Source organism: Enterobacter sp. kpr-6 (assembly GCF_900116015.1).
In the GTDB taxonomy this organism is placed as follows: Bacteria; Pseudomonadota; Gammaproteobacteria; order Enterobacterales; family Enterobacteriaceae; genus Enterobacter_D.
In genome coordinates, this window is the sequence record NZ_FOYH01000004.1 from 172,481 (window position 1) to 230,151 (window position 57,671).

Annotated in this window: 45 protein-coding genes, 1 tRNA gene and 1 riboswitch (1 of these 47 cut by a window edge); of the genes, 15 read left to right on the forward strand and 31 right to left on the reverse strand. The window is 56.2% G+C overall.

Annotation, left to right across the window (positions count from 1 at the left end):
• Nucleotides 1–40 precede the first annotated feature (40 nt).
• Both ftsP and BM373_RS12470 read left to right on the forward strand, forming a co-directional pair.
• Complete coding sequence (ftsP, locus tag BM373_RS12465) at nucleotides 41–1,453, forward strand: cell division protein FtsP (RefSeq protein WP_090461862.1); 1,413 nt, start codon at nucleotides 41–43, stop codon at nucleotides 1,451–1,453.
• A 244-nt stretch (nucleotides 1,454–1,697) separates the two neighbouring features.
• Complete coding sequence (locus BM373_RS12470; RefSeq protein ID WP_090461864.1) at nucleotides 1,698–3,863, forward strand: YgiQ family radical SAM protein; 2,166 nt, start codon at nucleotides 1,698–1,700, stop codon at nucleotides 3,861–3,863.
• A gap of 154 nt (nucleotides 3,864–4,017) precedes the next feature.
• On the opposite strand, the gene dkgA is transcribed toward BM373_RS12470, so the two are convergent.
• Both dkgA and yqhD read right to left on the reverse strand, forming a co-directional pair.
• A complete protein-coding gene (gene dkgA / locus BM373_RS12475) occupies nucleotides 4,018–4,845 on the reverse strand; it encodes a 2,5-didehydrogluconate reductase DkgA (protein WP_090461865.1) in 828 nt (275 codons plus the stop codon).
• 105 nt (nucleotides 4,846–4,950) lie between these two features.
• A complete protein-coding gene (gene yqhD / locus BM373_RS12480; protein ID WP_090461867.1) occupies nucleotides 4,951–6,114 on the reverse strand; it encodes an alcohol dehydrogenase in 1,164 nt (387 codons plus the stop codon).
• Between the two features lie 177 nt (nucleotides 6,115–6,291).
• Between yqhD and BM373_RS12490 the strand changes: the two genes are divergently transcribed.
• Nucleotides 6,292–7,191 carry an AraC family transcriptional regulator gene (locus tag BM373_RS12490; RefSeq protein WP_090461870.1) on the forward strand — a complete coding sequence of 300 codons (900 nt, stop codon included), beginning with the start codon at nucleotides 6,292–6,294 and terminating at the stop codon, nucleotides 7,189–7,191.
• Nucleotides 7,192–7,397: 206 nt separating this feature from the next.
• Here BM373_RS12490 and yghB read toward each other — a convergent pair whose 3' ends face one another.
• Together yghB and metC are read right to left on the reverse strand one after the other, a co-directional pair.
• The gene (yghB, locus tag BM373_RS12495; protein WP_090461872.1) at nucleotides 7,398–8,057 is read right to left on the reverse strand and encodes a DedA family general envelope maintenance protein YghB; all 660 of its coding nucleotides are present in this window, start codon (nucleotides 8,055–8,057) and stop codon (nucleotides 7,398–7,400) included.
• A gap of 137 nt (nucleotides 8,058–8,194) precedes the next feature.
• Nucleotides 8,195–9,382 carry a cystathionine beta-lyase gene (gene metC / locus BM373_RS12500; RefSeq protein ID WP_090461874.1) on the reverse strand — a complete coding sequence of 396 codons (1,188 nt, stop codon included), beginning with the start codon at nucleotides 9,380–9,382 and terminating at the stop codon, nucleotides 8,195–8,197.
• Between the two features lie 249 nt (nucleotides 9,383–9,631).
• On the opposite strand from metC, the gene exbB reads away from it, so the two are divergent.
• Nucleotides 9,632–10,366, forward strand: a complete 735-nt coding sequence (gene exbB / locus BM373_RS12505; RefSeq protein WP_090461876.1) for a tol-pal system-associated acyl-CoA thioesterase — start codon at nucleotides 9,632–9,634, stop codon at nucleotides 10,364–10,366.
• Nucleotides 10,367–10,372: 6 nt separating this feature from the next.
• Nucleotides 10,373–10,798 (forward strand): TonB system transport protein ExbD, encoded by a 426-nt coding sequence (gene exbD, locus BM373_RS12510; protein ID WP_090461877.1) that lies wholly within the window; start codon nucleotides 10,373–10,375, stop codon nucleotides 10,796–10,798.
• Between the two features lie 96 nt (nucleotides 10,799–10,894).
• Here the strand turns inward: exbD and BM373_RS12515 are convergent, their stop codons facing one another.
• Nucleotides 10,895–11,353, reverse strand: coding sequence for a cytoplasmic protein (locus BM373_RS12515; RefSeq protein WP_090461879.1), 459 nt, complete (start codon nucleotides 11,351–11,353; stop codon nucleotides 10,895–10,897).
• Entirely contained in the window at nucleotides 11,346–11,750 is a 405-nt protein-coding gene (locus BM373_RS12520; RefSeq protein WP_090461880.1) for a hypothetical protein, read from the reverse strand. Before BM373_RS12520 ends, BM373_RS12515 begins: the two co-directional genes overlap by 8 nt.
• Before the next feature lie 102 nt (nucleotides 11,751–11,852).
• Between BM373_RS12520 and BM373_RS12525 the strand changes: the two genes are divergently transcribed.
• On the forward strand, nucleotides 11,853–12,371 hold the full coding sequence (locus tag BM373_RS12525; RefSeq protein ID WP_090461882.1) for an ESA_00282 family adhesion-associated protein: 519 nt from the start codon (nucleotides 11,853–11,855) through the stop codon (nucleotides 12,369–12,371).
• Between the two features lie 28 nt (nucleotides 12,372–12,399).
• On the opposite strand, the gene BM373_RS12530 is transcribed toward BM373_RS12525, so the two are convergent.
• A complete protein-coding gene (locus tag BM373_RS12530; protein ID WP_090461884.1) occupies nucleotides 12,400–13,440 on the reverse strand; it encodes an aldo/keto reductase in 1,041 nt (346 codons plus the stop codon).
• An 886-nt stretch (nucleotides 13,441–14,326) separates the two neighbouring features.
• Here BM373_RS12530 and BM373_RS12535 point away from each other — a divergent pair.
• The gene (locus tag BM373_RS12535; RefSeq protein ID WP_090461886.1) at nucleotides 14,327–15,967 is read left to right on the forward strand and encodes a methyl-accepting chemotaxis protein; all 1,641 of its coding nucleotides are present in this window, start codon (nucleotides 14,327–14,329) and stop codon (nucleotides 15,965–15,967) included.
• Here the strand turns inward: BM373_RS12535 and fucR are convergent.
• The 6 genes from fucR to BM373_RS12565 all read right to left on the reverse strand — a co-directional run bounded on the left by fucR (nucleotide 15,964) and on the right by BM373_RS12565 (nucleotide 21,113).
• Nucleotides 15,964–16,689: an L-fucose operon activator gene (gene fucR, locus BM373_RS12540; protein WP_090461888.1), complete on the reverse strand. Its 726-nt coding sequence runs from the start codon at nucleotides 16,687–16,689 to the stop codon at nucleotides 15,964–15,966. The two genes, BM373_RS12535 and fucR, sit on opposite strands and share 4 nt — an antisense overlap.
• Nucleotides 16,686–17,666, reverse strand: coding sequence for a sensor domain-containing diguanylate cyclase (locus BM373_RS12545; RefSeq protein ID WP_090461890.1), 981 nt, complete (start codon nucleotides 17,664–17,666; stop codon nucleotides 16,686–16,688). The genes fucR and BM373_RS12545 overlap by 4 nt, the downstream gene beginning before the upstream one ends.
• Nucleotides 17,667–17,774: 108 nt before the next feature.
• Nucleotides 17,775–18,641, reverse strand: a complete 867-nt coding sequence (yghU, locus tag BM373_RS12550) for a glutathione-dependent disulfide-bond oxidoreductase (RefSeq protein WP_090461892.1) — start codon at nucleotides 18,639–18,641, stop codon at nucleotides 17,775–17,777.
• A 35-nt stretch (nucleotides 18,642–18,676) separates the two neighbouring features.
• Nucleotides 18,677–19,240 (reverse strand): DsbA family protein, encoded by a 564-nt coding sequence (locus BM373_RS12555; RefSeq protein ID WP_090461894.1) that lies wholly within the window; start codon nucleotides 19,238–19,240, stop codon nucleotides 18,677–18,679.
• 157 nt (nucleotides 19,241–19,397) lie between these two features.
• Nucleotides 19,398–20,654, reverse strand: a complete 1,257-nt coding sequence (locus BM373_RS12560; RefSeq protein WP_090461896.1) for a nucleoside permease — start codon at nucleotides 20,652–20,654, stop codon at nucleotides 19,398–19,400.
• A gap of 207 nt (nucleotides 20,655–20,861) precedes the next feature.
• Nucleotides 20,862–21,113: a hypothetical protein gene (locus BM373_RS12565; protein WP_090461897.1), complete on the reverse strand. Its 252-nt coding sequence runs from the start codon at nucleotides 21,111–21,113 to the stop codon at nucleotides 20,862–20,864.
• A 210-nt stretch (nucleotides 21,114–21,323) separates the two neighbouring features.
• Here BM373_RS12565 and BM373_RS12570 point away from each other — a divergent pair, with 210 nt between their 5' ends.
• Entirely contained in the window at nucleotides 21,324–22,067 is a 744-nt protein-coding gene (locus BM373_RS12570) for a hypothetical protein (RefSeq protein ID WP_090461899.1), read from the forward strand.
• A 36-nt stretch (nucleotides 22,068–22,103) separates the two neighbouring features.
• Here BM373_RS12570 and BM373_RS12575 read toward each other — a convergent pair whose 3' ends face one another.
• The 3 genes from BM373_RS12575 to BM373_RS12585 all read right to left on the reverse strand — a co-directional run bounded on the left by BM373_RS12575 (nucleotide 22,104) and on the right by BM373_RS12585 (nucleotide 23,767).
• A complete protein-coding gene (locus BM373_RS12575) occupies nucleotides 22,104–22,721 on the reverse strand; it encodes a DUF2238 domain-containing protein (protein ID WP_090461901.1) in 618 nt (205 codons plus the stop codon).
• A 145-nt stretch (nucleotides 22,722–22,866) separates the two neighbouring features.
• Nucleotides 22,867–22,942, reverse strand: a tRNA-Phe gene (locus tag BM373_RS12580).
• Nucleotides 22,943–23,047: 105 nt separating this feature from the next.
• Nucleotides 23,048–23,767: a DUF554 domain-containing protein gene (locus tag BM373_RS12585; RefSeq protein WP_090461903.1), complete on the reverse strand. Its 720-nt coding sequence runs from the start codon at nucleotides 23,765–23,767 to the stop codon at nucleotides 23,048–23,050.
• A 397-nt stretch (nucleotides 23,768–24,164) separates the two neighbouring features.
• Here BM373_RS12585 and BM373_RS12590 point away from each other — a divergent pair, with 397 nt between their 5' ends.
• Nucleotides 24,165–26,303 carry an ornithine decarboxylase gene (locus BM373_RS12590; protein ID WP_090461905.1) on the forward strand — a complete coding sequence of 713 codons (2,139 nt, stop codon included), beginning with the start codon at nucleotides 24,165–24,167 and terminating at the stop codon, nucleotides 26,301–26,303.
• 274 nt (nucleotides 26,304–26,577) lie between these two features.
• On the opposite strand, the gene mltC is transcribed toward BM373_RS12590, so the two are convergent.
• From mltC to mutY, 3 genes are read right to left on the reverse strand one after another with little or no spacing between them, the layout of a single operon-like run.
• Nucleotides 26,578–27,660, reverse strand: coding sequence for a membrane-bound lytic murein transglycosylase MltC (gene mltC / locus BM373_RS12595; RefSeq protein WP_090461907.1), 1,083 nt, complete (start codon nucleotides 27,658–27,660; stop codon nucleotides 26,578–26,580).
• A gap of 56 nt (nucleotides 27,661–27,716) precedes the next feature.
• On the reverse strand, nucleotides 27,717–27,989 hold the full coding sequence (locus BM373_RS12600; protein ID WP_090461909.1) for an oxidative damage protection protein: 273 nt from the start codon (nucleotides 27,987–27,989) through the stop codon (nucleotides 27,717–27,719).
• 25 nt (nucleotides 27,990–28,014) lie between these two features.
• Complete coding sequence (gene mutY / locus BM373_RS12605; protein ID WP_090462198.1) at nucleotides 28,015–29,067, reverse strand: A/G-specific adenine glycosylase; 1,053 nt, start codon at nucleotides 29,065–29,067, stop codon at nucleotides 28,015–28,017.
• Between the two features lie 142 nt (nucleotides 29,068–29,209).
• Between mutY and trmB the strand changes: the two genes are divergently transcribed.
• The 4 genes from trmB (at nucleotide 29,210) to BM373_RS12625 (ending at nucleotide 32,144) form a co-directional block, all read left to right on the forward strand.
• Nucleotides 29,210–29,929 carry a tRNA (guanosine(46)-N7)-methyltransferase TrmB gene (gene trmB / locus BM373_RS12610; protein ID WP_090461911.1) on the forward strand — a complete coding sequence of 240 codons (720 nt, stop codon included), beginning with the start codon at nucleotides 29,210–29,212 and terminating at the stop codon, nucleotides 29,927–29,929.
• A complete protein-coding gene (locus BM373_RS12615; protein ID WP_090461913.1) occupies nucleotides 29,929–30,255 on the forward strand; it encodes a YggL family protein in 327 nt (108 codons plus the stop codon). The genes trmB and BM373_RS12615 overlap by 1 nt, the downstream gene beginning before the upstream one ends.
• 56 nt (nucleotides 30,256–30,311) lie before the next feature.
• Nucleotides 30,312–31,031 (forward strand): YggN family protein, encoded by a 720-nt coding sequence (locus BM373_RS12620; protein ID WP_090461915.1) that lies wholly within the window; start codon nucleotides 30,312–30,314, stop codon nucleotides 31,029–31,031.
• A 114-nt stretch (nucleotides 31,032–31,145) separates the two neighbouring features.
• Nucleotides 31,146–32,144: a DUF1202 family protein gene (locus tag BM373_RS12625; RefSeq protein WP_090461917.1), complete on the forward strand. Its 999-nt coding sequence runs from the start codon at nucleotides 31,146–31,148 to the stop codon at nucleotides 32,142–32,144.
• A 146-nt stretch (nucleotides 32,145–32,290) separates the two neighbouring features.
• On the opposite strand, the gene rluA is transcribed toward BM373_RS12625, so the two are convergent.
• The 6 genes from rluA to araB all read right to left on the reverse strand — a co-directional run bounded on the left by rluA (nucleotide 32,291) and on the right by araB (nucleotide 42,621).
• A complete protein-coding gene (rluA, locus tag BM373_RS12630; protein WP_090461919.1) occupies nucleotides 32,291–32,950 on the reverse strand; it encodes a bifunctional tRNA pseudouridine(32) synthase/23S rRNA pseudouridine(746) synthase RluA in 660 nt (219 codons plus the stop codon).
• Between the two features lie 12 nt (nucleotides 32,951–32,962).
• Nucleotides 32,963–35,869: an RNA polymerase-associated protein RapA gene (gene rapA / locus BM373_RS12635; protein ID WP_090461921.1), complete on the reverse strand. Its 2,907-nt coding sequence runs from the start codon at nucleotides 35,867–35,869 to the stop codon at nucleotides 32,963–32,965.
• A gap of 177 nt (nucleotides 35,870–36,046) precedes the next feature.
• A complete protein-coding gene (gene polB, locus BM373_RS12640) occupies nucleotides 36,047–38,404 on the reverse strand; it encodes a DNA polymerase II (RefSeq protein WP_090461922.1) in 2,358 nt (785 codons plus the stop codon).
• Nucleotides 38,405–38,586: 182 nt separating this feature from the next.
• A complete protein-coding gene (araD, locus tag BM373_RS12645; protein WP_090461924.1) occupies nucleotides 38,587–39,282 on the reverse strand; it encodes an L-ribulose-5-phosphate 4-epimerase in 696 nt (231 codons plus the stop codon).
• A gap of 130 nt (nucleotides 39,283–39,412) precedes the next feature.
• Entirely contained in the window at nucleotides 39,413–40,915 is a 1,503-nt protein-coding gene (araA, locus tag BM373_RS12650; RefSeq protein ID WP_090461926.1) for an L-arabinose isomerase, read from the reverse strand.
• 11 nt (nucleotides 40,916–40,926) lie between these two features.
• Nucleotides 40,927–42,621, reverse strand: coding sequence for a ribulokinase (gene araB, locus BM373_RS12655; RefSeq protein ID WP_090461928.1), 1,695 nt, complete (start codon nucleotides 42,619–42,621; stop codon nucleotides 40,927–40,929).
• A 339-nt stretch (nucleotides 42,622–42,960) separates the two neighbouring features.
• Between araB and araC the strand changes: the two genes are divergently transcribed.
• Both araC and BM373_RS12665 read left to right on the forward strand, forming a co-directional pair.
• Nucleotides 42,961–43,806 (forward strand): arabinose operon transcriptional regulator AraC, encoded by an 846-nt coding sequence (gene araC, locus BM373_RS12660; RefSeq protein ID WP_090461930.1) that lies wholly within the window; start codon nucleotides 42,961–42,963, stop codon nucleotides 43,804–43,806.
• Between the two features lie 82 nt (nucleotides 43,807–43,888).
• Nucleotides 43,889–44,659, forward strand: coding sequence for a DedA family protein (locus BM373_RS12665; protein ID WP_090461932.1), 771 nt, complete (start codon nucleotides 43,889–43,891; stop codon nucleotides 44,657–44,659).
• Nucleotides 44,660–44,770: 111 nt separating this feature from the next.
• Here the strand turns inward: BM373_RS12665 and thiQ are convergent, their stop codons facing one another.
• From thiQ to BM373_RS12695, 6 genes are all read right to left on the reverse strand, one after another.
• Entirely contained in the window at nucleotides 44,771–45,472 is a 702-nt protein-coding gene (thiQ, locus tag BM373_RS12670; protein ID WP_090461934.1) for a thiamine ABC transporter ATP-binding protein ThiQ, read from the reverse strand.
• Nucleotides 45,456–47,057, reverse strand: coding sequence for a thiamine/thiamine pyrophosphate ABC transporter permease ThiP (thiP, locus tag BM373_RS12675; RefSeq protein ID WP_090461936.1), 1,602 nt, complete (start codon nucleotides 47,055–47,057; stop codon nucleotides 45,456–45,458). The genes thiQ and thiP overlap by 17 nt, the downstream gene beginning before the upstream one ends.
• Nucleotides 47,033–48,016 carry a thiamine ABC transporter substrate binding subunit gene (gene thiB, locus BM373_RS12680; protein WP_090461938.1) on the reverse strand — a complete coding sequence of 328 codons (984 nt, stop codon included), beginning with the start codon at nucleotides 48,014–48,016 and terminating at the stop codon, nucleotides 47,033–47,035. The genes thiP and thiB overlap by 25 nt, the downstream gene beginning before the upstream one ends.
• A gap of 35 nt (nucleotides 48,017–48,051) precedes the next feature.
• A riboswitch (TPP riboswitch) is annotated at nucleotides 48,052–48,270 on the reverse strand.
• Between the two features lie 90 nt (nucleotides 48,271–48,360).
• Nucleotides 48,361–49,935 carry an HNH endonuclease signature motif containing protein gene (locus BM373_RS12685; RefSeq protein ID WP_143102659.1) on the reverse strand — a complete coding sequence of 525 codons (1,575 nt, stop codon included), beginning with the start codon at nucleotides 49,933–49,935 and terminating at the stop codon, nucleotides 48,361–48,363.
• Between the two features lie 83 nt (nucleotides 49,936–50,018).
• On the reverse strand, nucleotides 50,019–52,949 hold the full coding sequence (locus BM373_RS12690) for a hypothetical protein (RefSeq protein ID WP_090461942.1): 2,931 nt from the start codon (nucleotides 52,947–52,949) through the stop codon (nucleotides 50,019–50,021).
• An 82-nt stretch (nucleotides 52,950–53,031) separates the two neighbouring features.
• Nucleotides 53,032–57,671, reverse strand: partial view of an Ig-like domain-containing protein gene (locus BM373_RS12695; protein ID WP_090461943.1) — the 3' portion only. It continues 124 nt past the right edge of the window; 4,640 of the gene's 4,764 nt are visible here — the last part of the coding sequence; its start codon lies off the right edge, out of view — the gene reads right to left on this strand; its stop codon occupies nucleotides 53,032–53,034.

The following is a 57,671-nucleotide window of genomic DNA, read 5'->3' on the forward strand; positions in this document are numbered from 1 at the left end:
GCATTTCCCACGCTATTAGCCAGTTTTAAAGGGAGCATATATGTCACTCAGTCGGCGTCAGTTTATTCAGGCATCCGGGGTTGCGCTTTGTGCGGGTGCGGTGCCGCTGAGGGCAAACGCTGCCGGGCAGCAACTCCCGCTGCCGATTCCACCGCTGCTTGAATCCCGTCGTGGTCAGCCGCTGTTTATGACGCTGCAACGCACCCACTGGTCGTTTGCCGCCGGGACGCGCGCCCAGACCTGGGGCATCAATGGCCGTTATATGGGGCCGACGATCCGCGTCTGGAACGGCGACGATGTGAAGATGATTTACAGCAATCGCCTGACCGAAAAGGTGGCGATGACCATCAGCGGTTTGCAGGTGCCAGGCCCGCTGATTGGTGGCCCGGCGCGCATGATGTCCCCCAATGCCGACTGGGCACCGGTGCTGCCGATCCGCCAGAGTGCGGCGACGCTGTGGTACCACGCCAACACGCCGAACCGCACCGCGCAGCAGGTTTATAACGGCCTGGCCGGGATGTGGCTGGTGGAAGATGAAGTCAGTAAATCGCTGCCGATCCCCAATCATTACGGGGTGGATGACATTCCGGTGATTATTCAGGACAAGCGGCTGGATAACTTTGGCACTCCGGAGTACAGCGAGCCAGGTAGCGGCGGTTTTGTTGGTGACACGCTGCTGGCAAACGGCGTGCAGGGGCCGTATGTGGAAGTTTCCCGTGGCTGGGTGCGTTTGCGTTTGCTCAATGCCTCTAACGCCCGCCGCTATCTGTTGCAGATGAGCGATGGACGCCCGCTGCACGTCATCGCAGGCGATCAGGGTTTTTTACCCGCCCCGGTATCGGTGAAGCAACTGGCGCTGGCCCCAGGCGAGCGTCGGGAGATTCTGGTTGATATGACCAACGGTGACGAGGTGTCGATCACCTGTGGCGAAGCGGCGGGCATCGTTGACCGCATTCGCGGCTTCTTTGAGCCTTCGAGCATTCTGGTCTCCACGCTGGTGCTCACCCTGCGCCCGACCGGTCTGTTGCCGCTGGTAACTGACAGCCTGCCGATGCGCCTGCTGCCCACTGACCTCATGACCGGTACGCCAATCCGCAGCCGTGACATCACGCTGGGCGACGATCCGGGCATCAACGGACAGCTCTGGGATATTTCACGTATTGATATCACCGCCCAGCAGGGAACGTGGGAGCGCTGGACTGTGCGCGCCGACCAGCCGCAGGCGTTTCATATCGAAGGGGTCAGCTTCCAGATCCGCAATGTGAATGGCGCGGTGCCGTTCCCGGAAGACCGGGGCATGAAAGATACGGTGTGGGTGGATGGGCAGGTCGAACTGCTGGTCTACTTTGGCCAGCCTTCGTGGCCGCACTTCCCGTTCCAGTTCGCCAGCCAGACGCTCGAGATGTCTGATCGGGGATCGATTGGGCAGCTGCTGGTGAATCCGGCACCGTGATTTTTCACCCTCACCCTAGCCCTCTCCCTGAGGGAGAGGGGACTGATCGAGCGCGGGCTTGCCCCTCTCCCTCAGGGAGAGGGGACAGATTGTGCACGGTCTCGCCTTTCTCCCTCTCCCTTAGGGAGAGGGCCGGGGTGAGGGTAAAAACCAGGGCTACTTTTTAAACAATCCCCCTTCATTTAATCCACCTTTACAGCGTATAATCCCCGCCCTTCAATTTCGTTAACCACCCGGAAACACAATGAGTTCAATTTCTCTGATCCAGCCGGATCGCGACCTCTTCTCATGGCCGCAATACTGGGCAGCCTGTTTCGGCCCCGCGCCGTTTTTGCCCATGTCACGCGAAGAGATGGATCAACTTGGCTGGGACAGCTGCGACATCATTCTGGTTACCGGGGATGCGTATGTCGATCACCCGAGCTTCGGTATGGCGATCTGTGGCCGGATGCTGGAGGCACAGGGCTTCCGCGTTGGGATCATCGCCCAGCCGGACTGGAACAGCAAAGATGACTTCATGCGTCTGGGCAAACCGAACCTGTTTTTCGGCGTCACCGCGGGCAACATGGACTCGATGATCAACCGCTACACCGCCGATCGTAAACTGCGTCACGACGACGCCTACACGCCAGATAACGTCGCGGGCAAACGCCCGGATCGCGCTTCGCTGGCGTACACCCAGCGCTGTAAAGAAGCGTGGAAAGATGTGCCGGTGATCCTCGGCGGCATCGAAGCCAGCCTGCGTCGCACCGCGCATTATGATTACTGGTCCGACACCGTGCGCCGTTCTGTGCTGATTGATGCCAAAGCCGACATGCTGATGTTCGGCAACGGCGAGCGTCCGCTGGTGGAAGTGGCGCATCGTCTGGCGGCGGGTGAGCCGATTAGCCAGATCCGCGATGTGCGTAATACCGCGATCATCGTTAAAGAAGCGCTGCCGGGCTGGAGCGGGGTGGATTCCACCCGCCTCGACACGCCGGGAAAAATCGATCCTATTCCCCATCCGTACGGTGACGATCTGCCGTGCGCGGATAACAAACCGGTACAGCCGCAGGAGCCTAAACGCGTGACGGTTCAGCCGCCGCGTCCGAAGCCTTGGGAAAAAACCTATATCCTGCTGCCGTCGTTTGAAAAAGTGAAAGGCGACAAAGTGCTGTACGCCCATGCGTCGCGCATTTTGCATCACGAAACGAACCCTGGCTGCGCGCGTGCGCTGCTGCAAAAGCACGGCGATCGCTACGTCTGGATCAACCCGCCTGCGATCCCGCTTTCCACCGAAGAGATGGACAGCGTGTTTGCGCTGCCGTATCAGCGTGTGCCGCACCCGGCGTACGGCAATGCGCGTATCCCGGCGTATGAAATGATCCGTTTCTCGATCAACATCATGCGCGGCTGCTTTGGTGGCTGTTCATTCTGTTCGATCACCGAGCACGAAGGGCGCATCATCCAGAGCCGTTCTGAAGATTCGATCATCAACGAAATTGAAGCCATTCGCGACACGGTGCCTGGCTTTACCGGGGTAATTTCCGATCTGGGCGGGCCGACCGCTAACATGTATATGCTGCGCTGCAAATCGCCGCGCGCCGAGCAGACCTGCCGCCGCCTGTCGTGCGTCTACCCGGATATCTGCCCGCACATGGACACCAACCATGAGCCGACCATTAACCTGTATCGCCGCGCCCGTGATCTGAAAGGCATCAAGAAAATCCTGATCGCGTCCGGCGTGCGTTACGACATCGCCGTGGAAGATCCGCGTTATATCAAAGAGCTGGCAACGCACCACGTGGGTGGCTATCTGAAGATTGCTCCGGAGCACACCGAAGAAGGCCCGCTGTCGAAGATGATGAAGCCGGGCATGGGCAGCTACGATCGCTTTAAAGAGCTGTTCGACACCTATTCGAAACAGGCCGGTAAAGAGCAGTATCTGATCCCGTACTTCATCTCTGCGCATCCTGGGACGCGGGATGAGGACATGGTGAACCTGGCGCTGTGGCTGAAACAGCGCCGTTTCCGCCTCGATCAGGTGCAGAACTTCTACCCGTCGCCGCTCGCCAACTCGACGACCATGTATTACACCGGCAAAAACCCGCTCGGCAAGATTGGCTACAAGAGTGAGGACGTGGTGGTGCCGCGCGGCGACAAACAGCGCCGTCTGCATAAAGCGCTGCTGCGCTACCACGATCCGAAGAACTGGCCGCTGATCCGTCAGGCGCTGGAAGAGATGGGGAAAAAGCATCTGATCGGCGGCCGCCGCGACTGCCTGGTGCCGTCCCCGACCATTGAAGAGATGCGCGAAGCGAAGCGCCAGAACCGTCATACCCGACCGGCGCTGACCAAACATACGCCAGTGGCGCACCAGCGCCAGACGCCTGCGGACAATAAAAAACGCGGGAAGGGTGCGGGGCGGTAAGGATTTGCCTGGTACACCCTCACCCCGGCCCTCTCCCTTAGGGAGAGGGGGAAGTCAGTGCTCGCTGTCCCTGAGGGAGAGGGGCAAGTCCGTGCTCGATCTGTCCCCTCTCCCTGTGGGAGAGGGTTAGGGTGAGGGGAAAGGGGGTAAAAACTCAGCCGCCGAACTGATCCGGGTCCGGCCCCAGGCGTTTGCCCTGGTCGAGTTTCGCAATTTCACTCAGTTCGTCTTTATCGAGACGGAAATCCCAGACGTTAAAGTTCTCTGCGATACGGGAGTCGGTCACTGATTTCGGGATCACCACCAGACCCTGATCCAGGTGCCAGCGGATCACAATCTGCGCCGGGGTCTTGCTGTATTTATCTGCCAGTTCGCGGATAATTTTCTGATCGAATACCCCATCGCCGCCCTGTGCCAGCGGGCTCCAGGACTCGGTCTGGATCTTGTGAGTGGCATTCCAGGCGTGAAGCTGACGCTGCTGCAATAGCGGGTGCAGTTCGATCTGGTTGATCACCGGCGCAACACCCGTTTCATCAATCAGGCGCTGCAAATGGTGGATCTGGAAATTACAGACGCCGATGCTTTTCACCAGCCCCTGCTTTTGCAAATCGATCATACCCTTCCAGGCTTCAACATAATGATCGATCGCCGGAACCGGCCAGTGCATCAGGTAGAGATCAACATGATCGAGTTGCAGCTTATCAAGGCTCTCCTGCAACGCTTCCTGCGGGCGCTTCTGATCGTCATTCCACAGTTTAGTGGTGATAAAGAGATCGTCACGCGCCACACCTGCGCTCTTCAGCGCTTTGCCGACACCTTCTTCGTTCTTGTACGCCGCGGCGGTATCAATGGAACGATAACCCACCTCCAGCGCCTTATGAATGGCGGAAATCACTTCCTCATTGCCCGCTTTCCACACACCGAGCCCCAGTTGCGGCATCAGGTTGCCGTCCTGAAGTTTGATTACGGTTGGATTTGCCATGCATTCCTCCTTTATAGAAGTTCACCAGGTACATGACCTGGTGAAGTTAAGTGACTTAAGTCTGGACGAAAAGCGCAAAAACGAAAGCCGCAGAAGAAAAAACCTTTAGCGTGCGGCTTCGTAGATACGACGGCTGACATCCAGAGTAATATCCTGATGTTCGCCTAAAGCAGTCATACCGTGTTCTTCCAGTTTTGCAATCAGGCCCGGGATTGAACTGCCATCCAGACCGTAACCGGAGAGGCGGGTCGGCACGCCCATCTGCTCGAAGAAATCACGGGTGGCGGCGATGGCAGCGTCAATACGCGCATCGTCAGATCCTTCGGTGATGTTCCACACGCGCTCGGCGTATTGCAGCAGTTTGCCGCGTTTGGCGTCGCGTTTTTCATTCCACAGCGCGGGCAGCACCACCGCCAGCGTCTGGGCGTGATCCAGACCGTGCATCGCGGTCAGTTCATGACCGAGCATATGCGTTGCCCAGTCCTGCGGGACGCCCGCACCAATCAGACCGTTCAGCGCCTGGGTTGCGGCCCACATTACGTTAGCGCGCACGTTGTAGTTCTCCGGCTCCTGCAACGCTTTCGGACCCTCTTCCACCAGCGTCAGCAGAATGCCTTCAGCGAAGCGATCCTGAATTTTTGCATCCACCGGATAAGTCACATACTGCTCAACGGTGTGAACAAACGCGTCCACCACGCCATTCGCCACCTGACGCGGCGGCAGGGTGTAGGTGTAAACCGGATCGAGGATAGCGAAGACCGGCTGCACGTGCGGGGAGTGGAACGCCTGCTTGTCACCGGTGGTTTTGCGGGAGATCACCGCGCCTTTGTTGGATTCTGAACCGGTGGCGGGCAGGGTCAGCACGGAGCCCATCGGGATCGCGCTTTTGATTTCACTGCCGGAGTTTTGCAGGATCTGCCACGGGTCGATGCCATCAGGATAATGCGCGGCGGCAGCGATAAATTTAGTGCCGTCCAGCACGGAACCGCCACCGACGGCCAGCAGGAAGGTGATGTTTTCGCTGCGGGCGATTGCCACGGCTTTCATCAGCGTTTCGTAAGACGGGTTCGGTTCGATGCCGCCGAACTCCAGCACGTCCATGCCGTTCAACGCGCTATAGACCTGATCCAGCACCCCGGTTTTTTTCACGCTGCCACCGCCGTAAGTGATCAACACGCGTGCGTCTGCCGGGATCTGATCGCGCAGATCGGCAATGGCGTTTTGACCAAACAGAATGCGGGTGGGGGTATGCAGATTAAAGTTATTCATTGCTCGTGCCCTTAATGTGGGAAAAAACTGCCTGATGGAAAGTATTGTGGGCGTCGGGGGTGTCGCTCTCAATGCACATTCCTGCCGATGTCTTGCCCATTTCTCCGTTGGGCTGGAGAAAAAGCACAGAAATGCGCACACTGTAGCGGTCAAAAACCGTAGCCGGAGTGGTGTTAAATGAACCGCGAAGAGATTTGCCTGCAACTGACGGAACAAATTAAGCGACTGAAAAGTAATGAGAACGCCCTGGCCTCGCTGCTGCCGGATATCCGTCTGCTGCATGGCACGCAGCCCGGTACGCGTACCCCGGTGATGTACCAGCCCGGCATCGTGATCCTCTTTTCCGGGCATAAAATCGGTTATATCAATGAGCGCGTGTTTCGCTACGATGCCAATGAATATCTGCTGCTGACCGTACCGCTGCCGTTTGAGTGTGAAACCTTCGCCACGCCGGAGATCCCGCTGGCGGGGATCCGCGTCAATGTGGATATCCTCCAGCTTCAGGAGTTGCTGATGGACATCGGTGAGGACGAGCATTTTCAGCCTGCGATGGCGGCCAGCGGTATTAACTCCGCGACGCTGTCCGATGAGATCCTCTGTGCGGTGGAGCGGTTGCTGGACGTGATGGAGCGCCCGCTCGACGCCAGGATTTTAGGCAAGCAGATCGTGCGCGAAATCCTCTATCACGTGCTGACCGGCCCGCGCGGCGGTGCGCTGCTGGCGCTGGTGAGCCGCCAGACCCATTTCAGCTTGATTAGCCGGGTGCTGAAGCGCATTGAAAGTCAGTACACCGAAAACCTGAGCGTCGATCAGCTTGCCGCTGAAGCGAACATGAGCGTGTCGGCGTTTCACCATAATTTCAAATCGGTGACCAGCACGTCGCCGCTGCAATACCTGAAGACCTACCGTTTGCACCGGGCGCGAATGCTGATGATCCACGACGGCATGAAGGCCAGCGCCGCAGCGATGCGGGTGGGGTACGAAAGTGCGTCGCAGTTTAGCCGCGAGTTTAAGCGCTATTTTGGCGTGACGCCGGGGGAGGATGCGGCGCGGATCAGGATGATGCAGGGGGTGTAGTGGGGGAGTCGCCCCTCACCCCGGCCCTCTCCCCAGGGAGAGGGAGAAAGGCAAGCCAGTGCTCGATCTGTCCCCTCAGCTCAGGGAGAGGGGGAAAGGCAAGCCAGTGCTCGATCTGTCCCCTCAGCTCAGGGAGAGGGGGAAAGGCAAGTCAGTGCTCGATCTGTCCCCTCTCCCTAAGGGAGAAGGTTAGGGTGAGGGTTACATCACCCGTTGCAATACTTCTTCTTAATCACCACCACGACCGTCCCCAGAAGCCCGGCGACCAGCAGGACAATCGGCAGGATCATCAGGCATGTCATCACCTGATCTTCATGACGCTTCACAAAGGGGATCATACTCAGCGCATAACCCAGGCTTGTCACCGCGCCGACCCACAGCAGGGCGCTTAACCAGTTGAAGAACTGGAAACGACGGTTAGATAACCCGGAAATGCCCGCCATGGTTGGCAGTAAGGTGCGCACAAACGCCAGGAAACGCCCGGCGAGCAGCGCCAGCAGACCATGTCTGTCGAACATGCAGGTCGCGCGCTGGTGATACTTCTCAGGCAACTGATCGAGCCAGCTTTTCACCACGCGCGTATTCCCGAGCCAGCGGCCCTGAATATAGCTCAGCCAGCAGCCGAGGCTTGCCGCCGTCGTGAGGATCGCCAGCGCCGGGATAAAATCCATCACCCCGCGGGCAATCAGTGCGCCGGTTAACAACAGTAGACTGTCACCGGGTAAAAACGAGGCCGGTAATAGCCCATTTTCTAAAAACAGCGTCGCAAACATCACCAGATAAACAACGCCGACGACCCGGGGATCGGCCAGCGCCGCAAAATCATGTTGCCAGAGCGCCGCGATAATATCTTGAATAACAGCCATGGACTTTCCTGTGGTACAGCTCTACAGCGTATAAGGGGCCATTATACGCCTGATTTGTTAATGGCACCTTGATCGTTCACGCAAGAAATGCAGACAATTCCGCTGGTACTGAGTAATTATTTACCAAAAAGCCCGGTTTACGCGATGCGCTCGAAGCCCGCGGCTAAATCGGCGATCAAATCGTCCGCGTTTTCCAGACCGATATGCACGCGGATTAACGTACCGGTGAAGTCGATTTCCGCCCCTGGACGCAGCGCCGCAATCTGTTCCGGCTGGTTCGCCAGAATCAGTGACTCAAAGCCGCCCCACGAATAGGCCATGCTGAACAGCGTGAAGTTATCCAGATATGCCGCCAGTTCGTCATTATCGAGCCGTTTGTTCAGCACAAAGGAAAACAGGCCGCTGCTGCCGGTAAAGTCACGCTTCCAGAATTCATGCCCTTTGCTGCCTGGCAGCGCCGGGTGATTGACCGTCGCGACCTGCGGATGTTGGGAGAGCCATTGTGCGATTTGCAGACTGCTTTCGTGATGCTGACGCAGACGTACGCCCAGCGTGCGCAGACCCCGGCTGGTCATGTAGGCGGTGTCGGCATCCAGCATTTGCCCCATCAGATAGGCATTTTCACGCAGTTGATCCCAGCAGCGGGCGTTGGAGACCGCAGTGCCGACCATCGCGTCCGAGTGACCAATCAGGTATTTCGTGCCCGCCTGGATGGAGATATCCACGCCAAAATCGAGCGCTTTAAACAGAATGCCCGCCGCCCAGGTATTGTCGATCATAATGATGGCGTCAGGAGCCACGCGGCGCACGGCGGCGACAATCGCCGGGACGTCATGCACTTCCATAGTGATGGAACCGGGGGACTCTAAAAACACCACTTTGGTATTGGGCTGAATATGATTGACGATATCCGCGCCGATGAGTGGATCGAACCAGCCCGTCGTGACGCCCAGTTTGGCGAGGATTTTCGTGCAGAAATCCTGACTGGGTTCGTAAGCGGTATTGGTCATTAAGACGTGATCGCCCTGTTCGACAAACGCCAGAATGGTATTGGCAACGGCAGCCGCACCGCAGGGGAAAAGCGCACAGCCCGCGCCGCCTTCCAGCTCGCACATTGCTTCCTGCAAAGAGAAATGCGTCAGAGTACCGCGACGACCATAAAACAGTTCGCCTTTCGCCCGTCCGCGTGTGGCCTGCTTTTTGGCTTCAACGGTGTCAAAAACCAACGACGACGCGCGCTGGATAACGCTGTTCACTGCGCCCTGAGTGTACTTTTTGCTGCGCCCGGCATTCACCAGCGCGGTTTCAATGTGCTTCGCTGTCATGTTCGCATACCTGCTTTTATACGTCTGGATGTCCAGACTACCATGAATGTTTTACTCTGCATCGCAAGCGGCCCTATTCAGCATAATATTTTCTCAAAAATGAACGAGGGAACTTTTTTACTGAGTAAGCGCAAAGAAACTACGCGTTAATTAGCGCACTATGTAAATAGTAATGAGAACTACTATCAATTCGACGTCTTTTTGATATTATTATGCGCAGATTTTGTGATTTGCGTCCGGAGATACAGAGTGGGTAATAATTTGATGCAAACGGATCTGTCCGTTTGGGGCATGTATCATCATGCTGACATCGTAGTAAAAATTGTGATGATCGGCCTGCTTCTCGCGTCCGTCGTCACCTGGGCTATTTTCTTTAGCAAAAGTGCTGATCTGCTTTCACAGAAGCGCCGTCTTAAGCGCGAGCAAAAACTGCTTGCCGAGGCCCGCTCGCTCAATCAGGCGACGGAAATCGCTGCCGCTTTTGGTAATAAAAGCCTCAGCACGCATCTGATTAACGAAGCGCGCAACGAGCTGGAACTCTCTGCGGGTTCCGAAGATAACGAAGGTATCAAAGAGCGTACCGGTTTCCGCCTTGAGCGCCGTGTTGCCGCTTTTGGTCGCCAGATGGGCCGTGGTAATGGTTATCTGGCCACGATCGGGGCCATTTCTCCGTTTATCGGTCTGTTCGGCACCGTGTGGGGCATCATGAACAGCTTCATCGGTATCGCCCAAACCCAGACCACTAACCTGGCTGTGGTTGCGCCGGGGATCGCGGAAGCGCTGCTGGCAACGGCTATCGGCCTGGTCGCCGCTATTCCGGCGGTGGTTATCTACAACATTTTCGCCCGCATGATCGGTGGTCATAAAGCGATGCTTGGCGATGTGGCCGCTCAGGTACTGCTGCTGCAAAGCCGCGACCTCGATCTCGCTGCCAGTTCATCGGCGCAACCGGTGCACGCGGCACAGAAATTACGTTTAGGGTAATGTCCGATGGCGATGCATCTTAACGAAAACCTGGATGACAACGGTGAAATGCATGAAATCAACGTAACGCCGTTTATCGACGTTATGCTGGTTCTGCTGATCATCTTCATGGTTGCTGCGCCGCTGGCGACCGTGGATGTGAAGGTGAATCTGCCTGCTTCATCCAGTCAGCCGCAGCCGCGCCCGGAAAAACCGGTCTATTTGTCGGTGAAAGCAGATAACACCATGTTTATCGGCAACGATCAGGTCACAGACGAGACCATGATCAGCGCACTGACGGCGGTAACTGCCGGTAAAAAAGACACCACCGTCTTCTTCCGCGCGGATAAAACCGTGGATTACGAGACGATGATGAAGGTCATGGATACGCTGCACAAAGCGGGTTATCTGAAGATTGGCCTTGTCGGTGAAGAAGTGGCGAGCGCGAAATAATCGCGTTCACATAAGAAGAAGCTGGCCCTGTGCCGGCTTTTTTTTTGCCGTGCAAAAGCCTGACAGCGGGATGTCATGAGTCTCGTTCTGGAGCGTTCAGGTCTTATCAGGGGAGGGCGGGGGCGTGGCGTCGTCGGGCGGCGTTTTCTCTTTCAACGCGACGGTGGTGACGTTTGAGGTGCGGTAGCCGCCCTCAGCCAGTTTACGCGTGATACGCAGCGTGGCGGTCTCACGGGCCAGCAAATACTGATAGTTCGTCTCAATGCGGGCCATGATTTTTTCATAAAGCTCAGGATGCAGCCGCATGACTTCATTGATGGTCGCGCCATAAATCTCTTCTTTCACCTGAAGCGCGTAGATTTCACGGCGATTCTGCCATTTCAGGCGCACCAGCGCGGCCGGGATAGAAATCAGATCTTTTGCCAGACGGGTGATTTGATCGTTTTTACTTTGTATTAGCGCATCCAGATTTTGCTTTAAGATAAACTCATCGCTATTTCTGTCATCTAAAGTCAAATAAACGTTGTTGTTTTCAACATCTTTCACGTTATTCATCCTCCAGACTATAAAATAAAGGCGCATCTTTTTCGCGGGTAATGAGATTAAGCCAAATTTCATTCCCGGCTTCATTTATTTGTTCTGTTTTTTCAGTCAATATTTGACTTAAAGCCTGGGCGTCAATCTCACCTTCCGCCTGCAAATCGTTAAGCAGTCGGGTAAAGGTTTCTATTTTTATAGTACGGAATAATCGGTCTTTTATATGGCGATCGCGTTCTTCCAGCAACATATTACGTGATTGCCGGGTATGACTCACATTGGTTAATATATCGCTTTCGAAATCAGAGAGTGTTCTTTTTCCCTGAGTTAAATTAACATCTTTTTCTGCTTCCCCCAGTTCAGTTTCCTTCGCGGAAATGCGAAAGCGAGCCGGGACAAGGTTCTCGGGCAGCATTCTAATATCCTTTGATATCAAACAGGTGGGGGTAGTCCTGGCGTGAGGTTCGTTGACAATATCATGGCAGACTTTTAAAATCAAAAAAAACGGAGCCTGCTCATGAACAGTGTTTTTTATTCTGTTATTGCCCTGTTGTTACTTACGGCCGGTGTGCTTTTTATGATGCTTGAGCTGAATAAAACAACGCCAGTTAATGAATCAGGCCCGCCGCCTGAGGCTCCGCCATTGTCCAAAGAGGAAGGCGAAGACCATTTCTCGATGTTAATGAATAGCATTACGCCGGTATGGTACTGGCGCGTTAATCATGAATATATTGATTTTTTACACGCGACAATTAAAAGAATGAACATATCGCAAATAAATAGCGTGCCGGGATTATTTGAAGCCCAGCGGCGTTGCAGCGATCTGAATTCAGCGGTGTATAAGTATTACGATAATATAAAGAAGCGTTGTCTTAACGGGGAAAGAGTCCCACATTCCGATCTTGATTTAATCAACCTGCGGCAGTGTTTTGTTGAATTCAGCCTGGATGCTTACCCGGCGCTGGTGGTGCTGGTCTGGCCGGAGTATGAACGCCCGGACGTAGACCCGAAAGAGGTGACCACCGCCACGCTATAAAGGCCGGAGAGACCCGGCCTTATCCTTATTACCTGTCTGACGACGCCTGCCAGAGATTCAACTCCCCATCGGCCACATGTTTATCAATCTGCGCCAGTTCCTGCTCGCTAAAGGTCAGATTATTGAGCGCCTGCACGTTCTCTTCGATCTGCTCCGGGCGGCTCGCCCCAATCAGCACCGACGTCACGCGATTATCTTTCAGCAGCCAGCTCAGGGCCATTTGCGCCATCGACTGACCGCGCTGCTGCGCCATGTCGTTAAGCAGACGAAGGCTGTTGAGGTTCGCTTCCGTCAGCATATTTTCGGTCAGCCCACGCGCTTTTTTGCCTTCCCGCTGCATACGCGACCCGTCCGGGATGCCATTCAGGTATTTCCCGCTGAGCAAACCTTGCGCCAGCGGCGTAAAGGCAATGCAGCCGATGCCGTTCGCTTCCAGGGTATCCAGCAAGCCGCTTTTATCGACCCAACGGTTGAGCAGGTTGTAAGAAGGCTGATGGATCAGCAGCGGGATTTTCCATTCGCGCAGCAATTGCGCCATCTCCTGCGTGCGGCGCGGCGAGTAAGAGGAAATCCCGACGTACAGCGCCTTGCCGCTTTGCACCGCCTGGGCCAGCGCAGAGGCAGTCTCTTCCATCGGCGTATTTTCATCAACGCGGTGGGAGTAGAAGATATCCACGTAATCCAGCCCCATCCGGCTGAGGCTCTGATCGAGACTTGCGAGTAAATACTTACGCGAGCCGCCAGAACCATACGGCCCCGGCCACATGTCATACCCGGCCTTGGTGGAAATAATCAGCTCATCGCGGTGGGCGGCAAAATCGTCGCGCAGCAGGCGGCCAAAGTTTTCCTCCGCGCTGCCCGGCGGCGGGCCGTAGTTATTGGCTAAATCGAAATGGGTAATGCCGGAATCAAAGGCTTTACGCAGCAATGCGCGCTGCGTGTCCAGCGCCTGAACATGACCGAAGCTGTGCCATAAGCCCAGCGACAGGGCGGGCAGGCAAAGGCCGCTTTTACCGCAGTAACGATACTGCATCTGCTCATAGCGGGCGGGATTGACGGGCCAGGGCATGATGTCTCCTTATTCGTTTATTGGATTTCGAAACAGCGTTTCTATATTAGCGTCTCTGGCTGCTCCCGTAAGCCCGGACGGTCACATTGTCGTGGATTGGTCAGACAAAAGGAGGCAGCGTTAGCGGATTATTACCACTCGCTGCAAAGCGACTAATCATCCCGCGTGACTATGTAGCAGCGCTAAAATAGAGTTTGCCGAAGGTTAATAGCTGTCAGGTAAGTGCGTTGCACACATACATTTTATATTGATCGCCATCACACTTTTTCCTCCAGCCTAATTTACGCAAACCGCAAGAATTGATCTTTTCTGTGCCGATCGGCCTGCACGCCAGGCACGACGCGGCCTTGCTCTTTTCTCTGCTCAAAAAGCGTCTGAAATTATTACGGGTAACATTTTCTAATACAATAATAAGGGTTATTTATTATTGTCGGAGGCATCAACAAAAGAATGTATTTACGAAATTAGATAAACATCCTGCGCTTAATATAATAGTCATTAATTAAAAGAGAATATATCGTGAAAGACAGGGCCGGATAAATAATTGAATCGCCTTTTGTAAACTTCACAATAATCTATTTAACGCAGGAAATAAATATAACCCTTAGCGAACTAAATAGCACGGTAACGGATTTTTTGTTAACAATTAGCGGGTTACGGTCGGTGCTCGCGCGTGGGGCACCACAATCTTCTTGAAAAAATGTGAATGAAAGTCGCGTATTTCTGTCAGGAAAAATAGCGGAGATTGTTTTTTTAACAGCTATTTCCTCAGGCAGATTTTTAGTAAAAAAAAGTGGCTGAACTATACATCTCGTCTATCTTTTGCCGATAACGGAAATAAGTCTCCCCTGCGGGGGAGAATGCACCTCAGGTAAGGAAATAAAAAATGCGTATGCTTCAGAACTTAACTATCCGCTTTGTCATGCTCTCTATTCTGGGCATCTTCTGTCTGCTGTGGTCAGGCGTGGGCCTGTACAGCGTGTCATCCCTCTCGAAAATGGCCGAGGGCAACGTGGTTGACCGCCAGCTGGTGAACCAGATGACGTTGCTGAGCCAGGGTAATGACCAGTATTTTCGCGTGGTGACGCGCCTTTCCCGTCTGATGGACGTGAAAGCGGCAGGCGGCACGGTGGATTTTGCCCCCGTGCAGCAGGCGCTCGACAACATGCGGGCAAAACTGGATGCCTTAAAAGCCGTCTCGCCGGGCCCGGTTGATGAACAGATTTCAGCCCAGGTGATTTCAAGCTGGCAGGCCCTGCTCGATCAGGGCGTGACTCCGCAGGTGCAACTCGCCCAGCAGGGGAATGTGGAGGGTTACCGCAACCAGGCCAACAACGTGACCCCGCCGCTCAGCCGCGCGTTTGGTGCCAGCGCCGAGGCGTTTAATAAAGCCGCCGGGCAGACGCTCGATAACACCCGCGTGATGGTGGACGGGCAAACCAGCCTCACCCGCATGCTGATCCTCACGGCGGTGGTACTCGGTTTGCTGTTACTGCTTTTCTCCGATCGCTATCTGGTCACCATGCTGGTGAAACCGCTGGCGACGATTCGTGAACATTTCCGCCTGATTTCAAAGGGCGACCTCAGCCAGCCGGTGCCGGATTTTGGCCGTAACTGTGTAGGGCAAATGGTGCCGCTGTTGCAGGGGATGCAGGACAGTCTGCGTGAGGCCGTCAGTTCGATTCGTGCCGGCAGCGACAACATCTGGCGCGGTGCGACCGAAATCTCCGGCGGCAATAATGACCTTTCCTCACGTACTGAGGAGCAGGCCGCCGCGCTGGAACAAACGGCAGCCAGCATGGAAGAGCTTACCGCGACGGTAAAACTGAATGCCGATAGCGCACTGCAGGCCAGCGAACTGGCGGAAGTGGCATCAACCACCGCCAGCAAAGGCGGCGCGCTGGTCAGCGAAGTGGTCAGCACTATGGCGGGGATTTCAGACAGCTCGAAGAAAATCGCCGAGATCACTAACGTCATTAACAGCATTGCCTTCCAGACCAATATCCTGGCGCTGAACGCAGCGGTAGAAGCGGCGCGAGCAGGCGAGCAGGGGCGTGGATTTGCGGTGGTAGCCGGAGAAGTGCGTAACCTCGCCAGCCGCAGCGCTGACGCGGCAAAAGAGATTGAAACGCTGATCGCCGATTCCGTTACCCGTGTCGATAAGGGAGCCAGACTGGTGAACGATACCGGATCGACCATGGAAGGCATTTTGCGTGCCGTCACCGAAGTGACCACCATCATGAAGCAGATCGCGGGCGCATCGGCGGAGCAGAGCAAAGGGATTTCTCAGGTCGGCACGGCGATCACGCAGATGGACAGCGTGACGCAGCAAAACGCCGCGCTGGTGGAGCAGGTTTCTGCCGCCGCTACCGCGCTTGAACGCCAGACTGAAGAGTTGCAACGCGCGGTGGCGCAGTTCCGCCTGTCGAATGACGAGCCGACGGTGGTGACAGCCCCGCTGAAAACCCCGGCTTCCCGCCCGGCAACGGCAAAATCTGCCGCAGGGGATGAGTGGGTGGCGTTCTAGTTGGCAATGGGGTAGCGAGGCGCGTCGCTGATCATCTGTGTGACCGCACTAAGATGGCCGATTTTGACCTCGCTGGCCCGCCGGAATTTGCTTTTATCAATCAGAAGTAACGACTGCTGCGCACGTTTTAAAAGCTGGGTTTTGAACCCGGCATTGTGCGCAGTGGGGTCCCACATATCACCGTTAGCATCGACCCCTTCGCAGGAAAAAATAAACAGATCGATATCCACCGATTTCAGCAATGACGCGAGCGCTGGCGTTTTGTAGCAGCGGTATTTGCGATCCAGTTCGCCGCCTGCGCACAGCAGCGTGATGTGCTGACGCCGCGCCATCTCCTGGCAAATCGGCTGGCTGTTCGTGAAGACGGTCAGCGGCAGATCCGGCAGTTGCCGCGCCAGGTGAAAGCAGGTGGAACTGGCATCGAGCGCCAGCGTCATCCCTTCTTCAATCCATGCCAGCGCATGACGGGCGATATCCGCTTTGTCGGCGTAGTGGCTTTTCAGCCGCGCGCGAAACGGTTCCCCGGCATCGACGTTATCGGCGTGGATCGCCCGGGCGCGCCCGTGATGACGCACAATTTTTCCCTGCGCCTGCAGCGCAGTTAAATCGCGGCGCAGCGTCTCCTGGCTGACCGCCAGTAACTGCGCAAGGTGGGTCGTGGTCAGGGCGTCATGCCGGGCGAGGATCTGGAGGATGGCCGTCTGCCGGGCGGATTTGCTCACGCGCTCAGCCTCGGGGAAATAGAAATCAGCGTCGGGCCTATCGCCACGCCGTTTTTACCGGTGTGTTTAATGTGGTACATCGCCTGATCCGCGCGTTTCAGCGCGAGAACAAAATCGTCCTGCTCGCGCACTTCCTCAATGCCAATGGATGCGCCAACCGAACCGACGCCGTTATCCAGTTCAAACGGCGTCAACGCCGCCCGCAAACAGTTATGCGCCGCGCTGTTCACCTGTAAATTATTCAGCGCATAAGGCAGCAGCAGGACAAATTCATCGCCGCCCAGACGCCCGATCACCGTCCCTTCCGGGCTGACGTCACGCAGCCGCTGGCTTAACTGGATCAGCAGTTCATCGCCGCTGCGGTGGCCGAAGGTGTCGTTGATGTGTTTGAAATCATCGAGATCGATAAACGCGACGCAGAGCGCGCCATTCTGTTTGAGCGTTTTAAAATGCGCGATCAGGGCGTGGCGGTTGGCCAGTCCGGTGAGCGGATCGTGATTCGCCAGTTGCGCGAGCTGCGCTTCGTACTGCTTCTCTTTAGTCATATCGATATGGGTGCCGGTCACTTTCAGCGGCTTGCCGCTGGCGTCCCATTCGCTGACCCGCCCGCGATCCAGCACCCAGGTGATGGTGCCGTTTTTATGCTGCATCCGGTGCAGCGCTTCGTACCAGGGGGCTTTACCGCTGAGATGATCGTAAAACGCCGCCAGCACCCAATCGCGATCGTCCGGGTGCAGGTGCTCTTTCCATACTTCAAACTGCGCGTTGAGTTCTTTGGGCTGATAGCCGAGCATCGATCCCCAGCGGCGGTTGTAAATAATCAGTTTTCCGCTTGGGATATCGAGCTGCCAGAGACAGAGGCCGGTGCCGTCCAGCGCCGCGCTCAGTTTACTGCGGGCGTCACGGGCCAGCCTCACCAGACGGGCATTATGCTTTTTCAGATTCTGGATCTGCTGCTCAAGCGCACGTTCAGACATTGATGCCCGTTATGAATAAATAAAAAGCATTCTTACTAGTTATTATTTTGTTGTAAATATGCGGGGCGAAAAAGAGCGATACCGGGCGCGAAACGCCCGGTAAAAAGATTAACTACTGCGTTTGTCTTCGGTTTGCGTGTCGAAGTCGCTGGCGTCGTGACGCTCGTGCAACTGTTCGTTGAGCGGCCCGTTAGTGCGGTTAACCATGCGTCCGCGCCGTACGCCCGGACGTGCTGCCACCTCATTCGCCCAGCGCAGCACGTTTTTGTAGCTGCCCGCGTCGAGGAACTCTGCGGCGTCATACACATTGCCGAGTACCACGTTGCCGTACCACGGCCAGATCGCCATATCAGCGATAGTGTAGTCGTCACCCGCCACAAATTTATGCTTCGCCAGTTGCTTATCCAGCACGTCGAGCTGGCGTTTGGCTTCCATGGTGAAGCGGTTGATCGCGTATTCAATCTTCACTGGCGCATAGTGATAGAAGTGACCAAAACCGCCGCCGAGGAACGGAGCCGAGCCTTGCAGCCAGAACAGCCAGTTCAGCGTTTCAGTGCGCCCGGCCAGATCTTTTGGCAGGAAGTGACCGAATTTTTCCGCCAGGTAAACCAGAATCGAGCCGGACTCAAATACCCGCAGCGGCGGGGTCACGGAGTGGTCGCTCAGCGCCGGGATTTTGGAGTTCGGGTTAACGTCAACAAAGCCGCTGGAGAACTGATCGCCTTCGCCGATGCGGATCAGCCACGCGTCGTATTCTGCCTCGCTCACGCCGAGTTCAAGTAGCTCTTCCAGCAGAATCGTCACTTTCTGGCCGTTAGGCGTGCCGAGGGAGTAAAGCTGAAGTGGGTGCTTACCTGACGGCAGCGCTTTTTCATGGGTAGGACCGGAAACCGGGCGATTGATATTAGCGAACGCGCCGCCGCCGGATTGATCCCACGTCCAGGTTTTGGGTGGCTGGTAATGATTGTCTGACATGTTGACCTGCCTTTTCATTAATGTGTTGAACGAGTTTAGCAGCCGAGGATCCGCTCCGCCCATACGCTGATGTCATCGCCACTGCCGAGATCGGCCTGCACCAGCCCGTTGACCATAAAGGTTGGCGAGACATGGATACCGTTCTGGCGTGCATATTTGCAGTGCCATTTGATCACCGCCTGCAGATCGGCACGGTCAAACGGCACGGAGGCATCGACGCCGCTGTACGCTTTCAGGCGCGCGATAATATCGTTTGGCGTGGCGTCCATATTCGGTCCACGGCAGTGATCGGCAAATTCAAACTCTTCACGATGATCGGCAACCGCCTGCATCACTTTATGCGCCGCATCGCGGCCATTGGGCAGCGTGGAGGCGGCAAGAATGTAGCGCACGATCAGGCCAGAATAGATATGCCACGGCTGCGATTGCAGGCGGATTTTTACCGTCACCTTATCTTCCCCGATGTGCTTTAGCAGCGCATCGAGCTTATTAAAGGCTTTCACGGAATAAGGGCAGGTGGGTTCAAGAAATACGTCAAAAGTACGCGGGCCGTGACCCCATTCAAGCGGTTCGGCATTAAGGGCAGTTTGCTGACTCATGTGAACTCCGGTGTTGTGGTGTTTTTCGCCAGTGTATCAAAACGGTGATGAATGTGTTTTGGCGAAAATCTGCTTTAAAAGGAGGCGTTACGGAGGCAATAAGAAGGGGCGGGGAGAGCCGGCGTGCGCAAGGCACGCCGGAGAAGTCAGAGATAAATTAATGCGCGACAGGCTGTGTACCGGTAGCGGTCGGAACGTGTTTGTATTTAAACAGCGCCACGAATGCGAAGGCCAGGAACAGCGAGTAACCGGCAAAAATCAGCCATACGGTTTGCCAGTCGGTGATGCCGTTCACGGTGTAGCTTTCCACCACTTTACCGCTTACCACACCACCCAGGATGCAGCCGAAACCGTTGGTCATCATCAGGAACATACCCTGCGCACTGGCGCGGATTTCAGGCTTCACTTCTTTTTCCACGAACACCGAACCGGAGATGTTGAAGAAGTCGAAGGCGCAGCCGTAAACGATCATCGACAGTACCAGCAGCACGGTGCCGAACGGCGTTGGGTCGCCGTAAGCGAACAGACCGAAGCGTAACATCCAGGCCACGATGCTGATCAGCATGACGTTTTTAATCCCGTAGCGGCTTAAGAAGAACGGGATGGTCAGGATGAACAGGGTTTCGGAGATCTGAGAAATCGACATCATCACCGACGCGTGCTGGACGATAAAGCTGCTGGCGAACAGCGGATCTTTATCGAAGCTGTGCAGGAAGGTGTTACCAAACATATTGGTGATTTGCAGTTCAGCGCCCAGCAGCATGGAGAAGATAAAGAAAATCGCCATGCGTTTGTTTTTCAGTAATGCAAACGCGTCCAGCCCGAGCATGGAGCTCCAGCTCTGGTTTTTCTGCTGATTCGCCACCGGGATATGCGGCAGCGTAAGGGTGAAGAGAACGAGGATCAGCGACAGCGCGCCGCCGATGTAAAGCTGCATGTGGCTCAGTTCAAAGCCAGAGAAGCTGACTGCCCACATCGCGATAATAAAGCCGATGGTGCCCCAGATACGGATAGGCGGGAAATCATTCACGATATCCATACCGGCATTTTGCAGGCGGTAATAGGAAATGGTGTTGATGAGGCCGAGGGTCGGCATGTAGGCCAGCGAGTTCAGCAGGATAACCATGAACATTGCCCCCGGCGTGGTAACCTGTCCTGCCATAAACAGCGTAATGGCACCGACCAGGTGGCAAAGGGCATACACCCATTTCGCACTGACCCATTTATCGGCCACGATCCCGAGCAGGGTCGGCATAAAGACGGCGGCAATACCCAGTGAGCTGTACACCGCACCGATAGACGCACCGTCAAACTTCAGTGTGACGAACATATAGGAGCCCAGCGTGGTGAGCCAGCTCCCCCACAGACAGAACTGCAAGAACGAGAGTATCTTTAACTGTAGCTTCAAATTCATGTTAGTTTCCTCACACCTTGATGCGAATGGATGTTTATAAAATCACATTTCCCTCGGGGATTTGATGTGATTCTATCAATGTGCAAGGACGAGATTTGTTACCTGCCGCAAATATTTGAAAACAACCTAATAGGTCGTTGCAGAAAATTTGACGGCTTCGTCAAAAAACGAAGCCATTAATAGATGTGGATGCAGCAGTGGGGAGGATTAGTACTTGATATCACGCGCTTCCTGACGGCCATCCTGTTTAGCCTGGCGTTTGTCCTGCCGACATTCATGATTACTTTTATCGTTTCTGACTACGCACTGGCGTTTATCCTGACGTGCATCGCGCCGCGCATCCTGACGTGTATCGCGCGCTTCACGACGCTGATGCGCCTGCTCTGTGGCCTGTGCCGTGGTCATGTAACCGCCCGCCAGCAGAATAAGAGTCGTAAAAACAGTGAGATGTAACTTCATGGGGTCCTCTGATACTGATAAAAATGCGTTTGTGAAAGCGGCGCGTATTGTATTAAACGGCGGGCGACCATTAGGAAGCAAAAATGCTGTTTGCCACTGCCCGGTAAGGGACAATGAGCTTTATCATCACTTTATATAAGGTTAATGCTTATAGTCAGTCCCGGCGAAGGGAATAACGCACACGGGTAGCTATCTAAAAAAGGAATAATCATGACGTCCTCACATCGTGGATTTAACGCCATGGCAGGTGCACTGCTGGGTTTCTTCGGCGCACTTTTTATTACGGCATTATGGGTTCAGTACGCGCTAAACCGGGTGGACAGTGACGGCTACCAGGCGCTGGGTGTGGGTATGATTGGCGCGATCGGTATTCCTTTTATTACGCTGGTGGGACTGGCAGTGGGATTGCTGGAGCAGCGAAACTTTGGTCCTTTACTGCGAGGATTTGCAGCGCTGCTGGCCGCCATTTGTGTGTTGCTGGGAATAGCGATAATCGCTGAGGATCGTGAATACGCGCGGTTATATGGCGGGCCGAAAGCGAAAATGCTGGCTGTGAATGCGAAGTGGAGCGGTGATTACGTTGCTAATGCGGCGATTGCGCCTGTTGAGGGTTCAACCCAGTGGCTATGTGACGTGGAAAACATCACACCGGGCAAACTCCCTGAAAATACCCGGCATGCCTGCTCGCTTCCCGATAAATTACCGACGTGGGAGCCAGAATTAAAATTGCAGCTCATGGTTCGCTGGTACAGAGAAAAAGAGGGGATGCTGGACACGAAATTTCTGGTTCCTGTTCCTTATTATGAAAATAAAAAAGGGCTCCTTTTTGTCATTGAATTCAGGTCAGATAATAAAGCCTGCATTAACACGGCTTATGAAGAAGCATCGTCCTCAAGGCTAATGCCTGGCATGGACGTGATATGCAGCGATATTTCCGCCAGCGATAATCAATGAAAATCCCGGCAGGTGGCCGGGATTTTTACAGGCGGGTTAACGCAGACGCGCCAGTTGACGCTGATGGTAGCGTCCTAAAATCAGCACCGTGGTGAGCGCGCCGAGCAGGGCGCAGAACATGTCTGATTGCGTATCCCACGGATCGCCCTGAGTGCCAAGGAAATCATCCGCGCCTTGCCCCATCGCCAGCGCCGCCCACCATTCAATCAGCTCATAGGTCGCACTGATCGCCAGTGCCACGCAGCACACCAGAAAACCGGTCATTTTGTGCCCTTTAACGTAGCCGCCACGGATCAGGATCTCACGTGCAGCCAGCGCCGGGACCAGCCCCTGGAAAAAGTGCCCGAGTTTGTCATACGGGTTGCGGCTAAGGTTGAACATCTCCTGCACCTCAAATCCAACCGGTACTTTGGCGTAGGTATACATACCGCCGACCATCAGGATAATCGCATGAAAGAAAATCAGCGTGTAAAGCAGGGGCGTAAGCGGATAGCGCTTTTGGGTAGCAAGTAGCAGCGGAACGATGATAACCACCGGCGTGACTTCCATCAGCCAGGTGATGCGGTCGCCGGTGTAAATGCCGGTATAAATCAGAATCGCCAACAGAAGCAGCGCGCCGCTTTTTAATGCAAAGGAAAGAGTGGGCTGGTTCATATCACTTTACTTATCAGGAAAATGAACACTATCGACTGACAGGGTAAAAAACTCAATGATTTGCGTGAGAAGAGAGAAAGGAGGGATGAGTTGTATCGTTTCCCCAAAAGCAAAAACCCGCCTTTTGGGCGGGTTCTTTAAATAGTGGTGCCCGGACTCGGAATCGAACCAAGGACACGGGGATTTTCAATCCCCTGCTCTACCGACTGAGCTATCCGGGCAACGGGGCGCATTAAAACCGATTCGCCTCGCGTCGTCAACGAAATTTATTGAAATCGTTGCAGACTGCACAATCTATCACCAATCAGCGCTGCACGCACCTGCTATCACGCAAAGAATGCGGTCCAGGCGGCGGAGAGCGGCATCGCGAGGATCAACGCGGGCAGCATATTGGCGACCGCAAACATCTTAATGCCGCAGATCCGCAGGCCCGTTGCCAGCAGTAAAATCCCGCCGACGGCGGTGAAATCGCCCATCATCGCGGGCGTGGTGAGAGGCAGGATCAGCGTCGCGCAGGTGGCGAGAGTAAGCTGGATTATCAGCATCGGCACGGAAATCGCCGCCACGGCAATGCCCAGCGAAGTGGCAAAAATCACTGCGGTGAAGAAATCGAGAAACGCTTTTGCGATAAGAATGCTCGGATCGCCGGTCATGCCTTCGCGCATTGCCCCGAAGATCCCGGTGCCGCTGGCGCAGAACAGAATAATGATGGCGACCAGGCTTTGGATAAAAGCATCGTGCCCGTCCGCGATGCCGCTCGCTTTTTTGCCGCGCTGTGACAGCTTACGCAGGCTGTTGACCGCGCCGCTGATGCCGCGCTCGACATAACAGATCTCACCGATCAACGTGCCGAGCAGCGTTGCCAGCACCATCACCGGCAGATTGACGCATTTCACCACCAGCAGGATACCAATCCCCAGTGAACACAGGCCAAAAATAGCAGGCATCGACGTGCGCACTCGCTCCGGCAGGCGATGGCTCAGAACTGCACCAAGTGTTCCGCCCAACAACACGGCGGCGGCATTAATAAAAGGGCCTGTTAACACGCTGTAACTCCTAAAAATTTTGTTTTTAGCACTGCATAGTATGCCGCAAAAATTCACATTCCAGGCATTTTTTGCGTGTTGCACCTGCTAATGAAAAGTGACATGATTGCGCGAATTTTCCGCTCTGAATAACGGGAGTGCCTGGATGAAACCGATTATTGCTCACCAGTCATATCGCATAATTATGCGATCATCCGCCCGTTCTGCTGTGATCCATACTTCTCTCACCATGCGGTGAGGCTAACGCACGCTCACTGAAAGGCAACCGTAAAACCAGACGCGCTCTGATTTTACTGATGTCTGGCGGTCGGAGCGGGTTCCCCCTCAGACACCTTCGTTGGTCAGGGCAAATGCCTTGCCATGGGCTTTTATTCCCCTTTAACGGGTATTCGTGCTTATGAAAACAATGAAAATTGCCGCCAGCCGCGAGCTGGTTTCCCTGCTTTCCACCCATCGTGAGGTGGTGAGCCTGGACAACACTGATTTTACAGACGTGGCGGCAGTCGTCATTACGGTGGCAGACAGTTACAGCGGCATTCTGGCGCTGCTTAAACGCACGGGCTTTCAGTTGCCGGTGTTTATGTTCAGCGATACCCCGGCGGATGCGCCTGCAGGTGTCGAAGCGGTGATCGGCGGTAAAGAGCAGGAGATGCTGGAGCTGGAATCCGCAGCCTGCCGCTATGAAGAAAACGTGTTGCCGCCGTTTTTCGATAACCTGACGCAGTACGTGGCGATGGGCAACAGCACCTTCGCCTGTCCCGGTCACCAGCACGGCGCGTTTTTCAAAAAGCACCCGGCGGGAAGGCAGTTCTTTGAATTCTTTGGCGAGAACGTGTTTCGTGCCGATATGTGTAACGCGGACGTGAAGCTCGGCGATCTGCTGATCCACGAAGGATCTGCCAAGCACGCGCAGAAATTTGCCGCCAAAGTGTTCCACGCGGATAAAACCTATTTTGTGTTAAACGGCACCTCGGCGGCGAACAAAGTGGTCACCAACGCGCTGCTGGCGCGCGGCGACCTGGTGCTCTTTGACCGCAACAACCATAAATCCAACCACCACGGAGCGCTGATCCAGGCGGGCGCAACGCCGGTTTATCTCGAAGCGGCGCGTAACCCGTTTGGTTTTATCGGCGGCATTGACGACCGTTGCTTCGATGAAAAATACCTGCGCGAGCAGATCCGCGCCGTCGCGCCGGAGAAAGCCAGTGAAGCGCGCCCGTTCCGCCTGGCGGTCATCCAGCTCGGCACTTACGACGGCACGGTGTACAACGCCCGTCAGGTCATCGACAAAATCGGTGCGCTGTGCGACTACATCCTGTTTGACTCCGCGTGGGTGGGCTACGAGCAGTTTATTCCGATGATGGCCGACTGCTCGCCGCTGCTGCTCGATCTGAATGAAAACGATCCAGGGATTTTTGTCACCCAGTCGGTGCACAAACAGCAGGCGGGCTTCTCGCAGACTTCGCAGATCCACAAAAAAGATAATCACCTGCGCGGCCAGGCGCGTTTTTGCCCGCACAAGCGGCTGAACAACGCTTTCATGCTGCACGCGTCTACCAGCCCGTTCTATCCGCTGTTTGCCGCGCTGGACGTTAACGCCAAAATCCACGAAGGGGAGAGCGGGCGCAGGCTGTGGGCGGAGTGCGTCGAGCTGGGCATTGAGGCGCGCAAAGCGATCATCGCCAACTGCAAAATGATCAAGCCGTTCATTCCGCCGGAAGTGGCGGGGCGTCCGTGGCAGGATCACCCGACTCACGCTATCGCCCGCGAGCGCCGCTTTTTTAGCTTCGAGCCGGGTGCAACATGGCACGGTTTTGAAGGCTACGCCCGCGAACAATATTTTGTCGATCCCTGCAAGCTGCTGCTGACCACGCCGGGCATTAATGCGCAAACCGGCGCGTATACCGATTTTGGTATCCCGGCGACCATTCTCGCCCACTACCTGCGCGAGAACGGGATCGTACCGGAGAAGTGCGATCTCAACTCGATCCTGTTTTTGCTTACTCCGGCCGAAAGCGCGGAAAAAATGGCGCAACTGGTGGCGATGCTGGCACAGTTTGAGCAGCACATTGAAGACGACACCCCGCTCGCTGACGTGCTGCCGACCATCTTCAACAAATACCCGGTGCGCTACCGCGACTACACGCTGCGCGAGCTGTGCCAGGAGATGCATGATTTGTACGTCAGCTTTGACGTGAAGGATCTGCAAAAAGCGATGTTCCGCGAGGAGAGCTTCCCGACGGTGGCGATGAACCCGCAGGATGCCAACAGCGAATTTATTCGCGGCAACGTGGAGCTGGTGCGCATCAGCGAGGCCGAAGGGCGAATTGCTGCCGAGGGCGCGCTGCCGTATCCGCCGGGTGTGCTGTGCGTGGTGCCCGGCGAGTTATGGGGCGGCGCGGTGCAGCGCTATTTCCTGGCGCTGGAAGAGGGCGTCAACCTGCTGCCGGGCTTCTCGCCGGAGTTGCAGGGGGTGTACAGCGAAACGGATGCCGACGGGATTAAACGGCTGTATGGGTATGTGTTGAAGCGGTAGTGTTTTGACCCTCACCCTCACCCTCACCCTAGCCCTCTCCCTCAGGGAGAGGGAACCGACCGGGCGCGGACCCGACCTTCTCCCTCTCCCTCAGAAACGAGCACGGACCAGCCCTTCTCCCTCTCCCTAAGGGAGAGGGCCGGGGTGAGGGTGCTGTTTTTCTCCCTCTCCCTGAGGGAGAGGGTCGGGGTGAGGGTGCTGTTTTTCTCCCTCTCCCTGAGGGAGAGGGTCGGGGTGAGGGTGTTGTTTCCTCCCTCTCCCTGAGGGTGCGCTGTTAATTCCGGCGATAACTCTTCTGCGCCGTATTCACCTTATACAAATACCGGCGAGATTCCGCCGACGGATGGCGCGTTGTCAGCGTTTCGTACACATCCCCCGGTGTCATCTGGTTAATCATATTCGCCGCCTGAATTTTATCGGCAGAGAACACGCGCAGCACGCTGCCTGCGCCGCCGTTGTAGGCGGTGATCACCGCGTAACGGCGTGACGTCGGGTTGCTAATACCGGAAAGATAGACGTTACTGAGCATCGCCAGATACGCCGTACCGGTATCAATATTACTCGCCGGATCAAAAAGATAATCGCGGCCTGGCATCCCGGATCTCCCCTGCGCGCGGAACACGTCTTTACCGGCGCTGTGCTGCACCACCTGCATCAAACCCAGCGCGTCGGAACGACTGACCGCATACGGGTTAAACGAGGATTCGGTCTGCATAATCGCCAGGATCAGCGACTCGTCCACGCCATATTTACGCGCCGACTGCCGCACCATGCCCACATATTTATGCGCACGCTTGTCGAGGTGGTTCGCCACCAGGTTGATCGTCACGCTGTAGATGATCTTCAGCCCGTTCTTCCGGCTTTTCATCCGCGTTTGCAGCAGATAGTCGGCATAGCGCTCGGCGCGCCACTGCCAGCGGATCGCCTCGCCGTTGTTATCGACCACCTGGCCGTACAGGAACGGTTCTTTCGAAATAGGAATGTCATCAACGTCGGAATAGAGATCGATAGATCCGGGATCGTCACCCATCAGCAGCGTTTTAATGATCGCTTTACGCAGGTGGGCGGCAGGTTCCGTTCCTGCAATGGTTTCAATGGTGATCGAACCCTCATCAAAGTTGATATGGCTGCGGGTCTGATACTGATCGGTGTACTTAACGTAGTCTTTCGGGCCTGCGATCAGGACTTCATTAAATCCCCAGATATTTTCGATGTTGTGGGCGAACTGCCCCATCAGAATGTCAAAACCGTTGGTGTCCTTTACCCAGGCTTCGTTATAGCTATCGCCCTTTTTGGTGGAACTGGAACACGAGATGAGCAACGGCGCGATCAGGGCTAGCGCTAAATATTTTTTCATCATTCCGGGAGTGCGTGTTGTGTTTGTTGTAACGGCGGGCAGACGCCCGCACGCTGTTATTTTTCCGGCGGTGTATAACCTTCGATGTGCACCTCTTTCCCTTCAAACAGGAAGTTGATCATCTCCTGTTCAAGCAGCTTGCGGTGTTCCACGTTCATCATGTTGAGTTTCTTTTCATTGATGAGCATGGTCTGCTTTTTCTGCCACTGCGCCCAGGCGTCTTTGGAGATTTCGTTGTAGATGCGCTTACCCAGATCGCCGGGGTAAAGCTGGAAATCCTGCCCCTCGGCTTCATGGCCCAGGAAGGTACAAAAGATAGTTCTGCTCATAAAAATTCCTCTTTACCGTCAGGCACTAAACAAACGCACCGACGCGTAATTGTTGTAACAGGCGCTCAACGGGAGCCGCCAGTCCGACCGATTGCGGTTGCGCTAAGTTATACCAGAGAGCCGCGCCTTCATCCATGCATGTGGTGAATGAGGACACGGGAAGCCATATCGGCACAATATCCAAATGGAAATGGCTGAAAGTATGGCGAAACGCGGTCAATTGGGTGAGAGTATCGGCGCTAATCTGGCGTTCTGCCAGCCAGTCACGCAGGCTGGTTTCATCGTCAAACTGCGGGAAGCAGTACAGCCCGCCCCACAATCCCACCGGCGGGCGCTGGGTCAGTAAAATCTCATCACCGTGCTGAATCATCAGAAAATAGCCGCTGCGCTCAGGCAGCGTCTGCTTCGGTTTTTTCCCCGGATACTGCGCCCAGGTACCGCTGGCATACGCCACGCAGCTGTTGTTAAGCGGGCAGAGGGTGCATTTCGGTTTTGAGCGGGTGCAGACCATCGCACCCAGATCCATCATCGCCTGGTTAAAGCGCGCCACGCCGTTTGCTGGCGTCACGTCTTCACTGATTTGCCACAGGCGCTTTTCCACCTCTTTCTTGCCCGGCCAGCCGTCCACGGCGTAGCAGCGCGCCAGCACGCGTTTGACGTTGCCATCGAGAATAGGGAAGTGCTGATTCAGCGACAGCGACAAAATCGCCCCCGCCGTCGAACGCCCGACGCCCGGCAGATCGGCTACCGCTTCAAACGTTTCCGGGAATTTACCGCCGTGGCGCGTTGCCACCTGCTGCGCCGCTTTATGCAGATTGCGCGCGCGGGCGTAATAGCCGAGCCCCGTCCACAAATGCAGGACTTCGTCGAGCGGCGCATTGGCCAGATCGGTCACCGTGGGGAAACGCGCCATAAAGCGCTCAAAGTAAGGAATGACGGTCACGACCTGCGTTTGTTGCAACATCACCTCGGAGAGCCATACTTTGTAAGGCGTTTTTTCATGTTGCCAGGGCAGGGTTTTACGCCCGTATTTGTCGTACCAGTCCAGCACCTGGGCTGAAAATTGTGAGGCTTGCATGGTCACCGATTCGCTATAACAGGGACGCAGATTGCAGCACAGCCATACCTGGCTGTAAACCGGATCTTTCCGACGCTTGCATCCGTCAACTATCTTTGGATAATGCCCGTTTCCTAAACACTCTCACAAGCAGACTTACTCTATGAAGAACGACGTCATTTCACCGGAATTTGATGAAAACGGTCGCCCGTTGCGCCGCATCCGCAGCTTTGTCCGCCGTCAGGGTCGCCTGACCAAAGGCCAGGAGCACGCGCTGGAAAACTACTGGCCGGTGATGGGCGTTGAGTTCACCGAAACCCCGCTCGATTTCACCGCGCTGTTTGGCCGCGATGCGCCGATCACGCTGGAGATCGGTTTTGGCATGGGGGCGTCGCTGGTGGCCATGGCAAAAGCGAAGCCGGAGCAGAATTTCCTTGGCATTGAAGTGCACTCGCCGGGTGTGGGCGCATGTCTGGCGTCGGCCCATGAAGAGGGCGTGGAAAACCTGCGCGTGATGTGTCACGACGCGGTGGAAGTGCTGCACAAAATGATTCCTGACAATTCTTTAAACATGGTTCAGCTCTTTTTCCCTGACCCATGGCACAAAGCGCGTCATAATAAACGCCGCATCGTTCAGGTACCGTTCGCTGAACTGGTGAAAAGCAAACTGAAGCTGGGTGGCGTTTTCCATATGGCGACCGACTGGGAAGCCTACGCGCAACATATGCTTGAGGTGATGACCTCCATCGACGGCTATAAAAATCTGTCGGAAACGAATGACTATGTACCGCGCCCGGAATCACGTCCGGTAACCAAATTTGAACAGCGTGGCCATCGTCTTGGTCACGGCGTATGGGACTTAATGTTCGAGAGGGTGAAATAATGGCAACGAACCGTAGCCGTCGTCTGCGTAAAAAAATGCACATCGACGATTTTCAGGAATTTGGCTTTTCCGTCGCGTGGCGCTTCCCGGAAGGAACCAGTGAAGAGCAGATCGACCAGACCGTTGACGATTTTATCAATGAAGTGATCGAGCCGAACAAGCTGGCGTTTGACGGCAGCGGCTACCTCGTCTGGGAAGGGCTGATTTGCAAACAGGAAATCGGCAAATGCACCGAAGAGGATCAGGCTCTGGTGCGCAAATGGCTGGAAGGCCGCAAATTTGACGATGTACGCATCAGCGAACTTTTTGACGTCTGGTGGGACTAAAGAGATACCGAAAGGGCCAGCAAATGCTGGCCCGTTTTGTCTGCGAAGGAGTTTTTATGATGCGCAAAACGCTGCTGGTGGCGGCACTGACGGTAACAACCTTTACCGCTCAGGCAGAATACAAATGTAGCGTCACGCCGCGCGACGACGTGATTATCAGCCCACAAACCGTGCAGGTGAAGGGCGAGAACGGCAATCTGGTGATGACTCCGGACGGCAACGTGATGTTCAACGGCAAACAGCCGACTCTCACTGCCGCACAGCGCGAGCAGGCGAAGGATTATCAGGCCGATCTGCGCACCGCGCTGCCGTGGATCGACGAAGGCGCACGCACCCGCGTGGAAAAGGGCCGGGTGGCGCTCGATAAAATCATCGCCAAAGAGGTCGGTGAGAGCAGCAATATGCGCGGTCGCCTGACCAAACTCGACGCTCAGCTCAAAGAGCAGATGAACCGCATCCTTGAGCACCGCCCGGACGGTTTAACCTTCCATTACAAAGCCATTGATGAAGTGCGCGCCAACGGGCAGCAACTGGTGAATCAGGCGATGGGCGGCATTTTGCAGGACAGCATCAACGAGATGGGCGCGAAAGCGGTGCTCAAAGGCGGCGGTAATCCGTTGCAGGGCGTACTGGGCAGCCTCGGCGGATTGCAGACGTCGATCCAGAACGAATGGAAAAACCAGGAAGCGGATTTTGAGCAGTTCGGTAAAGCCGTGTGCAGCCGCGTGGTCTCTTTAGAAGAGAGCCGCAAGGCGCTGGTAAGCGGCCTGAAATAAGCATTACCCCGGCTACCTGCGCGGCAGGTAGCTCGTCAAAATGAGATTCCATTTATCCGCCGTGTGCCGCTAATTCCGTATGATCCGCCGTTTACTCATAAAAGGAATTTGCAAATGGCACACGGCTGGAAATATGGCGCACTCCTTCTCTGTTGTACCTCTTTTCAAGTGCTGGCGGATGTCAGTGCGCCCCCGGATGAAACCCTCAAACAGCAGTTTTCCGAACAGTTCGGCGGCACGATGCGCCTTGAAAGCATCACGCTTCGCCAGCTCGATGAAATGGGAAACCGGGTGACCTGGATGGCAGAAGGCGATATCGCCGCTACCGAAAATCTCTACGCGATGGTCGGGATGGCGGCGGATTACCGCTTTTACGAACAAACCTGGGTCAAAGACCGCCCGGTCAAGTTTTCAGCGATGGTGACGTCGACAGGCACCCCGGCGTCCGGCTGGACAACCGAGTTTTTTTCTATGCAGATGGCGGCGAAAAACGCGGGCCACACGCTCAAGGACAAGAAAGAGATCGATCTGATTGTCACCGACAACGATTTTACCGCCCGGCTGACAAAGATAGAGGACGGGTATGAGGCTAAAAAAGTCCAGTTGGATAAGTGGCAGAAAGAGAAAGGGCAACTAAGTGCAAAAGCGGATGCGCTGAAAAAGAAAATCGACACATCCTGGACGGATAAAAACGGCAAACCCACCGATCGCGCTACGGTTGAGCGAGAAAATGATGAAGCGTTGCAAAAGGTGTTCAACCAGCAAGGCAGTTCGGTGGAGTTTAAGGAGCATTACCTTAAAACGGTGTACGAGCCAGCGGTTGCCGCCTGTCAGAAAAAACCGGACTGCGATATCTACCCGCTGATGGCTGCCAGAGATAAAGCGCTGGCGGAGCAGCAACAGCAACACTCCGCTGCGCCTAAAACGTTGAGTATGAAAATTGACGCGAAAATGGCGGCAGGCGATAAAAAAGTGGAGCCGCTGCAAAAAGAATGGCAAGAGGTGCAGGGGCAAATAGGTCGGCTGAATATGGAGATGGATGAGGTTCAGCGGGAGTACGACCGCTGGCAGAAGGATATCAAAGGCCTGCGTGAGCGCAGGGTAATTAGGTAGGGGTTTACCCTCACCCTAACCCTCTCCCTGAGGGAGAGGGGACAGATCGAGCGTGGACTTGCCTTTCCCCCTCTCCCTCATACCGAGCACGGTCCCGCTTTTCCCCCTCTCCCTTAGGGAGAGGGCAGGGGTGAGGGTGTACGAACCTAAAAATCCGCCGGAGCCTTAAACGTCATGCTATTCCCAAAGTCCGGATGCGTAATCGTCAGCATCTCCGCATGCAACTGCAATCGTGGAGCCAGCGCCAGCGCTTCCGGTGGAGCATAGAACCGGTCGCCTAAAATCGGATGCCCTAACGCCAGCATATGCACACGCAACTGGTGAGAGCGCCCGGTAATCGGCTTTAACAGCACGCGGGCGGTGTTATCCGCCGCGTAGTCCAGCACCACATACTCCGTCTGCGCCGCTTTCCCGGTTTCATAACAGACCTTCTGCTTCGGACGATTCGGCCAGTCGCAGATCAGCGGCAAATCCACCAGACCTTCTGCTTTTTCTGGATGACCGAAAACGCGCGCCACGTACTGCTTCTTCGGCTCGCGCTCGCGGAACTGGCGCTTAAGCTCGCGCTCGGCGGCTTTGGTCAGCGCCACCACAATCACCCCGCTGGTCGCCATATCCAGGCGATGCACCGACTCGGCCTGCGGATAATCGCGCTGAATGCGCGTCATCACGCTGTCTTTGTGCTCGTCAAGACGACCAGGCACGGACAACAAGCCGCTCGGCTTGTTGACCACCATAATGTGCTCGTCCTGGTAGAGAATGACCAGCCACGGGTCCTGCGGCGGATTGTAGGGTTCCATCAACATCATCTGCTCCGGTTACTGATGCGTCACAACGATCAAACGCAGGGCATCAAGACGCCAGCCCGCCTGCGCCAGGCTTTCCATCACCTGCTGGCGATTGCTCTCAATGGCTGACAGTTCGTCATCACGGATGTTCGGGTTCACCGCTCTGAGCGCTTCCAGACGCGACAGTTCCGCCGACAATTTCTCATCGGCTTCATTGCGCGCGGTCTCAATAAGCGCTTTCGCCGCTTTTTCGATCTGTCCTTCGCCCTGCTGCAAAATGGCATGCACGTCAGGCTGCACGGCGTTGACCAGCTTGCTACCGGTATGACGGTTCACCGCGCTGAGCTGGCGGTTGAAGGTTTCAAACTCCACCTGGGCGGCGAGGTTGTTGCCGTTTTTATCCAGCAGCATGCGCACCGGCGTGGCGGGCAGGAAGCGGTTCAACTGCAACTGCTTCGGTGCCTGCGCTTCAACCACATAAATCAGTTCAAGTAACAGGGTGCCGACCGGCAAGGCTTTGTTTTTCAACAGGGAAATCGTGCTGCTGCCGGTGTCGCCGGAGAGGATCAGATCCAGACCGTTGCGGATCAGCGGATGTTCCCAGGTAACAAACTGCGCATCTTCACGCGAAAGGGCCACGTCACGCTCAAAGGTGATGGTGCAGCCATCTTCCGGCAGGCCAGGGAAATCCGGCACCAGCATGTGATCGGACGGGGTCAGCACGATCATGTTCTCGCCACGATCGTCCTGGTTAATGCCGACGATATCGAACAGGTTCATGGCAAAGCTAATCAGCGCCGTGTCGTCATCCTGCTCTTCAATGCTTTCTGCAAGCGCCTGCGCTTTTTCGCCGCCGTTGGAGTGGATCTCCAGCAGACGGTCGCGGCCCTGCTCAAGCTGGGCTTTCAGCGCGTCGTGCTGTTCGCGGCAGCGTTTGATCAGATCGTCAAAGCCGTCAGTATTTTCCGGGGCCGCGAGGAAGCCGATCAGATCGTTATACACGCTGTCGTAGATCGCGCGCCCGGTCGGGCAGGTGTGCTCGAACGCGTCCAGCCCTTCGTGGAACCAGCGCACCAGCACGGACTGGGCGGTTTTCTCCAGGAACGGGACGTGGATCTGGATGTCGTGCGCCTGACCGATACGATCCAGACGACCGATACGCTGCTCCAGCAGATCAGGGTTGAACGGCAGGTCAAACATCACCAGGTTGCTGGCGAACTGGAAGTTACGCCCTTCAGAACCGATTTCCGAGCACAGCAGCACCTGCGCGCCGCTGTCTTCTTCGCCGAACCAGGCCGCCGCGCGGTCGCGTTCGATAATCGACATGCCTTCGTGGAACACCGCCGCACGGATGCCTTCGCGCTCGCGCAGCACCTGCTCCAGTTGCAGGGCGGTGGCGGCTTTGGCGCAGATCACCAGCACTTTCTGCGAGCGGTGGCTGGTGAGATAGCCCATCAGCCACTCAACGCGCGGGTCGAAGTTCCACCAGGTGCCGGTATCGCCTTCAAATTCCTGATAAATCTGCTCCGGGTAGAGCATGTCGCGGGCGCGTTCTTCCGCGCTTTTGCGCGCGCCCATGATGCCGGAGACTTTAATTGCCGTCTGATACTGCATCGGCAGCGGCAGTTTGATAGTGTGCAGCTCGCGTTTCGGGAAGCCTTTCACGCCGGTACGGGTGTTACGGAACAGCACGCGGCTGGTGCCGTGGCGGTCCATCAGCATGGAAATCAGCTCCTGACGGGCAGATTCCGCGCCGTCGCGGTCGCTGTTCGCGGTTTGCAGCAGCGGTTCGATATCCTGCTCGCCAATCAGATCGCCCAGCGTATTGAGTTCGCTGTCGGAGAGATGTTTGCCTGCCAGCAGCATGGCGACCGCGTCCGCCACCGGGCGGTAATTGTGCTGTTCTTCAACGAACTGCGCAAAATCGTGGAAGCGGTTCGGATCAAGCAGGCGCAGACGCGCGAAGTGGCTCTCCAGCCCCAGTTGTTCCGGGGTCGCGGTCAGCAGCAGAATGCCCGGCACGCGCTCGGCCAGTTGTTCAATGGCCTGATATTCGCGGCTCGGCGCGTCTTCGCTCCACACCAGATGGTGCGCTTCGTCGACCACCATGATGTCCCACTCGGCGTCGCACAGGTGCTCCAGACGTTGCTTGCTGCGGCGCACGAAGTCCAGCGAGCAAATCACCAGTTGTTCGGTTTCAAACGGGTTGTCGGCGTCGTGCTGAGCTTCGGCGTAGCGCTCATCGTCAAACAGCGCGAAGCGCAGGTTAAAGCGGCGCAGCATTTCGACCAGCCACTGATGTTGCAGAGTTTCCGGCACCACGATCAGCACGCGTTCAGCCGCGCCGGAAAGCAGTTGTTGATGCAGGATCATGCCCGCTTCGATGGTTTTACCGAGGCCCACTTCATCGGCCAGCAGCACGCGCGGCGCGTGGCGGCGACCCACATCGTGGGCGATGTGCAACTGATGCGGGATCAGGCTGGTGCGCTGACCGCGCAGGCCGCTCCACGGCATCCGGTACTGTTCGCTCTGATATTTACGCGCACGGTAGCGCAGGGAGAAGCGATCCATACGGTCGATCTGCCCGGCGAACAGGCGGTCCTGCGGTTTGCTGAACACCAGCTTGCTGTCGAGCAGCACTTCACGCAGCACCACGCCCGTTTCCCCGGTGTCAGGGCGGGAACCGATATAGGTGAGCAGACCATTTTGTTCTTTTACTTCATCAACATGCAGTTCCCAACCTTCGTGGCTGGTGACCGTATCGCCTGGATTGAACATCACGCGGGTGACTGGCGAATCGCTGCGGGCATACAGACGGTTTTCCCCGGTAGAGGAGAAAAGCAGAGTGACGGTACGCGCATCCATCGCGACAACAGTTCCAAGTCCCAGTTCGCTTTCTGTATCGCTGATCCAGCGTTGACCAAGTGTAAAAGGCATAAGTATTCGGCTCTATATCTCTAATTGCAGGCAATAGTTCGACCACCGTCTGAGTACGACGGCGCTTCAAAAATGGGGCCAGGATTGGGAAGGGCGCTATGGTACTGGATGGCAAAGCGTTCGTCACGTATTCGTCATAATTCAAATCGCGGGTACGTTGGCTTTCCTCGTTCACTCTTAAAAGAGTCCCATCTGTCCTGTGACAAGTGTAGCAAAATCATCCTGCATGAACGGCAGGATCCCCTCCGCAACCGGCTGGAGTTGCTTCGTGAGGTAGTGATCGTAATCGAGCGGCGAGCGCTGATAGGCGACGGGTTCCGGGCCGTTGGTGGTCCAGACGTACTTAATGGTGCCGCGATTCTGGTACTGCAACGCCCGGCCCAGCTTTTGGTTTTCCTCATCGGCAAGGCGCGCGGCGCGGACGTGCGGCGGCACATTGCGCTGGTACTCCGCCAGCGGACGACGCAGCCGCTTGCGGTAAATCAACTGGTCATCTAACTCCCCGGCCATCAGTCTGGCGATGGTGTCGCGGATGTAATCCTGATAGGGCTCGTTGCGGAAAATCCGCAAATAGAGCGACTGCTGAAACTGCTGCGCCAGCGGCGTCCAGTCGGTGCGTACCGTTTCCAGTCCCTTAAACACCATCCGCTGGCTGTCGCCCTCCTGAATCAGTCCGGCGTAGCGCTTCTTGCTGCCGGTATCCGCCCCGCGAATGGTCGGCATCAGAAAGCGTTTGAAATGGGTTTCAAACTCCAGTTCCAGCGTGCTGGTTAAGCCCGCCTGTTGCAGATGCGACTGCCACCAGGCGTTCACCTGCGCCACCAGTTTATTGCCCGTTCGCGCGGCGTCCTCTTCGCTGTGCGCGCCTTTCAGCCAGACGAAGGTGGAGTCGGTATCGCCATAGATCACATCAAAACCTTCGGCTTCAATCAGCGTTTTGGTCTGACGCATGATCTCATGCCCGCGCATGGTGATCGACGAGGCGAGACGCGGATCGAAGAAGCGGCAGGCGCTGGTGCCGAGCACGCCATAAAACGAGTTCATGATGATCTTCAGCGCCTGCGAGAGTGGCTTATTGTGGTGGCGTTTGGCTTCATCGCGCCCGTGCCAGATCTGCCCGATGATCCCCGGCAGGCAGTGCGTTTCGCGGGAGAAGCGCGCGCCTAAAAAGCCTTCGGTGCTGTGGGTCTCATCCGGCTGCGCCAGGCCTTCTATCAGCCCGACCGGATCGATAAGAAAGGTGCGGATAATCGACGGATACAGACTTTTGTAATCGAGCACCAGCACCGAATCATAAAGACCAGGCCGGGAGTCCATTACATACCCGCCGGGGCTGGCCTGCGGCGGCACGTCACCGAGATTGGGGGCGACATAGCCTGCGCGATGCATCCGGGGTATATAAAGGTGGCTGAATGCGGCCACCGATCCGCCGTGGCGATCCGCCGGTAACCCGTTGACCGTTGCCCGTTCGAGTAAAAACGGCATGATCTCGGTTTTATGGAAAATGCGCGTCACCAGCTCGCAGTCTTTCAGGTTATAGGTAGCGAGCGCGGGCTTATCCTGGGCAAAGCGGCGGTCGATTTCGTCCATGCGATCCCACGGATTATCGATCGCTTTGCCCTCGCCGAGCAGTTCCTGGGAGACCGATTCCAGTGAAAAAGAGGAGAAGTTCCAGAACGCGGATTTCAGCGCTTCGATGCCGTCGATGATGAGTCGCCCGTTCGCCTGGGCGAAGAAAACGCCGTTTTTGAAACCGTGCTCGCGCCACTCCAGCGGGCTGTTGCCGCGCCCCAGGGTTAACGGGATGCCGTAACGCTCGGCGAGTTTTTGCAGCATCCGCAGATCGAACTGCACCACGTTCCAGCCAATCAGCACATCGGGATCGTGGGTGGCAAACCAGGCGTTGAGTTTTTCGATAAGCTGCGGGCGGCTGTTGACGTACACCAGTTCGAAATCAAGCGTTGAGGCATCGCCATTTTCCGGGCCGAGCATATACACCGTGCGCTGGCCGCAGCCCTCAAGCCCGATGCAGTACAGCTCGCCGTGGCGGGTGGTTTCGATATCCAGCGACACCCATTTCAGCGGCGGGCGGTAATCCGGGTGCGGTTTTAAGCGTGCGTTAATCAGCGAGCCGTTGTGCGCCTCGCCATCCACCCAGACGGGCGCGGTAATAAAACGCTCCATCAAAAAGCGCTCCGGCGGGCGGATATCGGCCTCATACACCGTGACGCCACCTTCACGCAGCAGTTTGTGGTAACGCATGAGCTGGCGATGCGCCCGGCAATAAAGGCCGTGCACCGGTTCGCGGTGGAAATCTTTGAGTTGAAGCGGCGTGAGGCGGTACTGGCTTCCACCCGTCAGCAGGCGCTGCGCGTCGGCAACCTGTGCCGAGGGAATAAACGCCACAGACTCCTGCGGCGGCAATACCACATGCAGCGGACCGGTATCCGTCGCCAGCCAGAATTCCACCTCAGTACCCTGGGGTGTATCCCGCCAGTTTCGGGTCAGTAAAAAACCTTCTCGCGCCTGCGCCACAGCCTGATCTCACAAATAAAAACCAGGCGTGATTATAGCCTGGTTTCAGATGAGGTGCTGGGGTTTTGTACAGTGCTGGCCCCTCACCCCGGCCCTCTCCCCAGGGGAGAGGGGGAAGGGCAGGCCGCACTCGATCTATTCCCTCTCCCTCAGGGAGAGGGCCAGGGTGAGGGTCAGGGGGTTTACTGCCCGTAATACGCTTTCGCCCCGTGCTTACGCAGATAATGTTTATCCAGTAGCGTTTGTTGCATGTCCGGTAATTCCGGGCTGAGCTGGCGGGTGAAAATCCCCATATAAGCGATTTCTTCCAGCACGATGGCGTTGTGCACCGCATCGGAGGCGTCTTTACCCCAGGCAAAGGGGCCGTGGGAGTGCACCAGAACGCCGGGCATTTGTGCCGCGTCTATTCCACGGGTGTTAAAGGTTTCGACAATCACATTGCCGGTTTCCCATTCGTATTCGCCGTTGATCTCTGCGTCGCTCATTTTGCGGGTGCAGGGAACCGGGCCGTAGAAATAATCCGCATGGGTGGTGCCGGTGGCCGGGATCGATTTCCCCGCCTGCGCCCAGATGGTGGCGTGGCGTGAGTGGGTATGCACGATGCCGCCGACCGACGGAAACGCCTGGTAAAGCAGGCGGTGCGTTGGTGTATCGGAAGAGGGCTTTTTGGTGCCTTCTACCACTTCACCGGTTTCAATGCTGACCACCACCATGTCGTCGGCGGTCATGACGCTGTAATCCACGCCCGAAGGTTTGATGATGAACACGCCCTGCTCGCGATCGACAGCGCTGACGTTACCCCAGGTAAGCGTCACCAGGTTGTGTTTTGGCAGGGCCAGGTTGGCTTCAAGTACCTGGCGTTTGAGATCTTCTAGCATGTTGTACTCCACCGTTTTGAGGACCCCTCACCCCGACCCTCTCCCCTGGGGAGAGGGGGAAAGGCCAGCCCGCGCTCGATCTGTCCCCTCTCCCTGTGGGAGAGGGTTAGGGTGAGGGGAAAACCCCCTGTTAACGTTTTGACCCGTAATACACTTCATTCCAGCGCAGCGCGTCTTTGAACGCAGGCAGGCGGGTGTCGTTGTCGATCACCGCGATCTCAATATCGTGCAACTCTGCGAACTGGCGCATATCGCCGAGATCCAGCGCATGGCTGAACACGGTGTGGTGCGCGCCACCGGCGATGATCCAGGCTTCGGAAGCCGTCGCCAGATCCGGCTGGGCTTTCCACAGGGCGTTGGCGACCGGCAGCTTCGGCAACTGATGCGGCGCTTCGACGGCGTTCACGCAGTTCACCAGCAGGCGGAAGCGATCCCCCAGATCGATCAGGCTGGCGTTGATCGCCGGACCGGTTTTGGTGGAGAAAATCAGACGGGCGGGATCGGCTTTGCCGCCAATGCCGAGGTACTGCACGTCGAGGATCGGTTTCTCATCCAGCGCAATGGTCGGGCACACTTCCAGCATGTGCGAGCCGAGCACCAGATCGTTGCCTTCCTCAAAGTGATAGGTGTAATCCTCCATAAACGAGGTGCCGCCGGAGAGACCTGTAGACATCACTTTCATGATGCGAAGCAGAGCGGCGGTTTTCCAGTCGCCTTCGCCCGCAAAGCCGTAGCCCTGCTGCATCAGACGCTGTACCGCGAGGCCAGGAAGCTGTTTCAGGCCGTGCAGATCTTCAAAGGTGGTGGTAAACGCATGGAAGCCACCCTGTTCGAGGAAGCGCTTCATGCCCAGCTCGATACGTGCCGCGTCGATCACGTTCTGGCGTTTATCGCCGTTGACCTGTGCCGCTGCCGTCAGGCGGTAGCTGCTTTCGTACTCATCCACCAGCGCGCTCACGTCGCCGTCGCTGATGCTGTTCACCACCTGCACCAGATCGCCCACCGCCCAGGTGTTAACCGAGAAGCCGAATTTGATTTGTGCCGCGACTTTATCGCCGTCGGTCACCGCCACTTCGCGCATGTTGTCGCCAAAGCGGCACACTTTCAGATGGCGGGTATCCTGTTTGGACACCGCGTGGCGCATCCACGCGCCGATGCGCTGGTGTGCTTTCTGATCCTGCCAGTGTCCGGTTACCACGCTGTGCTGCTGACGCATCCGCGCGCCGATAAAGCCGAACTCACGGCCGCCGTGCGCGGTCTGGTTCAGGTTCATAAAGTCCATATCAATGCTGTCCCACGGCAGCGAAGCATTGAACTGGGTATGGAATTGCAGCAGCGGTTTATTGAGGATGGTCAGGCCGTTGATCCACATTTTGGCCGGGGAGAAGGTGTGCAGCCACACCACCAGACCGGCGCATTTGTCGTCGTAATTGGCGTCACGGCAAATGGCGGTGATTTCATCCGGCGAGGTGCCGAGCGGTTTGAGCACCATTTTGCACGGCAGTTTGGCTTCGCTGTTCAGCGAGTTCACCACCTGTTCGGCGTGCTGCGTCACCTGGCGCAGGGCTTCCGGGCCATACAGATGCTGACTGCCAATCACAAACCAGACTTCGTAATTATCGAAAATTGTCATTTATCGTGTCCTTAATGGGTCAGAGCCGCCTGCGAGGTAAGGGGCTTTGAAGGGAGATAATGTTGCTCAGCGCTTAATGCCCAGCGCTGGTAGCGGCGATAGAGGTGTTCAAAACGCTGTGCCTGAGACGGGTTCGGTTGCAGCGTGCTTTCGATGCGGCTGGCCATGGCGTTTTGCGCGGCCGGAATATCCGGGTGATCGCCTGCGGCAACGGCGGCAAAAATCGCCGCGCCGAGCGCACAGCACTGATCGGAAGCGACAATTTGCAGCGGACGGTTCAGCACATCGCAGCAGGCCTGCATAATCACCGGGTTTTTACGCGCAATGCCGCCGAGCGCCATCACGTTATCCACGTCGATACCCTGTTCGGTGAAGCATTCCATAATGGCGCGTGCGCCAAAGGCGGTGGCGGCAATCAGCCCGCCGAACAGCACCGGCGCATCGGTGGCGAGATTCAGATCGGTGATCACGCCTTTCAGACGCTGGTTGGCGTTCGGCGTGCGGCGACCGTTGAACCAGTCGAGAATGACAGGCAGGTGATCGAGCGACGGGTTATCCGCCCACGCCTGGGTCAGAGCAGGCAGCAGTTGTTTCTGGCTGGCGGCGATCTGCGTTTTCAGTTCCGGGTGTTGCAGGGCGAGTTGCTCCAGCGGCCAGCCGAGAATGCGGCCAAACCAGGCGTAGATATCACCAAACGCGGATTGTCCGGCTTCAAGGCCGATGAAATCCGGCACCACGCTGCCGTCGACCTGGCCGCAAATGCCCTTGACCGCGCGATCGCCCACGCTTGGCTTGTCGGCAATCAGAATGTCGCAGGTGGAGGTGCCGATCACTTTCACCAGCGTGTTCGGCTGTGCGCCCGCGCCGACGGCACCCATATGGCAGTCAAACGCGCCGCCGGAAATCACCACGTTTTGCGACAGGCCGAGGCGTTGCGCCCACTCCGCGCTGAGATTGCCAACCGGCAGATCGGCGGTATAGGTGTCGGTAAACATCGGGTAAGCGAGATGTTTATTGAGAAGCGGGTCCAGCTCATCGAAGAAGCTGGCAGGCGGCAGACCGCCCCAGCTTTCATGCCACAGCGATTTATGCCCGGCGCTACAGCGGCCACGGCGAATCGCCTGCGGACGGGTGGTGTCGGATAACAGCGCCGGAACCCAGTCGCACAATTCAATCCACGATGCCGCCGCTTGCGCGACCGCTTCATCCTGGCGGGTGACATGCAGAATTTTTGCCCAGAACCACTCGCTGGAATAAATCCCGCCGATGTAACGCGAATAATCGACCTTCCCGGCGGCATGGCACAGGCGGGTGATCTCTTCGGCTTCTTCCACTGCGGTGTGATCTTTCCACAGCACGAACATGGCGTTCGGGTTGTCGGCGAACTCCGGGCGCAGGGCCAGCACGCGCCCTTCGGCATCTACCGGGGCAGGCGTTGAGCCGGTGCTGTCCACGCCGATGCCACTCACCTGCTGGCGCTGCGCGTCACTCAGTTGCGCCAGCACGCTTTTCACCGCGGCTTCCATCGACTCAATATAATCACGCGGATGATGGCGGAACTGGTTATTCGGCGCGTCGCAATAGCGCCCTTCCTGCCAGCGCGGGTACCATTCAACGCTTGTGGCGATCTCTTCGCCGCTTGCACAATCCACCGCCAGGGCACGCACCGAATCGCTGCCAAAATCGAGGCCAATTGCAATTGCCATCCTGTTACTCCATCAGAATTGATCGTATGGAGAAACATTAGTGACAGGTGCATAAAACGGTCAGGCAGGATCCGCTAATCTTATGGACGAAAATGCTATGGCAATGGAAAGTGTGACTAACAGCAAATATTCAATGTGGACATTTCTGCCAGCTTTATAGACACTTCTGTTAGCCCATTTCAACCTGCATGGCGAAACGAAAACCGGGTAAAGTGCTTTTATCAGGCGGGGTTGAAAGTCCGTGCGCGCTCAGGCACGTGCGGGAAAAGGGCAGGGTAATGACGTGAATCACAATATGGACAATTTGTTTCCTTAACCCCTCTCAGGAGTACGGCGTTTATGGCTGAATCGCAAAGTGATCCCTTGCTGCCAGGTTACTCTTTTAATGCACATTTAGTGGCGGGACTGACACCGATTGAGGCCGACGGTTATCTCGATTTTTTTGTCGATCGACCACTCGGCATGAAGGGCTACATCCTCAATCTGACGGTGCGCGGGGAGGGGATTGTTAATAACAACGGCAAACAGTTCACCTGTCGCCCCGGCGATATTCTGCTCTTCCCGCCGGGGGAAATTCACCACTATGGCCGCCACCCGGATGCCCGCGAATGGTATCACCAGTGGGTTTATTTCCGCCCGCGCGCCTACTGGCATGAGTGGCTGGCCTGGCCGACGATTTTTGCGCAGACCGGTTTTTTCCGCCCGGACGAAGGGCATCAGGCGGTGTTCGGCGAGTTATTCGACCAGATTATCAGCGCCGGGCAGAGTGCCGGACGCTACACGGAACTGCTGGCGATCAATCTTCTTGAGCAGGTTTTGCTGCGCCGTATGGATGCCATCAATGAATCGCTGCATCCGCCGCTGGATAACCGCGTGCGTGACGCCTGCCAGTACATCAGCGATCACCTCGCCGATAACCATTTCGACATCGCGGGCGTGGCGCAGCACGTCTGCCTTTCGCCGTCGCGTCTGTCGCATCTGTTTCGCCAGCAGCTTGGCGTCAGCGTGTTGAGCTGGCGTGAAGATCAGCGCATCAGCCAGGCAAAACTGCTGCTGAGCACCACGCGGATGCCGATTGCCAGCGTCGGGCGCAACGTCGGCTTTGAAGATCAGCTCTATTTCTCCCGCGTATTTAAGAAATGCACCGGTGCCAGCCCGAGTGAATTTCGTGCAGGTTGTGAATAAAAGGTAAATGAAACGAAAAGAGCCGCCCGGTGGTCTGACTTAAACAGTAAACTATTCACTGGATCATACTATCGGGCAGGCTATGCAGGCATTTCTGGAACATTTTATTACGCAGTCGGCAACATACACGCTGGTCGCCATCGCGCTGGTGGCTTTTCTTGAGTCGCTGGCACTCGTCGGTTTGATCCTGCCCGGCACGGTAATGATGGCGGGGTTAGGGGCGCTGATCGGCAGCGGCGAGGTCAATTTCTGGTACGCGTGGCTGGCGGGCATTATTGGTTGTCTGCTGGGGGACTGGATTTCGTTCTGGCTGGGATGGCGCTTTAAAAAGCCGCTGCATCGCTGGTCATTCATGAAGAAAAACAAAGCCCTGCTGGATAAAACCGAGCATGCACTGCATCAGCACAGCATGTTCACGATTCTGGTCGGGCGTTTTGTCGGCCCCACGCGCCCGCTGGTGCCGATGGTGGCCGGGATGCTGGATCTGCCGGTATCGAAGTTTATTCTGCCAAACATTATCGGCTGCCTGTTCTGGCCGCCGTTCTACTTTTTACCCGGCATTCTGGCGGGCGCGGCGATTGATATTCCGGCGGATGAGCAAAGCGGCGGCTTTAAATGGCTGTTGCTGGCGGCGGCGTTATTGCTGTGGGTAGCGGTCTGGTTGTGCTGGCGGCTGTGGCGCAGCAATAAAGCGGGCAGCGACCGGCTGGCGCAGTATCTGCCGCGCACACGGCTGATTTGGCTCGCGCCGCTGGTGCTCGGCGTGGCAGCAGTGGCCTGTACGGTGGTGATTCGGCATCCGCTGATGCCGGTGTATCTGGAGATCCTTGGGAAGGTAGTGAGTGGTCACTGACGTTAGATCACCCTCACCCCGGCCCTCTCCCTGAGGGAGAGGGGGAAAAGCAAGTCCGTGCTCGATCTGTCCCCTCTCCCTAAGGGAGAGGGTTAGGGTGAGGGTTAGGGGCTACTCCGCCGAAATCCCCAGCAACCCCGACACCGGTGAGCGACCGCTCGCCAGCTCCTGGGTACTGCCATCCCACGCGATGCGCCCGTCGGCGATCACCAGTGCGCGCGGCGCGATCCGCAGGGCGTCTTCCACGCTGTGCGACACCATCAACAGTGTCAGTTGCTGGCGCTGACACACCTCTTTCACCAGCAGCAGCATCTCCTGGCGCAGCGCCGGATCGAGGGCGGAGAAGGGTTCGTCCAGCAGCAGGACCGGCTGTTCGCGCACCAGACAGCGCGCCAGGGCGACACGCTGACGCTGGCCGCCGGAAAGCTGGTCGGGCCGCCGGTCCAGCAGCGCTTCAAGGCCCATCTGGGCGGCGATGGTGGCCAGCTTATCGCGCTGGGCAGCGCTCAGCTTCAGGCCTGGGTCCATTCCCAGCCCAATGTTCTGGCGCACCGTCAGATGGGTAAAAAGATTGTTTTCCTGAAACAGCATCGACACCGGGCGGCGCGACGGCGGGGTGTAAGTGTGCTCGTGGCTTTCAATCATCAGCGTGCCGCTTGCCGGGCGTAAAAATCCGGCAATCAGATTCAGCAGCGTGCTTTTGCCCGCGCCGCTTGGCCCGAGCACCGCGACCTGTTCGCCCTGCTGAATGGAGAGCGAAAAGCGCATCGGCAGATGCTGATAAAGCCAGGTGATATCAATCAGTCTTAACATGGCGGCCCGGAAGTTTTTCGATAACGGTAAACAGTACAAAACAGAGCATAAGCAGGATCAGCGCGGTGACCGCCCCGTCCTGGCTGCGATACGCGCCGATTTGCTGGTAAAGGTAAAACGGCAGGGTGCGGAAGTCGTCGTTGCCAAACAGCGCCACCACACCAAAATCACCAATCGACAGCACGCAGGCAAAGGCCAGCGCCTGCGCCAGCGGGATTTTTAGCGCCCGCAGCTCCACCACCCGTAAACGTGTCAGCCCTTCCATGCCGAGCGACTGGCACAGCAGGGTATAGCGCGCGGCCACGTCGCGCATCGGGTTTTCCAGCACTTTCAGGGCGTAGGGAATAGCCATCAGCGCGTTGGTGAAAATCACGATGCCGTCGGCGGATTCCGGCAGGCCGGTGGCTTCATTGAGCAGTAAAAAGAAGCCAGTCGCCAGCACGATGCCGGGCATCGCCAGGATCAACATGCCGGACAGCTCCAGCGTTTGCCCGGCGAGCGGTTTTTGCCGGGCGCGCAGTTCGCGGCTGCTCCACAGCAGCATCATCGTGAGGATCACGCTCAGCAGCCCGGCGCAGATGGCGATGCGCAGCGAGGTCCACACCGCCTGCCACAGCACCGGCTGGGCCAGCACGTCGAACAGGCTGCGGTTGATACCACCTGCGATCACCGCGACCAGCGGTGGCAACAGCAACAGCAGGGCCAGCACGATCAGCGCGGTATCGGTCACGCGACTGAACAGGCTGTCCTGCGGATCGCGCCAGCCGTGGATCTGGTTGTTGCCGATGGCAATGGCTTTGCTCAGACGCTGGCTTAACAGCACCAGCGCCAGACAGCAGATCATCTGCACCAGCGCCAGCAGCGCGGCGCGGCCCGGTTCGAAGTCATAACTCAGGGCCTGGTAAATCGCCAGCTCAATAGTGGTCGCCTGTGGCCCGCCGCCGAGCGAGAGCACGGTAGCGAAGCTGGCGAAACAGAGCATGAAAATCAGCGCCGCGACGGGCGGAATTTGCCGCCGTAACCACGGCCATTCGACAAAGCGGAAGAACGCCCAGCCGCGCATCCCAAGCTGGGCGGCAAGCTGGCGTTGTTCGCCGGGGATCTGCTCCAGCGCCTGGAGCAGCAGGCGGGTTGCCATCGGCAGATTAAAAAAGACGTGCGCCAGCAGGATGCCCTGCAAGCCGTAGGGCGAGAATGTCCATGACGCACCGAAAATTTGCGCCAGCCAGCCCTGGCGTCCATAGACGCTGAGAATGCCAAACACCGCCACCAGCACCGGCAGGATCAGCGTCATCGCGCACAGGCGCAGCAGCGCCAGCCGTCCGGGAAAGTGGCGGCGATAGAGGGCGCGGGCGAGAAAAATCGCCGGGACGACGGAGAGAAAAGCCGAAAGAAACGCCTGCCAGAAAGAGAAGCGCACGACGTGCCAGAGATAGCTGTCCTGCCAGAGCGCGGCGACATCCGTTACCGGGGCGCTGCGCCACAGGGCAAAAAAGGCCGCCAGCGCGACCGCCACCAGCAGCGTGGCGGCGGCAAGTCCTGGCACCAGCCAGCCGGGGATTAACGGCTGACGGCGCGTTGCCATTCGGTGATCCAGTTAGCGCGCGACGTGGCCACATCCTGCGGGGTGAATTGCAGCGTGGTTTGTGGTTTCACCAGCCCGTCAAAACCGGCAGGCAGCGTCACATTAGTGACCGGATACATCCAGTTGCCGGTAGCAATGGTGTTCTGGAACGCCGGGGTGACCATGAATTTAAGGAATTTTTCAGCCAGTTCCGGCTGTTTGCTGGCAGCGGTGCGGGCAGCGACTTCCACCTGCAAATAGTGGCCTTCGGCAAATCCGGCGGCGGCGTAGTTCTCTTTTTTCTCTTCAACGATGTGATACGCCGGAGAGGTGGTGTAGCTCAGTACCAGGTCGCTTTCCCCTTTCAGGAACAGACCGTAGGCTTCGCTCCAGCCTTTGGTGACGGTGACGGTTTTCGCCGCCAGTTTTTGCCAGGCTTCCGGTGCTTTGTCGCCGTAGACTTTCTGCATCCACAGCAGCAGGCCGAGGCCCGGCGTGCTGGTGCGTGGGTCCTGATAGATCACGCGCCATTTCTCATCGCTTTCAACCAGCTCTTTCAGGCTCTTCGGCGGATTTTTCAGTTTGTTTTTGTCGTAGACGAAGGCGAAATAGCCGTAATCAAACGGTACGAAGGTGTCGTTGTTCCAGCCACCCGGCACGGTCACGGCGTCGTTTGCCACGCCGCTTTTGGCGAACAGTTTGGTTTGCGTGGCGGCTTCCAGCAGGTTGTTATCCAGGCCCAGCACCACGTCGGCTTTGCTGTTTTTGCCTTCCATCCGCAGACGGTTGAGCAGGGATACGCCATCTTCCAGCGCCACCAGTTTCAGCTCGCAGTTGCAGTCGGCTTCAAAGGCTTTTTTGACCGCAGGACCAGGGCCCCAGTCGGCGGCGAAAGAGTCGTAGGTGTAGACGGTGAGAACAGGTTTGGCAAAAGCGGGCGCGGCGAGAAGCAGCAGGAACGGCAGACATTTTTTTAACACTTTGCACCTCAATGAAAAGAGAGTGGCAAAGGATTTTGAGCGGTAGCCTCAAATCCCTTCGCCGGCGTTATCCGGATCAGGTTCGACGGGTATTTTCTCAGCCCATACACGTCATCTTTCGCGCTGCTTCTGCGTTGGCTGCGCTCGCTCACCCCAGTCACATAGTTATCTATGCTCCTGGGATTCACTCGCTTGCCGCCTTGACGCAACCCGAATGATTTTGTGTATGTTTATTAGCACCCCGTTGAGTTCTGCGTCAGTGTAATGATTTTGTTGCCGGGCGGCAATTCAGGATGCGGTGGGGCCGGGCGCGCGGATTAGCGGCTGTCTTAACCGCAAATTCATTAGGGTAATAACAATTCCTGCCTTATTTCATCAACGGCCTCTACGGTGTAAAAACGCTTTTTATCATTTTCAAACGCATGCTCTACACCGAAATGATATTCCCCCTCAGTCTGGCGCTGCTTTAAAAAAGACGCCAGTAAGGTTTTATCCAATATTTTCACCCCTTTTTTGGTATTGCAAATTTTACAGACGGGAATGATGTTATCAATCTGGTTGAAGCTGCTTATTTTATTTGATGTGGATGCGTTAGGGGTTGATTTTTTAATGGCGGAATTAATGTGGTCAAGCTCAAAGCAAAAAGGCTCGTAAATGCCAAGGCAATAAAAGCATAATTTACCTTTAAAGGTGATTTTATTGCTGTTCAGGGCCTGATAATTCATTAAGGCGTATTTAATGTGAGAATCTTCCAGGATCTTACTCTTGTCAGCAAACATGTCGACCAGCACAGTATCGGTTTTATTATCCTGAGTAACGGGAATCGCCGCGTTACTCACCGCGCTGGTTTTATCACGCTTTGTTCCGGCGTTTGCTTTCTGATCGCCTTTATAATCAAGCGAGGCGCGTTTGTAATCCTCAAACATTTTATTAGCCTGCTCAAGGTAAATGTCTATGAATTTTCTTTTATTTTCAGCATCTTCAACGCTGTCGTCATCATATTTTATGCGTCTCTTGGCATTTATCTCAGCGGCCTGTTGGAAGACCGGCATGTCTAAAAGCTTGTGTTTATGGAGGCGTAACTGTTCGTCGGGGGGGGTGATCCCTTTTACGCGTTTCACCATCCTTCTGAGCGTAACCCCGATCGCTTCTTTATTTTCACCCTCTGATTCAAAATAATCGATGTCCGGGGCTTTGCTTATGCTTACGCCAGCTGCGAAAACACCATCGATAATAAATTTCATATATTTTACATCAGTCTTAAGCATGGCTTCGAGAACGTTCTGGATGTTTTTTATTTTTTCAGCCGCCGCAGCGTTTTTAGGCGCTGAGACTTTTCTTTCTGCCGCTCTTAGTCTGCTTAAAGGGATGATTTTATTTGATTTTGCTGCGTTACACTTATTGCAACACAGCAGCATATTATTGCGGTCGTTAAAGTAACGCTTAATGAGATCGCCAAGGCCTTTAACTTTTATAATATGTTCAGGAAGCACATCGTCGAGTTTATATCGTTGCCCTTTTCCGGTCATCTGGTTACTGATGGTATCACCCACATCATCAAACTCTGCCAGGTACTCATCGGCCTTTTTAATGGCTTTTAAATAAATCTGATAGCGCACATAAATCTTCCAGGGAATAACGTGATCTATGCGGCACGATCTTAGCGTGACGTCTTTCAGGCAATAGGGGCAATTGATCATGGTGATCTTGCCGGTAGCGGTCAGTTCCGGCAGATAGGACATATGCCAGCGCCGGACGAGCTTATCAAAACCACTGATAGTAAATAGCCTGTCAATGTTGTGTACGAGCGTGGTCCTTAGACGGTAATTGCCAATCGAACTTGCCTTGATTTTATTGATTTCTTTTTTTAATTCTGCAATTTCATCTTCAGTTAATTTCTTGTCGTTCTGATTAGGCATAAACATTATCTTCGTTATTTTCAGGGCGATTTTGTGCCGTTATGCAGTGACCGTGCATAACGGCAATGCTTCCTTACTTTCTGTTATGACACAACTTTTTCAATAAGTATTTTCGGCGCAATCGCCTGATTAGCCGATGCGAAATCAATGCCGATGGCTTTCAACGTAAAGCCAGCGTCGACGCGTGTTGGCACCATAGACACAATTAAATCCTCTGGCGTCAGCGCGTTTTGTCCGTAAGGCGCGTCATTTTCTGCAAATCCATACCATTGCCCGTCTTTTTCAAGCTGGTATTTCAACGTCAGGACGCGAGCGGAATTCGAGACGTCGCTGGCATCAAGCTTGAGACTAAAAATCGGTTTAGAAGGTAAATAAAGAAAGCGAGGATCGATATACGTCTTTCTTTTGTCCACGCGCAGCGGTGAAAGATTTTCAGAGGGGTAGCCGCCATGATGGACGATATCTTCTTTATTCCCTTCACCCGCGCAGAATACCCTCAGGCGCAGCGCATACTCTTTGGACGAATTTTGTGTGTGATTGAGGAACAACTCAATGCCGGTGATCGCTCCGGTAACCCGCAACGGCGTTTCTTCCACATAATGAATAGGGCACTTTTCCTCTGTCTCTCTGTGGCTACTGACCATAAATGTCTTTGGCTTTTCATACGGGTCTGAAACAGCGCGTATGATGAGCTGCTGGTCTGCTTTGCTTTCACTATTGCTCAGGATGAGAACGCCGCCGCTGGCGCTATATTCTTGTGGCCTGAACAGCGTGACGGTTTTATCAGCATAAGCGCCCGTTTTAGGCGTCAGTTTTCCGGCCGCCGTCACGCTCCACTTATGTGCCAGATAGGGTTTGAATGGCGAGGCAATTAAGCGATCCGAATCGTTAAGTGAGGAGAGCAACAGCGGCTGAGCTGAACTGTTGATTTTAATTTGCAGGGCTGAGACAAATCGTCCCGACTCTTCTTTACGCCAGATCTGATGCAATCCGCCTATATTCGGCTGGGCGACAACCTGATAAGGCGCATTACCGTTAATTTCATCCCACTGCTCTGCATTGACCACGGACAGGACGGCATCTTCTTTCTGCGTGAAGATTTGCACCCACTGATCTTCCTGCCTGACTTTCAGTTTTTTCTCCACGCTTGACGGGACTTCAGCCAGATACCACAGGCGGCTTTGACGGCCCGCTGCGGTACGTTTTCTTAACACCAGCTCTTCAGCCGTTATAGCATCCAGAACATAGTCAGGCCCCAGCGCCCTGCATATCAGCTCACCGGACCCCGGATAGTCCCAGGTTTGCGTCACATCTTTGTTAAGTTGACGTAGCGTGACGGCGTACTGATCCTCGGTCGGACTGCCGCTACCGGCGGGCACTTCTGCGGTTAAAGCGAATAAGATGTCACTGGTTTTACCGTGCGTCGTTTTCCGGTTTGTTGCACGTAATACGATCTCGCCGTTCTCCGTCATTCTCCACAATTGTGAAGACACCGTTTCAGGTTTAATCAGCACCGCGTGCTCGCCCTCGCTGGGAGAAATGGTGTTAGCCGTTATGGCGGCGTCATGCGCATAATTCTGGATGCTGAAAAAGACGTCGCGCGCTTTTTTACCGGCCTTCTCGCCATACTCGCCGCAAAACAGAAACCAGGCGTTTTCCTCATGCAGCAGAGCGGGCTTGGTTCGGTTTTGACAAAAACGCGCCAGCAATTGCCAGCATTGCCCGGCAAGAGGTTCAGGCAACAGCCTGATGCTGGGGATCAGATTTTCACGCTGTACCGTCGCCCAGCGCCGATAATCGTAGAGAGATTCCGCCCAGGCTGCCGCATCCTGCACAACCGTGCCTTCGCCGCCTACAGCATTGAACGTCATGGTCTGCATTTCGCTGGCGTTTTTGTTTTTTTCTGCCTCCTGCGTGCTTTTTTCGTAACGCACGCCCGCCTCTGCATCCACCATGACGCTACTGAGACTCGCCTTTACGCCAGCCCCAAAGCGATCCGTGAAATCAGCGCTATGTTCTGCTCCCTCAAACTGTTTTTTTTCGGTGGCAAATAACCGCCCGCCCACCAGCGTCTGAAGCGCCACAAAGTGACCAAAATCATCGAGTACGCGTTTAAGCTGCCTGAACTTTGTCTCAAGGGAGCGTTTTTTATCCGGATCGTTAACCGCCTTTTCACACGCGTTCCTGAACGCCGTGCTGGCGCAAACCTCAGTATGATCAAAGGAAAGCTCGATTTTAGGGAGATAGAAGTTGGCGGTGGTGAACACCGTTTTGCCGACAAAGCCCTTACTTTCTTCCTGGCGGCCATAGGATGTGAGGGAGGCCCCCAGCGCAAAGCTGTTGCTCAGACCTCCACCCGCTGCCGATAGCGACACATTGAGATTGGTCACGCCGTTCTTCTGCGTCTGGAAAATGGCCTCTGAGGTGGTGTAGTAATTTTCAAAATACCCTGAAAAATTTGGCTTTCGAGAGAAAACGTTCGCGGCTTTCAGGATTTGCGCATCGCTGTCGTCATGCTCTGCTGCACCCGCTTCAGGACGCATCAGCACATCCCGAAATCCCACCTCAACAGGATTACTCAGCGTATGGTCCACAACAATGCCTCGATAAAAGCCGATGCGATCGAGCAGGTCTTCTCGCTGAGCAATGCCCAGATCGAAGAAGTCCGGTTCATCCTTGAAGCGCGCCTTGTGCGCCTTTAAAAGGTCGACAACCTCCCTGGAAGCAAACTCATGGTTTTCATAAGAAAGCGCGTTCAGCTTTTCAAAGAGGGGAGCAGCGAGATCGGGCGCTTCTGTTTTTACGGCTTTAAGAATTTTTGTCCGGTAATCGGCAAGTTCTGCACGCTGGCGCTTTTGTTGTTGCTGAGTTTCATCCTCGGCTTTTTCAACAGCCATAAGCTCCTGTTGCTGCATTACTTTTTCAACGCGGCGTTCTACATCGCTGAGTTCGTCCATGTCGTCATGGTTGTTAATATCGTCAGCGTTTTCATTTGCGATGTCGGTATCTTTCACAAAGCTCTCCGGTAAAACTGATTAAGCGTTATGCGGCGAACAGGGGACGGACCTGCGTCCCCGTGAGAGCCGTTGTCATGTTTTAAAAGCCGATATTGACGCGGATCATCACCATCTGATCCCGCGTGCGGCTGTCGTCCAGCCCCAGCGTGCCCTGATAAGCGAGGCCTGGCGTGACGTTGTCAGACAGCAGGAAATCGACCCCTGTACCCAACGTCATGGTTTGCTGGGCTTGCTCATAGAGCGGCAATCGCCAGGTGTCATCACCCACATCGGCGTAGCCCACCCTTGCGCTGTTGTCCTCATTCAGCTTCTGCGAGTACTCCAGACGGCCCTGGAAATTGGCGACGCCCCAGTCAAAGGAAACGCGATGTTCACCGCGCAAACCCACGCTGGTTTCAAACTGGGAAAAAGAGTGCGCGGCGAAAGCCAAACTGTTATATCCCGCGCCGGTTTCAGCGTAGCCATCAAGCCAGGTGCGGTAGTATTGCAGGCGAGCATAAGGTGAGAGGAGGCTGTCCTGCGTCAGGAACTCGTAGCCGGAAATCAGCGCGCCAAACGCCTGATGACCTGAGCGATTGCCTCGCGCCCAGGCGCTGTCGCCGCTGACGGCACGGGTAGAATCAAAACTCAGCCGACTCATTCCCATCAGCCCATCAACAAACCAGGCGTCAGGGTGATAACTGCCGTACAGCGCCGTGCTGAATGCCCGGCCATTGCTGCGTGAACCTTCATCCCCGATGTCGCTGACATCACGTCCAAAGCCAATACCTAAGCCGCCGGTGAAGGATTCGGTAAAGCGGTAATCGACGCCTGTCGTGATGCCAACGGTGGTATGGCTAAACCGTATGCCGTCGGCATTGTCGTTACCAAAATCGACGTACCCGCCCGTCCAGTAGGAGAGCCGGGTCGCTTCCTGACGCGTGGACAGCGGGAGCACAGGTGCCAGCGGCGTCGCCGCCGTCTCATCGGGCCTGTTTTTCTGCCGGGGTTCGGTGATGTGCATCCGGCTTTCTGCGCTACGTTCAGGCCGTGAGTAAGGCATCATAAAACGAATACCCGACAGGTCGGATGGCAGGCTTGCATCGCTATGCAGCTTTTCCAGACGGTCGCTGAAATTGCGAATTTGCGCGCGGGCAAAATTTTGCGCAGCCTGATTTTGCGCGCTAATCAGACCTGTCACCTCTGCATCTTTCGACGGATCGGGGCGACCGGCGATGGTCAGGGTGATATTCGCCGGTTGACTGGTGCCATAAGCGCTTTTCAGCACATAGCGAAGAACAACCGTACCGCTTGCTTGCGGATCGGCGGTGAAGGTCATCTGGTAATTGCTGCCGGAAGTATGCAGCGAGGCGGTGCCCTGCTCTTTTTCTGGCTGACTCAGCAGGCTTGCGCCGGTAAACGGGCCTCCCGTCGCCTTTTCCGTGAGGTTGATGGTCACCGATTTACCCGCGCTGACGGAGGCGCTGTAGTCAGCCCCGGTGGGCGCGCCAGGGTTAATAACTAGCGTATAGCGGGCAGACTTCGTGTTCCCAGCCGCATCCGTCGCCGTCAGCGTAAAGCTTGTGCGACCGGCAGCGTCTGGCACGCCATGAATCTGCCCGTCGGTAAAGGACAGCCCTTTGGGAAGCGTACCGGATAACTGCCAGCGATACGGCACAGTGCCGCCTGACGCGGTGAACGCCTGAAGGTAAGTCTGACCTGCCACGCCCGGCGGCAGCTGAGCGCTTGCCGGAAGTAAAGCGAGATCGTTCGAGGTGACGTTCAGGGAAACGGTCGCCGGCAATGAGGCGCCGGATACGCCCGTGACGCGGTAAGTGAAGCTGTCCTGACCCGAATAATCGCTGAAGGGGGTATAGAGGATCCTCAGCCCGGAAACCACAGCGGTGCCATGGGCAGGGGGAGTCACAATGGCGATGGAGGTCACTGCCCCTTTAATGGCCAGCGGGATCGCATACGCTTTCGCCCCGGCGGTTACCGTCGTGGTCACCTCGCCAGCTACGGGAACCTCGGCGTTAATCAGCAATGAATAGTTCACCGTACCGGTCACCCCCTGGCTATCGGTGGCTGTCACCTGGAAGGCATAATGGCCGGAGGTGAGCGGTATGCCGGAAATCAGGCCCGTGCTGGCTTCCAGCGACAGTCCTGCGGGTAATGCGCTCGTCTTCCAGCTGTAGGGCGACGCCCCGCCTGAAACAGCCACGCGTTGCGACCATGCCGTACCGGTCGTGGCGGCAGGCAGCGCGCCTGTTGCCGGGGTGACGATCATCGCCGGTGAACTCACGGTGATGGTTACCGTGGCGGGGGCGGATGTTCCGCTGCTGTTGCTGGCCGTATAGGTAAAGCTATCGATTCCTGAGTAGCCGGGTGCGGGCGTATAGATAATGGCGTTGCCCTGCGCTACCGCGCTGCCGTGAGAGGGGGCACTGACAACGTTCACTGTTGATGGGGTTCCGCCGGAGAAAACCAGCGGCACCGGCGTGCTGCTGCCGGGGTTTACCGTTACCGAAACATGACCCGCATTCGGGATCGCATCGCCTGCTTCAAACGAGTAGCTGACGGTTCCGGTTGCGCCATGGGCATCAGTCACGGTGACCTGGAACACCACGTAACCTGCGGCGGCAGGCGTACCGGAAAGCACGCCGGTAGCGCTATTCAGCGATAGCCCCGCAGGTAATCCGCTGGCGTGCCAGACGTAAGGCGCAGCGCCTCCGTTGACCGTCAAATTCTGTGACCAGTGGGCGCCTGACGTGGCTTTAGGGAGCGCGCCCGCAGCAGGCGTAATAATCAGCTGCGGCGTGCTGACCGTCAGCGTCACCGTCGCCGGTGCGGAGGTCCCGCTACTGTTGCTGGCGGTATAGGTAAAGCTGTCGGCGCCTGAATACCCCGGAGCCGGGGTGTAGGTGATGACGGTGCCGTTGGCGATGGCGCTGCCGTGCGACGGGGGGCTGGCGACGTTTACCGCCGTGGCGGGGCCGCCGGAGAGCGCCAGCACGATGGGACTGCTGGTATCAGGATTAACGGTCGCCGACACATTACCCGCAACAGGCGCTGCGTCGCCTACCGTTAATGAATAATTAACCGTCTTCGTTGCGCCGTATCTGTCCGTCGCGGTTATCTGGAACAGCGCATTCCCGGCCGCTGCGGGCGTTCCGTTCAGCACCCCTGTCGTGGCATTCAGGGTGAGGCCAGCCGGCAGGCCACTCGCGCTCCAGGTGTAAGGCGCGGTCCCGCCGGAGACGGAAAAGCCCTGCGTCCAGGCGTTCCCGGCAATCGCCGCAGGCAAAGCGCCCTGCGCGGGCGCTATCGTCAGGGCAGGCGCGGTAACCGTGACGGTCACCGTGCCGGACGCCGAGGTTCCGGCGCTATTAGTGGCGGTATAGGTAAAGCTGTCGGGACCGGAATACCCCGATGTCGGGGTGTAGGTAATAAGCGTGCCGCTGACGACCGCCGCACCGTGTGACGGCGGGCTGGCGATAGCGATGCCGGTCGCCGTTCCGCCTGAGAGGTTGAGCGGAACGGGGACGCTGCTGTCGGCACTGACGATTAATGACACATTGCCCGCAATGGGCGCGGCCTCATTGACCACTAAGCTATAAATCACACTCCCCGTTACGCCATAGGCATCGGTTGCATTGACCTGAAACACATAACTTCCCGCCGCAGCAGGCATTCCATTCAGTACGCCGGTGGTCGCGTTGAGCGACAGTCCCTGAGGCAGCGAGCTGGAATGCCATGTATAAGGCGCGGTGCCTCCGCTCACCGTCAGGTTTTGCGACCAGAGGTTGCCTGCGGTCGCCGCGCTAAGCGCGCCAGAAGAGGGGGTGAACTGGAGCGTGGGCGGAATGACGTTGATTGTCACCGTGGCGAGTGCCGAGCTCCCGCCGCTATTGCTCGCGGTATAAGTAAAGAAATCGCTGCCGGAAAAACCGGCTGTCGGGCTGTAACTGAGGGTCGTGCCTGAAAGGGTTATCGTTCCGTGCTGAGGCAATGTCACCACCGAGATGGATGTTGCCGCGCCGCCACTCAGCGCAAGCGGTACGGTCGTGCTGGCGCTATTGGCTAAAACGTTAATGCTGGAGCTGGCCGCCACTGGCGACGCCCCCGCGCGCGTCACCGTTATCGTGTAGGTTTTTAGGGTGCCATCCTGGGCCGTGACCACAATCGGGATGATTGTGTCACCACCCGCCAGCAAACTGATATCTGACGAAGTCGAACCCGAAGCGACCGCAGAACCCTTGACCGTAACGGTGGCGTGACTCTCATTCACGACGGGCGTCACGTAAACCGAGGTCACGCTGTTTGCGACAGAGGCCGTATAGCCGGTGTTGCCTGCGCTAAATGAGGGCGACAGCGTGCCAGCAGACAGGGTTAAACCTGACAGGGTGGCATCATCTGAATCAGCAGACACGCCCGTGCAACTGAACGTCAGCCCACTGATTTGACTCTTTGTCGTCGAGGCTCTGATCCGCAGGCCGTTGGTGGCAAGATCACCGGTCGTCAGGCTCAGCGTAACGCTATGAGGGGTTGAGCTTGTCGCGTTAGCCGCGTTATAGGTTTGAAACCGATTCTGTGTATAGGTGGTAAAACCGATACTGTCCGCCGACGATGTCGGCGTGCCGACCGCCGCGCCGCTGTCGGTAAAACTGATGGTCAGGGTATCTCCCGTCTGGAAATCCGAAGCGGGGTAGCTATTGGTGTTAAAAGCAAGAGACGTTGAAC

Excerpts from the sequence above, each read along its gene's own strand:
- BM373_RS12565 (WP_090461897.1), bottom strand. The coding sequence starts at position 21,113 with ATGAAGTTACATCTCACTGTTTTTACGACTCTTATTCTGCTGGCGGGC.
- BM373_RS12685 (WP_143102659.1), bottom strand. The coding sequence starts at position 49,935 with ATGCCTAATCAGAACGACAAGAAATTAACTGAAGATGAAATTGCAGAA.
- dkgA (WP_090461865.1), bottom strand. The coding sequence starts at position 4,845 with ATGGCAAATCCAACCGTAATCAAACTTCAGGACGGCAACCTGATGCCG.
- araD (WP_090461924.1), bottom strand. The coding sequence starts at position 39,282 with ATGCTAGAAGATCTCAAACGCCAGGTACTTGAAGCCAACCTGGCCCTG.
- BM373_RS12545 (WP_090461890.1), bottom strand. The coding sequence starts at position 17,666 with ATGTCTGAACGTGCGCTTGAGCAGCAGATCCAGAATCTGAAAAAGCAT.
- BM373_RS12665 (WP_090461932.1), top strand. The coding sequence starts at position 43,889 with ATGCAGGCATTTCTGGAACATTTTATTACGCAGTCGGCAACATACACG.
- yghU (WP_090461892.1), bottom strand. The coding sequence starts at position 18,641 with ATGTCAGACAATCATTACCAGCCACCCAAAACCTGGACGTGGGATCAA.
- BM373_RS12620 (WP_090461915.1), top strand. The coding sequence starts at position 30,312 with ATGATGCGCAAAACGCTGCTGGTGGCGGCACTGACGGTAACAACCTTT.
- BM373_RS12520 (WP_090461880.1), bottom strand. The coding sequence starts at position 11,750 with ATGCTGCCCGAGAACCTTGTCCCGGCTCGCTTTCGCATTTCCGCGAAG.
- BM373_RS12625 (WP_090461917.1), top strand. The coding sequence starts at position 31,146 with ATGGCACACGGCTGGAAATATGGCGCACTCCTTCTCTGTTGTACCTCT.
- BM373_RS12470 (WP_090461864.1), top strand. The coding sequence starts at position 1,698 with ATGAGTTCAATTTCTCTGATCCAGCCGGATCGCGACCTCTTCTCATGG.
- thiP (WP_090461936.1), bottom strand. The coding sequence starts at position 47,057 with ATGGCAACGCGCCGTCAGCCGTTAATCCCCGGCTGGCTGGTGCCAGGA.
- BM373_RS12600 (WP_090461909.1), bottom strand. The coding sequence starts at position 27,989 with ATGAGCAGAACTATCTTTTGTACCTTCCTGGGCCATGAAGCCGAGGGG.
- BM373_RS12590 (WP_090461905.1), top strand. The coding sequence starts at position 24,165 with ATGAAAACAATGAAAATTGCCGCCAGCCGCGAGCTGGTTTCCCTGCTT.
- BM373_RS12515 (WP_090461879.1), bottom strand. The coding sequence starts at position 11,353 with ATGAATAACGTGAAAGATGTTGAAAACAACAACGTTTATTTGACTTTA.
- exbD (WP_090461877.1), top strand. The coding sequence starts at position 10,373 with ATGGCGATGCATCTTAACGAAAACCTGGATGACAACGGTGAAATGCAT.
- BM373_RS12575 (WP_090461901.1), bottom strand. The coding sequence starts at position 22,721 with ATGAACCAGCCCACTCTTTCCTTTGCATTAAAAAGCGGCGCGCTGCTT.
- yqhD (WP_090461867.1), bottom strand. The coding sequence starts at position 6,114 with ATGAATAACTTTAATCTGCATACCCCCACCCGCATTCTGTTTGGTCAA.
- BM373_RS12615 (WP_090461913.1), top strand. The coding sequence starts at position 29,929 with ATGGCAACGAACCGTAGCCGTCGTCTGCGTAAAAAAATGCACATCGAC.
- araB (WP_090461928.1), bottom strand. The coding sequence starts at position 42,621 with ATGGCAATTGCAATTGGCCTCGATTTTGGCAGCGATTCGGTGCGTGCC.
- mutY (WP_090462198.1), bottom strand. The coding sequence starts at position 29,067 with ATGCAAGCCTCACAATTTTCAGCCCAGGTGCTGGACTGGTACGACAAA.
- BM373_RS12560 (WP_090461896.1), bottom strand. The coding sequence starts at position 20,654 with ATGAATTTGAAGCTACAGTTAAAGATACTCTCGTTCTTGCAGTTCTGT.
- BM373_RS12530 (WP_090461884.1), bottom strand. The coding sequence starts at position 13,440 with ATGCCCTGGCCCGTCAATCCCGCCCGCTATGAGCAGATGCAGTATCGT.
- BM373_RS12525 (WP_090461882.1), top strand. The coding sequence starts at position 11,853 with ATGAACAGTGTTTTTTATTCTGTTATTGCCCTGTTGTTACTTACGGCC.
- rluA (WP_090461919.1), bottom strand. The coding sequence starts at position 32,950 with ATGTTGATGGAACCCTACAATCCGCCGCAGGACCCGTGGCTGGTCATT.
- trmB (WP_090461911.1), top strand. The coding sequence starts at position 29,210 with ATGAAGAACGACGTCATTTCACCGGAATTTGATGAAAACGGTCGCCCG.
- BM373_RS12555 (WP_090461894.1), bottom strand. The coding sequence starts at position 19,240 with ATGAGTCAGCAAACTGCCCTTAATGCCGAACCGCTTGAATGGGGTCAC.
- BM373_RS12570 (WP_090461899.1), top strand. The coding sequence starts at position 21,324 with ATGACGTCCTCACATCGTGGATTTAACGCCATGGCAGGTGCACTGCTG.
- rapA (WP_090461921.1), bottom strand. The coding sequence starts at position 35,869 with ATGCCTTTTACACTTGGTCAACGCTGGATCAGCGATACAGAAAGCGAA.
- BM373_RS12490 (WP_090461870.1), top strand. The coding sequence starts at position 6,292 with ATGAACCGCGAAGAGATTTGCCTGCAACTGACGGAACAAATTAAGCGA.
- araC (WP_090461930.1), top strand. The coding sequence starts at position 42,961 with ATGGCTGAATCGCAAAGTGATCCCTTGCTGCCAGGTTACTCTTTTAAT.
- ftsP (WP_090461862.1), top strand. The coding sequence starts at position 41 with ATGTCACTCAGTCGGCGTCAGTTTATTCAGGCATCCGGGGTTGCGCTT.
- metC (WP_090461874.1), bottom strand. The coding sequence starts at position 9,382 with ATGACAGCGAAGCACATTGAAACCGCGCTGGTGAATGCCGGGCGCAGC.
- yghB (WP_090461872.1), bottom strand. The coding sequence starts at position 8,057 with ATGGCTGTTATTCAAGATATTATCGCGGCGCTCTGGCAACATGATTTT.
- BM373_RS12535 (WP_090461886.1), top strand. The coding sequence starts at position 14,327 with ATGCGTATGCTTCAGAACTTAACTATCCGCTTTGTCATGCTCTCTATT.
- araA (WP_090461926.1), bottom strand. The coding sequence starts at position 40,915 with ATGACAATTTTCGATAATTACGAAGTCTGGTTTGTGATTGGCAGTCAG.
- thiQ (WP_090461934.1), bottom strand. The coding sequence starts at position 45,472 with ATGTTAAGACTGATTGATATCACCTGGCTTTATCAGCATCTGCCGATG.
- mltC (WP_090461907.1), bottom strand. The coding sequence starts at position 27,660 with ATGAAAAAATATTTAGCGCTAGCCCTGATCGCGCCGTTGCTCATCTCG.